This is a genomic window from Klenkia terrae, from assembly GCF_037083865.1.
Taxonomy (GTDB): Bacteria; Actinomycetota; Actinomycetes; order Mycobacteriales; family Geodermatophilaceae; genus Klenkia; species Klenkia terrae.
This window is the reverse complement of sequence record NZ_JBAPLV010000029.1, coordinates 1-54,954: the sequence shown is the minus strand read 5'-3', so window position 1 is coordinate 54,954 and position 54,954 is coordinate 1. Positions and strand designations below refer to the sequence as shown.

The window sequence follows — 54,954 nt, the reverse complement described above, 5'->3', positions numbered from 1 at the left end:
CCACGGCGACGTCCGGGTCTGTCGGTGCCGGGGTCGGGGTACCGGCGTCGGCGGTGTCCGAGTCGGCCACGACGGCCGGTTCCGCGGCGGGGGCCTCGTCGGCCGAGGCGGGTGCGGCGAGCGCCACCCAGGCGGCCGCCGACCCGAGACCGAGGGCTGCTCCGGTGAGCAGCCGCCGGACCCACGGCCGACCACCGGACGGCGGTCGGCCGCCTGCGGTGAGGTCGGCCTGGGACATGGCCGGGAAACTAGGGACCACCGCAAGCACCGCGCCACGGTTCCGGTACCGAAGCGCCCCAACGCGGCGTGTCGCGGCGCCGTGATGTACGGACCGTTCCGTCGCGATCACGCAACGTCCACCCGCTAGGGTTGTGTGTGACGCATGACACCACCGGTGGTATCACTCGCCGGCAGGTGCGTGCTCTGTCAGGAGCGAACCCATGGCGATGACGCTGCGGTTGACGCCGGGCCAGGTGGAGGCCCTGCGGAGGCAGGCGCGGGTGGAGCACGCCTCCATGCAGGAGGTCGCCAAGCGCGCGCTGGAGGAGTACCTGGCCGCCCATGCCCGGCGGACGCCGCTGGACGTGGTGCTCGACGTCGAGCTCGACCGCTACGCCGCGGCGATCGAGGAGCTGTCCCGGTGGACGGACTGACCCTCGACGCGCTGCTGCAGGTGGCCGTCCGGGTCGTGGGGCCCGACGTCGTCGTCCGCGACCCCGGCCTGCTGGTGGGTGCCCTTGCCCGGGTCGACGCGGTGGCCGACGGGGTGGAGGTGTACCCGACGCCGGCGGAGAAGGGCGCGGCGCTGCTGCACTCCCTGGCCGCGGGTGCACCGCTGGCCGGCGGCAACCGGCCCTTCGCCCTGGCGGCCTGCCTCGCGCTCATGGGCCTGCTGGACGAGCCCGCCGGCATCGGTCCCGAAGCCGCGGTCGACCTGGTGACGGCCATCGTCACCGGTCGGGTGGACGACGTGGCGGACATCGCCGCAGCGCTGCGCGGCACCCGCCAGGTGGACGACCGCCACCGACGGTGACCAGAGCCTGGGACGCGTGGGGCCGGTGGGACAGACACACCCCGCGGTGTACGGGACGGCGGGCACTCGTCTAGTTACGTTGCGTGTCGACTCGCTCGGCGACGACACCCCTCCCCGGGTGCCCGAGCGCGACCCGGAGGACATCCCATGACACCCCGATCGACCGCTCGTCGCTGGTCCCGGGTCGCCGTCCCGGCCGTGGTCACCGGCGTCCTGCTGACGCTGGCCACCGGCCCGGCCGTGGCCGCACCGGCCACCGCCGCCGAGGCCGCCGCCGCCGTGACGCAGACCGCCCAGCAGGTCGAGGTGCTCAGCGAGCAGGTCAACGACGCCGAGCTCGCCGTCGCCGACCAGCAGGCCCTCGTCGCCACCGCGGACACCGCGGTCCAGGTCGCCGACGCGGCGGTGTCCCAGCTGCAGCCGCAGGTCGACGCCATCGTCCGCAGCGGCTTCGTCGACGGGGTGCCCTCGGGCCTGGAGACCGTCCTGACCAGCGGGTCCGCCGACGAGATGCTGGACCGGGTGTTCACCATCAGCCAGCTGACCGACCACACCGACGCGGTGCTCGGCGAGGTCGCCGCCGCCCGTCAGGTGGCGGCCGACGCCCGGGCCGCGGCCGCAGCGGCCCAGTCCGCGGCCGACGCCGCGCTGGCCGACCTGCAGGCGCAGCAAGACCAGCTGAACAGCCAACTCGCCCGCTACCAGGCCGACTTCGCCCTGCTGTCCGCCGTCGAGCAGGCTGCGGTCACCCGCACGGCCGTCGGCCCGGAGGTCGACGCGGACGCCACCGCAGCTGCGGCGGCCGCGGCACCCGCCGCCGCGCCGACCGAGGCGGCTGCGATCGCCGTGCAGACGGGCCTGGCGCAGGTCGGGAAGCCCTACGTCGTGGGGGGTGCCGGCCCCGGCGGCTTCGACTGCTCGGGTCTGACCCAGTTCGCCTACGCCGCAGCAGGCCTCTCGTTGCCGCACTCGAGCCGGACCCAGTCCGGCATGGGTGCTCCGGTCGCCCGGCAGGACCTGCAGCCCGGCGATCTCGTCTACTACTACAGCCCGGTCAGCCACATCGGCCTGTACATCGGCAACGGCCAGATGGTGCACGCCAGCGTGTCCAGCCGGCCGGTCGCCGTCACCAGCGTGGACATGCCCGGCTACGCCGGCGCCCGCCGCCCCACCGCCTGACCGACGTCCGCCCCGGTGGGGGAAGGTCCGGCGCCGGCCGCGGACCATCCCCCGGCCAGGTGGACCGACCTCAGGCGGCGGTCGGCGTCGACCGGTGCCGGCGGACCCGCCACACCAGCAGGCCGACGACGACCACCGCGGCGACCACGACCGCGCCGGTGGTGCCCACCGTGTTGGCCACGCTCTCCCACGAGGCGCCGGCCAGGTAGCCGATCAGCACCGCGCCGACGCCCCACAGCAGGCCGCCGACCGCGTTCCAGGCGAGGAACGCGCGGTAGCGCATACCCGCGACGCCGGCCAGCGCCGGGGTGACCGCCCGGAGGAACGCGGTCAGCCGGGCGAGCAGGACGGCGGGGCCGCCCTTGCGCGCCAGGGTGTCCGTGGCCCGGTCGATGCCCTCCTGGTGCCGGCGCGCGATCCGGCTGGCCAGCAGCCGGGGACCGGCGTGCCGGCCGACCTCGTAGCCCACGGAGTCCCCGAGGACCGCGGCCGCCACGACCAGCGCACCGAGCAGCCAGACCGACACCCGGCCCTGCTCGGCGGCCACCCCGCCGAGCACCACCGCGGTCTCGGCCGGCACCACGAACCCGACGAACAGGGCCAGAAGGACCTGATCGCCCCCCACGACGTGCTCCGCACGCCGCGGGACCCTGCGACCAGGCCGAGGAGGGCGGTCACCCGCGCACCCTGCCCAGCGCACCTGGACGGCGGCTGGGCGCAGGCTGGGAGGAGTGTCAGCCGCCCTCGCGCATGCCCCAGGGCGAGCCGTAGGCGGTCAGCAGGTCCAGGAACGGCTGGCTGTCGAACGCCTCCGGGCCCAGGACGCCGGCGCCGCTCCAGGTGCCCGCGGCCACCAGCTCGAGGGCGACCACGGGGTTGACCGCGGTCTGCCAGACCACCGCCTGGTGGCCGTACTCGCGCATCGACCACTCGTTGTCCACCACGTGGTAGAGGTAGACCTGCCGGGGCTCGCCGTCCTTCCCGGTGCCGGTGACCCACAGCCCGGCGCAGGTCTTGCCCGACATCCGGTCACCCAGCCGGGCCGGGTCGGGCAGGCAGGCGGCGACGACGTCCCGCGGGCTGACCTGCACGCCCTTCACCGTCACCGGGTCGGTGCGGTCAAGGCCCACCTTGTGCAGCGCCTTGAGGACGTCGATGAACTCCGTGCCCAGGCCGTACTTGAAGGTGACCCGCTTCGCGTCCACCCAGCGCGGCATGAGGAGCACCTCCTCGTGCTCGACGTTCACGCACTCCACCGGGCCGATGCCCTCGGGGAACTCGAACACCTCGGGCTCGCTGAACGGTGCCGTGGTGAAGAACCCGCGCCCCTCCTCGTAGACGACCGGCGGGTTGAGGCACTCCTCGATCGTCGTCCAGATGCTGAACGACGGGGCGAACTCGTAGCCGGACACCTCGAGGTTCGCGCCGTCCCGGACGCCGAGCTCGTCGATGGCGGAGAACAGGTGGTCGGCGGCGTACCGGGCGAACACGTCGGACAGCCCGGGCTCCACCCCCATGCCGACCAGCGCCAGCTGCCCGGCCGCCTCCCACTCCCCGGCCAGCGCGAACTGCTCGTCGCCCAGCTTCACACCGGTCTCGGTGTAGGGGTTCTCCGGGTGCGGGTGGGACAGCGACATCGCCATGTCCAGGTAGGTCGCCCCGCCGGCCAGCGCCGCCCGGAACAGCGGCATGACGAACCGGGGGTCGACGGCGTTCATCAGCACGTCGCAGCGGTGCTCGGCCAGCAGCGCGGCCACGGCGTCGGCGTCCCCGGCGTCCACGGACCCGGCGCTGCTGAACCGCTCGTCGTCCACGGCCGAGGCGGTGGCGTCCGCCCGTGCGCCGTCGTAGTCGGTCACGACCAGCGCCTCGAAGAACGACCGGCGGGCCGCGATCGCGGCGAACGCGCTGCCGACGCCACCGGCGCCGACCAGGAGGATCCGCATGCTGTCCTTCTCTCGGGAGGGGAGGCCGAGCGTAGGTGACGACCGACACGGGCGCGACGGCTTCCGTCGCCGTGCGAACTCGTAACACGCGAAACCCTTGTGGAGCGGTGATCCACCTGCGATAACCGTGGCATGACGGAACCAGTGAGCCAGCCGTGAGCGAGCCGGGTGCCCAGCCACAGCTGAAGCAGGGCGCGATCGGCTTCGTCGACGCCCTGGTGATCGGCCTGGCGTCGACCTCCCCGGCGTACTCGCTGGCCGCCGTGGTCGGCGCCGTCGTCGCCCTGGTCGGCGTCTACGCGCCCGGGGTCTTCCTGGCCTCGTTCGTGCCGATGCTGCTGATCGCGTCGGCCTTCTACTACCTCAACCGCGCCGACCAGGACTGCGGGACGACGTTCTCCTGGGTGACCCGGGCGATGGGCCCCTGGATCGGCTGGCTGGGCGGCTGGGCGATCGCCATGACCGGCGTGCTGGTCATCGGCTCGCTGGCCGACACCGGCGTCCGGTTCGGCCTGCTGGCCCTGCAGCTGGACGGGCTGGCCGAGAACACCTTCCTGGTGCGCACCCTCACCGTGCTGCTGATCTTCGCCATGACCTGGATCTGCGTGATCGGCACCGAGACCAGCGCCAAGCTGCAGAACGGCCTGATCATCGCCCAGGTCGGCGCCCTGCTGGTGTTCGCCGTCGTCGCCCTCGTCGCGGGCCTGTCCGGCAACGGGGAGGCCGACGGCGGCAACCTGACCCCGTCGCTGTCCTGGCTGAACCCCTTCGGCGCCGGCGGCGCCGCGCTGACCGGCGGGCTGCTGCTCGGGGTCTTCATCTACTGGGGCTGGGAGTCCGCGGTCAACCTGACCGAGGAGACCTCGGACGCCGAGTCCACACCCGGCAAGGCGGCCATCGTGTCCACCGTCGTCCTGCTGGTGACCTACCTCGGCGTCACGGTGGCGATCCTGAGCTACTTCGGCACCGACTTCCTCGCCTCCCGCGAGGACGAGGCCGAGACCATCTTCGCCACGATGGCGACCGAGGTGCTCGGCGGCTGGGACTGGGTGCTCCTGCTGGCGGTGGCCACCTCGGCGATCGCCTCGACGCAGACGACGATCCTGCCGGCCTCGCGCACCGGGCTGTCGATGGCCCGCCGGCACGCGATGCCCGCCTCGCTGGCCCGCATCCACCCGCGGTTCCGCACCCCCGACGTCTCCACCTGGCTGGTCGCGGTCATCGCCGCCGCCTGGTACGTGGTGGTCAACCTGATCAGCGAGAACGCCCTGTTCGACTCGCTGACCGCGCTGTCGCTGCTGATCGCCTTCTACTACTCCCTGACCGGCATCGCCTGCGCGGTCTTCCACCGCCGCCAGCTGACCCGCAGCGTCAAGGACTTCGTGCTGATCGGCGTCGGCCCGCTGGTCGGAGCGGCGATGCTGATCTGGCTGCTGATCGAGTCGATCGGCGACCTGGCCGACCCGGCCAACTCCGACCTGGGCACCGCGTGGTTCGGCCTCGGCCCGCCGCTGGTGATCGGCATCGGGATCTTCCTGGTCGGCGTGGTGTTCATGCTCGTCTGGCGGTTCAAGGACGCCCGGTTCTGGGACGAGAAGACGACGACCGCCGAGCGCCTGCAGGCCGACATCGAGGCCGGCCGCACCGCGGCCGCCGTCGAGGACCCCGCCCCGTGACCGCACCCGACCGAGGAGAGACGCACCGATGAGCATCGTGCTGGGCTACGACGAGTCCCCGGGCGCCCGGCGCGCCCTCGGGCTGGCCCTCGACCTGGCCGCCCGGCTGGACGAGCCGCTGGTCCTGGTCTACGGCGCCGCGCCGCCCGGGGTGGTCGGCGAGGAGGCCGGGTCGCACACCCAGGCGCTGGCCGAGATCGGCCAGGCCGCGCTGGCCCACGCCGTGGCCGACGCCGAGGAGGCCGGGGTGCGCACCGTGCTGGAGCTGGTCGACGAGAAGCCGGTCAACGCCCTGCTGCACGCCGCCGAGAAGCACGACGCCCGGGTCATCGTGGTGGGCACCTACGGCGAGACCCCGCTGCGCGGCGCCATCCTCGGGTCGGTGCCGCACAAGCTGCTGCACCTGTCCGACCGCCCCGTCCTCTGCGTCCCCGCCGAGCGCTGAGCGGCGTGGATCAGCTCAGCTGATCCACGGCCGTCCTGGCTCACCGGCGCCGGTGAGCCAGGACGCACGGTGATCAGCCCAGCTGATCACCGCCCTACAGGCGGGACCAGGCCTCGGTGAGCACCGAGCGCAGGGTCTGCTCGATCAGGTCGAACTCGGGCTGGCCGACGGTCAGCGGCGGGGCCAGCTGGATGACCGGGTCGCCGCGGTCGTCGGCCCGGCAGTACAGCCCGGCGTCGAACAGGGCCCCGGAGAGGAACCCGCGCAGCAGCCGCTCGCTCTCGGCGTCGTCGAAGGTCTCCTTGGTCGCCTTGTCCTTGACCAGCTCGATCCCGTAGAAGAAGCCGTCGCCGCGGACGTCGCCGACGATCGGCAGATCGGACAGCTTCTCCAGGGTGCGGCGGAACGCGCCCTCGGTCTCCAGCACGTGCTGGTTGAGGCCCTCCCTCTCGAAGATGTCCAGGTTGGCCAGCGCGACGGCCGAGCTCACCGGGTGGCCGCCGAAGGTGTAGCCGTGCGGGAAGGAGACGCCGGGCCGCAGGAAGGGCTCCATCACCCGGTCGCTGGCGATCATGGCGCCGATGGGGGAGTAGCCCGAGGTCATCCCCTTGGCGCAGGTGATCATGTCCGGCACGTAGCCGAACTTCTCGCAGGCGAACGTGGTGCCCAGCCGGCCGAAGGCGCAGATGACCTCGTCGGAGACCAGCAGCACGTCGTGCCGGTCGCAGATCTCGCGCACCCGCTCGAAGTACCCGGGCGGGGGCGGGAAGCAGCCGCCGGCGTTCTGCACCGGCTCCAGGAAGACCGCCGCGACGGTGTCGGGGCCCTCGAACACGATCGCCTGCTCGATCTGGTCGGCGGCCCACTGCCCGAAGGCCTTGGGGTCGTCGCCGAAGTAGGGCGCCCGGTAGATGTTGGTGTTGGCGGCCCGGAACGCACCGGGGACCAGCGGCTCGAAGTCCTGCTTGAGCGCCGGCAGCCCGGTGATGGACAGCGCGCCCTGGGTGGTGCCGTGGTAGGCGATGGCCCGGCTGATCACCTTGTGCTTGGCCGGCTTCCCGACCAGCTTGAAGTACTGCTTGGCCGCCTTCCACGCCGTCTCCACGGCCTCGCCGCCGCCGGTGGTGAAGAAGACCCGGTTGAGGTCACCGGGCGCCGCGGCCGCCAGCCGCTTGGACAGCTCGATGGCCGAGGGGTGCGCGTAGGACCAGATCGGGAAGAAGGCCAGCTCCTCGGCCTGCTTCGCGGCGGCCTGCGCCAGCTCGCGCCGACCGTGCCCGGCCTGGACGACGAACAGCCCGGCCAGCCCGTCGAGGTACTTCCGCCCGCGGTCGTCCCAGATGTAGGCGCCCTCGCCCTTCACGATCACCGGCGGGGCCTGCTGCGTGTAGGAGCCCATCCGGGAGAAGTGCAGCCACAGGTTGTCCATGTCGCCCGGGCCGTACCGCCCGGGCTCGGTGACCGACTGCTCGGTGGTGGTCATGGCTGCACTCCCGGTGGCTGCGGATTCCGTCGTCGGGGGACGGGTCGACGCCTGGGAGCGTAGCGATCGGACCCCCTCCCTGACGAGACCGTCGTCAGATGCGTTTCCCGGTCGCCACCCGGTCGACCAGGTCGGCGATCGCCGCGGCCCGGCCGGCCGCCGTCCGCTTGGTGTGCACCCGGTGCAGGACGGCGTACCGCTGCGCCTTCGTCATGGCCTCGAACCGGTCCGTGGCGCCGGGGGTCGCGGCCAGCGCGGCGGTCAGGTCGTCGGGGACCGTCATCCCGGCCGACCCGGCGTAGGCCTGCTCCCAGCGCCCGTCGGCCTGCGCGGCCGCCACCTGGGCCAGCCCGGCCGGCCGCATCCGGCCGGCGGCCACCAGCTCGGCCACGGTGGCCACGTTCTTCGCCGACCAGATGCTGCGCGGGCGCCGCGGGGTGGTCCGGATGGTCCAGCTGGTGTCGTCGTACCGGTTGCCCCGGCCGTCGATCCAGCCGTGGCACAGCAGGCCCTCCACCAGCTGCTCCCAGGTGACCGACGGGAAGTCGGCGCCCTTCTTGGCCAGCCGGGCGTACAGCCCGGGCGCGGTCGCGCCGTGCTCGTCGAGCCAGGCGTCCAGCTCGGCGCCGTCGGCGAACACCCGCACCTCGAACTCGTGCTCCACGGCTGACCCCTCCCAGGTTTCGGAACTCGTGCGGGCGGTCAGGCAGGTCCGGTGACCCGCAGACCGCCCGGCCCGGAGCAACTGTGGCTGGTCCGGCACGGGGAGAGCCAGGGCAACCTCGCCGACGCCCGCGCGCACGAGCTCGGCGTGGACCGGCTCGACCTCGACGTCCGCGACCCCGACGTCCCGCTGTCCCCGACCGGGGAGCAGCAAGCCGACGCGCTGGGCCGCTGGCTCGCCGCGCAGCACGAGCCGCCGACCGCGGTGCTGAGCTCGCCGTTCGTCCGGGCCGCCGACACCGCCCGACGGGCCGCGGCCGGGCTCGGGCTGCCGGTCCGGTTCGACGAGCGGCTGCGCGAGCGGGACTTCGGCGCCTTCGACGGCATGACCTCCCACGGCATCCGCGAGCGCTACCCGGAGGAGGCCGAGCGCCGGCAGCTGCTGGGCAAGTTCTGGTACCGGCCACCGGGCGGGGAGAGCTGGGCCGACGTCGCCCTGCGGGTCCGCAGCGTGCTGGCCACCGAGGCGCTGCGGCACGACGGCGAGCGGCTGCTGCTGGTCAGCCACCAGGCGGTGGTCATGGTCTTCCGCTACGTGCTCGAGGAGCTCGACGAGCAGCACCTGCTGGAGATCGACCGGCAGGAGCAGGTCGCCAACACCTCGGTCACCCGCTACCGCGCGGCCGGCGAGAGCTGGTCGCTGCAGGCGTTCAACTCCGTCGAGCACCTGGCGGACACCCCGGTCACCGAGGAGCCCGATGTCCCGCACCCCTGAGTCCACCCTGGTCACCCCGCAGGTGCTGCGCGGCTGGCGGTTGCCCGAGCCGACCGGCGGCAAGGAGGCCCGCGGCTCGATCCTGGTCGTCGGCGGGAGCACCGAGACCCTGGGTGCGGTGCTGCTGGCCGCGGAGGCCGCGCTGCGCTCGGGGGCCGGGAAGCTGCAGGTCGCCGTCCCGCGGAGCCTGGCGCCGGTGACCTCGTCGGCGCTGCCGGAGGCCCTGGTGCGCGGGCTCGCCGAGACCGAGGAGGGCGCGATCCGCGCCGACGCCGCCGACCGGGTGCTGGACCTGGCCCAGAGCGCGGCCGCCGTGCTGGTCGGCCCGGGGATGGTCGACGAGGAGCAGACCCGGGAGCTGGTGCAGCGGTTGCTGCCGGAGGTGCCCGGGCCGCTGGCCCTGGACGCGCTCGGCCTGGCCGCGGTCACCGCCGACCCGGCCTGCCTGCACCACCTGGACGGTCGGGTGGTGCTGACCCTGAACCCGACCGAGCTGGCGTTCGGGTTGCACGTGGAACACGTCGAGGACCCGCCGGTCGCGGCGCGGGAGATGGCCGACCGGGCGCAGGCGGTGGTCGCGCTCGGCGGGGAGACCAGCTGGGTGGCCGCCCCGGACGGCCGGCTGTGGCGGGACGAGAGCGGCGGGGCCGGGCTCGGCGTCTCGGGCTCCGGCGACGTCCGGGCGGGGACGGTCGCCGGGCTGCTCGCCCGCGGCGCCGAGCCCGCGCAGGCCGCCGTCTGGGCCGGGCACCTGCACGGCCGGGCCGGGGAGCGGCTGGCCGCCGAGGTCGGCCGGATGGGCTTCCTCGCCCGCGAGCTGCCGCCCCAGATCCCGCGGGTGCTCGCCGAGGTCGACCTGTAGGGGCTTGCCGTCGCGGGGGGACCTTCGATAAGTTGCAACTTATGTTGACCGACCCCGCAGCCACCGCCGGACTCGTCGTGCGGGAGGTGCGCTCCGCCGATCGGGACGGCGTCCCCACCCGGGTCGCCGTCGCCCGCCGGACCTACCGCACCGACCGGGCCGACCTCTGGGACGCCGTGACCAGCGCCGAGCGCATCCCCCGCTGGTTCCTCCCGGTGACCGGGGAGCTGCGCGAGGGTGGTCGCTACCAGCTGGAGGGCAACGCCGGCGGCACCGTGCAGGAGTGCCGGGCGCCGGAGTCCTTCGCGGCGACCTGGGAGTTCGGCGAGATGGTGTCCTGGCTGACCGTCACGCTCACCGAGGCCGACGGCGGCACCGTGCTGGAGCTGGCGCACGAGGCGCCGGTGGACCCGCAGATGTGGACGCAGTTCGGCCCCGGCGCCGTCGGCGTGGGCTGGGACCTGGGGCTGATGGCGCTGGGCCTGCACCTGGAGTCCGGCGCCCCGGTCGACCCGGCCACCGGGCTGGCCTTCCCGACCACCCCGGAGGGTGCGGTGTTCGTCGGTGCCGCGGCCGCCGGCTGGGGCGACGCGGCGGTCGCCGACGGGGACGACGAGGCGCAGGCCCGGGCCGCCGCCCGGGCGACCGCTGCGTTCTACACGGGGACGCCTGAGGCCGGGTGACCGCTGCCGCGCAGGCCCTGGACGCCCTCGGCGACCCCACCCGGCGCCGCATCCTGGAGCTGCTGGCCGGCACCGAGCGGACGGTGGGCGAGCTGGTCGCCGGGTTGCAGGAGCGCGGCCGGATCTCCCAGCCGGCGGTCTCCCAGCACCTGGCCGCGCTCCGCGACGCCGGCCTGGTCCGGGTGCGGCCCGAGGGCACCCGCCGGTTCCACGCCGTGGACAACGGCGGGGTGGTGGCGGTGCGGGCGTGGCTGGACCGGCTGGGCGACCCGTTCGACCAGCCGCTGGACGCGCTGGCCACCGAGGTGGCCCGCGGACGGCGCGCGCGCCGGGGGGAGGTCCCCGCGGATCAGCCGGCGGCGCGGCGGGCGCGGTAGGCCGCGGCGTGCGTGCGGTTGGCGCAGCTGGCGTCGCAGAACCGGCGGGACCGGTTCTTCGTCAGGTCGACCAGGGCCGCCCCGCAGCCCTCGGCCTCGCAGCGCCCCAGCCGGTCCAGCTCCTCGGCGCGCACCAGGTCGGCGACGGCCATCGCGGCCTCCACGGCCATCCGGTGCGGGACCGGTGCGTGCGGCTCGGTGGCGTGGACGTGCCAGCCCCAGTCGTCGTGCCGGACCAGCTGCGGCTGTGCCTGCCCGTCGCGCAGCAGCCGGTTGACCACGGCGACGACTCCCTCGGTGTCGGCGTCCCACATCTCGGCGAGCTCGGCCCGCAGCGCGTGCACCCCGGCGAGCTCGGCGGCGTCGCCGGCCCGGTCGCCGGTGAACCCCCAGGCGTCCAGGAACGCGGCGAGCGCCGGGGGGTCGGGCAGCAGCTCGGTGCCCGTGCCGGACCCCGTCGCGGTGTTCACCAGCTCGGCCGCGGCGTTGAGCCCGACCTCCGTGTCATGGGCAAAGCGCATGTTGCTCCTGACTCTGCTAGCGTCCCGTTCGTCAGGAGTGTAGGTCGTATCGGTCCTGACACGGCTCCCGAGGAGATGTCGTGCCCGATCGTCGTGCAGGCCTGACCGGACTGCTGCTCGCCCTGGCCTCCGCGGCCGCCTTCGGCACCTCGGGGGTCTTCGCGTCGGCCCTGCTGTCGTCGGGGTGGAGCGCGGCCGCCGCGGTCACCCTCCGGGTGGGCCTGGGTGCGCTGGTGCTCACCGTGCCGGCCCTGCTGCAGCTGCGCGGGCGGTGGTCGCTGCTGCGGGCCAACCTGGGGTCGGTGGTCGCGTTCGGGCTGCTGGCCGTGGCCGGCTGCCAGCTGGCCTACTTCCTGGCCATCGGCCGGCTCTCGGTCGGGGTCGCCCTGCTGCTGGAGTACTCCGGCGTCGTCCTGGTGGTGCTGTGGACCTGGCTGCGGCACGGCCAGCGGCCCAGCCCGGTCACCGCCGCCGGGGTGGTCGTGGCGATCGCCGGTCTGGTCCTGGTGCTGGACGTGGTCCGCGGCGCCGAGATCGACCTCCTCGGTGTCTTCTGGGGCCTGCTCGCCGCGGTCGGCCTGGCCGTCTACTTCGTGGTCTCCGGGCGGACCGACGGCGCGCTGCCCCCGCTGGTCAGCGCCTGGGGCGGGCTGGCGATCGGCGCGGTCGTGCTCGGCGCGGCCGCCGCGGTCGGGCTGGTGCCCTGGCGGACCACCGCGGCCGACGTCGACCTGGCCGGCACGCAGGTCAGCTGGCTGGTGCCGCTGCTGGGCCTCGCCCTGGTCGCCGCCGCGTTCGCCTACGCCACCGGCGTCGCCGCGATCCGCCGGCTCGGCTCGCGCACCAGCTCCTTCGTCGGGCTGACCGAGGTGCTCTTCGCCGTCCTGTTCGCCTGGTTGGCGCTGGGGCAGCAGCCCGGGCCGGTGCAGCTGGTCGGCGGGGTCGTCGTCCTGGCCGGCATCGTGCTCGTCCGGGCGGGGGAGGGGAACCCGGCGCCGGTGGAGCCGGTGCCCGGTCGGGACCCGGTCGCCCAGGCCTGAGGGCGGGGTCGCCGCGGGGGGCATCCGGCCAGGTCACGGCGGGTTCGTGACCCCTTCGGTCCGCACTGCGCCTATCGTGGCGGGATGACCGGCAACCCTGACACGACGATCGATGCTGCGGTGCGCGCGATCCGGGTCGCCGACGCCGAGCGGCAGACGGCCCAGGCCGCGGCCCGCGAGGCACAGCGACGCTGGGAGGCGGCCCTGGTGGCCGCCGTCGAGGCCGGCCACGCGCCGTCCGCGGTGGCCCGCGAGGCCGGGGTCACCCGCAACCGGGTGTCCCAGCTGGTGTCCGCCCGCCGGGCCGCCGGTCAGGACGACCTGGCCCCCCGGACTCCCCGGATCGTGCCCAGTCCGCTGAGCTGAACCGTGGGGTGCGTAAACAGCGTTTAAGCTTGACCGGGAACGGTTAGGTGGACGCAGACAGCAGCACCCGACGAGGAGGCCACCGTGCCCGACAACCTGCGCGGTTCCCGGATGGGCACCACGAGCCTGGAGAGCGTCCGGGGCGCGGTGCTGGCCGAGGCCGCCACCCACACGTACATCTGCGAGACCGACCACCAGGTCAAGGTCACGTTCGCGGCCGACGCCATCCCCCCGGCGATCTGGACCTGCCCGCGGCACGGGCGGCCCTCGGCCCTCGTGGTCACCGCCGACACCCCGGTGGCCGCACCGACCGACGAGCACGAGGCGCCGCGCGGCCGGGCCCGCAAGACCGGACCGCCCCGGGTGAGCAAGACCCCGTGGGAGATGCTGCTCGAGCGCCGGGAGATCACCGACCTCGACGAGCTGCTCGCCGAGCGGCTCGAGGTGCTGAAGGCCCGCCGCACCCGCGCCTGACCCCGTGCGGTAGGCAGGGCAGATGGCCGAACCGCTGATCGCCGCCCTGGGGGACCGCGTCCCCGCCGTGGACCCCGCCGCCTTCGTGGCGCCGACCGCCGTGGTCGTCGGGGACGTGACCCTGGGCCCGCGGGCGTCGGTCTGGTACGGCGCGGTGCTCCGGGCCGACGCCGAGTCGATCGTCGTCGGCGCCGACTCCAACATCCAGGACGGGTCCACCCTGCACAGCGACCCGGGCTTTCCCCTGGTGCTGGGCGAGCGGGTGACCGTCGGCCACCGGGTGGTGCTGCACGGCGCCCGGGTGGACGACGACGTCCTGGTCGGGATGGGCGCGGTGGTGATGAACGGCGCGCACATCGGGTCCGGGTCGATCGTCGCGGCCGGCGCCGTGGTCACCGAGGGCGCCGAGGTGCCGCCCGGGTCGCTGGTCGCCGGCGTCCCCGCGAAGGTCGTCAGGGACCTGGGGGACGCCGCGGTCGAGCGGATCCGGGCCAACGCCGTCAGCTACACCGACCGGCTGGACCAGCACCGCGCCCTGCGACCCCTCTGATCACGAGAGCTCGGCGGCCACCAGCGGGGTCAGGGTGAGGTGCGGCTTGTTCTGCTGCAGGGCGCGCAGCGACCACTTGTCGGTGAACAGGGCCAGCAGCTCGCCGTCGGGGCGGGACATGACCTCGGCGCCACGGGCCTTGGCGATCTCGGGGGCGGACTCGGCGTCGGTGGCCCGGGCCAGGGAGTAGGGCAGGTTCTCCAGGCTCACCTTGGCGCCGAACTCGTGCTCCATCCGGTGCTGGGCCACCTCGAACTGCATCGGCCCGACCACGGCGAGCACCGGGGCGCCGTCGCCGCGGCGCTCGGAGACCAGCACCTGGACGACGCCCTCGCCGGCCAGGGTGTCCATCCCCTTGCGGAAGGCCTTGTACTTGCTGGTGTCGGCGACCCGGGCGACCGCGAAGTGCTCCGGGGCGAACGTGGTGATCGGCGGGTAGACCACCGGCACGTCGGTGTAGAGGGTGTCGCCCACGCCGAGGGCCTGGGCGTTGACCAGCCCCACGACGTCACCGGGGTAGGCGGTCTCGATGGTCTCCCGGTCGCGGCCGAACACCTGCTGGGCGTACTTGGTGGCGAAGGGCCGGTTGTTCGCGGCGTTGGTGACGACCATGCCGCGCTCGAAGACCCCGGTGCACACCCGCATGTAGGCCAGCCGGTCGCGGTGCCCGGTGTCCATGCCGGCCTGCACCTTGAAGACGAAGGCGCTGAACGGGTCGTCCAGGGCGCGCGGCTTGCCGTCGGCGTCGGGCCGGTCGGCCGGCGGGGGAGCGAGGTCCACCAGGGTGTCCAGCAGCAGGCCGACGCCGAAGTTGCTCACCGCGGAGGCGAAGAGCACCGGGGTGGTCGCGCCGGCGAGGAAGAGCTCCTGGTCGTGGTCGGCGCCGGTCTCGCCGAGCAGCTCGGCCTCCTCGACCGCCGTCGTCCAGGCGTCGCCCTCCTGGGCCAGTGCGGCGTCGGCGGTCATCACCCGCTCGGGCGCGATCGTGGCGCCGCCGGCGGTGCGGGTGAAGTGCCGGTAGGAGCCGTCCCGCCGGTCCAGCACGCCGCGGAAGTCCCCGGCGATGCCGACCGGCCAGGTCAGCGGTGTGGGGGTGAGCCCGGTGCGCTCGCTGATCTCGTCCATCAGGCCCAGGGCGTCCAGGCCGGGGCGGTCCCACTTGTTGACCACGGTGATGATCGGGATCCCGCGGTGCTTGCAGACCGCGAAGAGCTTCATCGTCTGGGTCTCCAGGCCCTTGGCCGCGTCGACCAGCATCACCGCGGCGTCCACGGCGGTGAGCACCCGGTAGGTGTCCTCGGAGAAGTCGGCGTGACCGGGGGTGTCGACCAGGTTGACCACGGCCTCGCGGTAGGCGAACTGCAGCGCCGCGGAGGTGATCGAGATGCCGCGGGCCTTCTCCATGTCCATCCAGTCGGACACGGTGGCCCCGCGGCCGGCCTTGCCGTGCACGGCACCGGCCCGGCCGATCACGTGGGCGTGCAGGGCCAGGGCCTCGGTGAGGGTGGACTTCCCGGCGTCCGGGTGGCTGATGACGGCGAAGGTCCGACGGCGCGCGGCCTCGCCGGCGGCAGTGCTCATTCCGGCGAGTCTACGGCGCTGCGGGGCCGGGCCGGGCCGCTCGGCCGCGACCCCGCCCGCCCGGCCGTCCGGGAATGGCGCCGGAATGGTTGTCGACACGGCTGGCGGTCACCGTCCCGCGGGCTGTCGACACGTCGACCCGGAATGGCGGTGACCGATCAGCGCGGGCATTGATCTGTGACCGGGTACGCCGTTGAGCTGCTCGTTCATCCATAGGGGTGGGGTCGGCGCGCCGGGTCGCCGCCCGGTGCAGGAATGGTCATCGGCATTCCTCCGCGCGTATCGGGAAAAGCGGTTCCGAACTTGAGCTCTCGGGTTGAGAACTGCTCGGTCCGTGCCGTTGTGGACCCTGACAAGGAGGGGCTGACGGCCCCCGGCGCAGCAGGGAAGAGGACCACCGTGGACGGCTTGGACGACATCGTCGAGGACTTCCTCGTGGAGAGCCACGAGAACCTGGACCAGCTCGACCGGGACCTCGTCGCCCTCGAGCAGGAGCCCAACTCCCGGGAGCGGCTGTCGAGCATCTTCCGCACGATCCACACGATCAAGGGCACCAGCGGCTTCCTGGCCTTCGGGAAGCTGGAGCAGGTCGCGCACGTCGGGGAGAACATGCTGTCCCGGCTGCGGGACGGCGCCCTGCAGCTCACCCCGCACCGCACCGACGCGCTGCTGACCATGGTGGACACCGTCCGCGAGCTGCTCGGCTCCATCGAGACCACCGGTGGTGAGGGCTCGGTCGACGTCAGCCGCGCCGTCGAGCTGATCAGCGCCTCCATGGAGGACGGGCCCGCCGCCGAGGCGCCCGCCGCCGACCCGGTCGCCGCCGAGGCCGTGGTCGAGGCCGCCGCCGAGGTCGTCGAGGAGGAACTGGCCGCGCTCGAGGTCGCCGCCGACCAGCTCGCCGCGGTCGCCGCCCCGGCCGCCGCCGCACCCCCGGCCGTCGTCCCGGTCCCGGCCGCGGCCCCGGTCCCCGCGCCGGCGCCGGTCGCCGCCGTGAAGCCGCTCGGCGGGGAGGACGAGCCCGCCCCGCGCCGCGCGGTCGCCGACTCCACCATCCGGGTCGACGTCGACCTGCTCGACGCCCTGATGCAGCTGGTCGGGGAGCTGGTGCTGACCCGCAACCAGATCGTGCAGTACGTCTCGCGCCAGGCCGACACCGACCTGGTGCGGGCCGGCCAGCGGCTGAACCTGATCGCCAGCGAGCTGCAGGAGGGCGTCATGAAGACGCGCATGCAGCCCATCGACCACATCTGGTCCAAGCTGCCCCGCGTCGTCCGCGACCTCGGCCAGCAGTGCGGCAAGTCCGTGCGGCTGGCGATGGAGGGCAACGAGACCGAGCTGGACAAGACCCTGCTCGAGGCGGTCAAGGACCCGCTGACCCACCTGGTCCGCAACTCCGTCGACCACGGCATCGAGAAGCCCGACGCCCGCCGGGCCGCCGGCAAGGCCGCCGAGGGCGTGCTGACCCTGCGGGCCCGGCACGAGTCCGGCCAGGTCGTGGTGGAGGTCGTCGACGACGGCGCCGGCATCGACCCGGCGAAGATCGGCGAGAGCGCCGTCCGCAAGGGCCTGGTGACCGCCGACGCGCTGTCCCGGATGGCCACCTCGGACATCCTGCAGCTGATCTTCGCTCCCGGGTTCTCCACCGCCGCCGCGGTCACCAACGTCTCCGGCCGCGGTGTCGGCATGGACGTCGTCAAGACCAACATCGAGGCCATCGGCGGCACGATCGAGATCGAGTCCGAGCCCGGCCGGGGCACCTGCACCCGGCTGCGCATCCCGCTGACGCTGGCCATCGTGCCGGCGCTGACCATCGAGTGCGCCGGCGACCGCTACGCCATCCCGCAGGTCAGCCTGCAGGAGCTGGTCAGCCTGGACGCCGAGAAGGCCGCCACCGCGGTCGAGGAGATCGGTGGCGCCCGGGTCTACCGCCTGCGCGGCGAGCTGCTCCCGCTGGTGCAGCTGACCGACGTGTTCGGCACCAGCTCCGAGCGCCACGACGGGCACGTCGTCATCGCCGTCCTGCGGTCCGAGGGCCGCCGCTTCGGCCTGGTCGTCGACCGGGTCATCAACACCGAGGAGATCGTCGTGAAGGCAGTCGGTGCCCAGCTCAAGGCCATCGGCCTCTACTCCGGGGCCACCGTCCTCGGCGACGGCACCGTCGCCCTGATCCTCGACGTCCAGGCCCTCGCCCGCCGGGCGCTGCGGGCCGAGACCGTCGAGCGGGCCGAGCAGCGGACCGCGGCCAGCGCCGCGGCGGCCACCGCGACGGTCGGCACCGAGCGGACCCGGATGCTGCTGGCCGCGATCGGCGGCGGACGCCGGGTCGCGATCCCGCTGGACACCGTCACCCGCCTGGAGCAGATCAAGACGGCGACGGTCGAGCGGGTGGGCTCCCGGGAGGTCGTGCAGTACCGCGGCGCCATCCTGCCGATCGTCCGGCTGGACCAGCACCTGGGTGCGGCGTCGTCCTACGGCTACGGCGACGAGCCCACGAAGGACACCCTCGAGGTCATCGTCTACGCCGACCGCGACCGCAGCGTCGCCATCGTGGTCGAGGAGATCCTCGACATCGTCGACGACACCGAGGTCCAGCACTCCGACATCGACGACATGGGCCTGCTCGGCTCCGCCGTCTTCGGCGACAAGGTCACCGAGCTGCTCGACGTCCGCGCCGCGATCCTCGCGGCCGACCCCGGCTTCTACGCCTTCGACACCGCCGCCCCCGCGGCCTCCGACGACCTGATGGCGGTCTGACATGAGCACGGCAACCACGCAGGGCACTGCCCAGCTGGCCACCTTCTGGCTGGACGGCGACCTCTACGGCGTCGAGGTCGAGCACGTGCAGGAGGTGCTCCGGGCGCAGAAGCTCACCCGGGTCCCCCTGGCCCCGCCGGCCGTCGCCGGCCTGATCAACCTGCGCGGCCAGGTGGTCACCGCGATCGAGCTGCGCGAGCGGCTGGGCCGCCCGGCCCGCGCCGAGGGCGCCGAGGCCGTGGTGATCGTGGTCCGGATGCACGGGGAGGCGGTCAGCTTCCTGGTCGACGGGATCGCCGACGTCGTCCACGTCGACGCGGTCGACTTCGAGCAGCCGCCGGACACCCTCGACGGGCGGGCCCGGGAGCTGATCCGCGGGGCCTACAAGCTCGACGGCCGGCTGCTGCTGGCCCTGGACGTCGCCCGCGTCGTCAGCCCCTGACGCCGGCCCACCCCTTCCCCCCTCCCGGGTCGAGAGACCCTTCCTGAACCAGGAGTCCTCCGTGTCCACCCCCGTCACCACCACGGGCCCCGGTTCGGTCAGCCGGATCTGGTCCGACCGCAGCGTGAAGGTCAAGGTCCTCACCGCGGTGGGCGCCGCCTCCGCGGTCGCCGTCACCATCGGGGTCGTCGGGATCGTCGCCCTGGGCGACGCCGCCGACACCACCCAGCGCCTCTACAGCCAGAACCTCGAGGGCGTCGCCGCCATCGGCGCGATGACCAACGACGTGCAGGACCTCCGGATCCAGAACCGCAACGCCATCCTGGCCACGGACACCGCGGCGACCCGGACCGCGCTGCAGGCGGTCACCACGGCCGCCGACGAGTTCCGGACCCACCTCGAGGACTACACCGCCACGACCATGGACGCCGACAAGCAGGCGCTGGTCGACGACGCGACGGAGCAGCTGCAGACGGCCACCGGGCTGGTGGACGACGTGCTGGCCCCGCTGGCCCTCGCCAGCGACTACGAGGGCTGGGCCCGGGCGAACGACCAGCAGGTGAAGTCGGTGCTGGACGCCGTCACCGACGACCTGGCACAGCTGCAGGCCCTGGAGCAGGAGCAGGCCGCCGCGGCAGCCGCGAGCGCGGCCTCGTCGGCGTCCTCGGCCCGCACCCTCAGCCTGGTGGTGCTCGGGATCGGGGTGCTGCTCGCCCTGTCGGTCGGGTGGTTCGTGGCCACCGGGATCGCCCGGTCGGTGCGCCGGGTGCGCGCGGTGACCGACGCCCTCGCCGGCGGCGACCTCACCGTGAGCGCCGGGTTGACCTCGCGCGACGAGCTCGGCCTGATGGGCGCCTCGCTGGACAGCGCCATGGTGGAGCTGCGCGCCCTGATGGCCTCCGTCGCGGCGTCGGCCGATGCGGTGGCTGCCTCCAGCGAGGAGCTGTCGGCCTCGTCGGCCCAGATCTCCGCGTCGTCGGAGGAGACCAGCGTGCAGTCCGGCGCGGTGTCCGGTGCCGCCGACGAGGTGTCCCGGTCGGTGGCCACGGTGGCCGCCGGTGCCGAGCAGATGAGCGCCTCGATCCGGGAGATCGCGCAGAACGCCAACGAGGCCGCCCGGGTGGCCGCCGAGGCGGTCACCGAGGCGGAGGCCACCAACGTGACCATCACCAAGCTCGGGGTGTCCTCCAAGGAGATCGGTGACGTGATCAAGGTGATCACGAGCATCGCTGAGCAGACCAACCTGCTGGCGCTCAACGCCACGATCGAGGCCGCCCGCGCCGGTGAGGCCGGCAAGGGCTTCGCCGTGGTGGCCAACGAGGTCAAGGAGCTGGCGCAGGAGACCGCCCGGGCCACCGAGGACATCGCCCGCCGGGTCGAGGCCATCCAGGCCGACACCGGCGGGGCGGTCGCGGCGATCGGCCGGATCGGCACGGTCATCGGCCAGATCAACGACTACCAGCTCACGATCGCCAGTGCGGTCGAGGAGCAGACCGCGACCACCAACGAGATGTCGCGCAGCGTGGCCGAGGCCGCCGGCGGCACCACCGAGATCGCCGCCAACATCAGCGGCGTCTCGACCGCCGCGGAGTCCACGACCCAGGCGCTGTCCCAGACCCGGGTGGCCGTCGACGAGCTGTCCCGGATGGCCGCGGACCTGCGGACCACCGTCGGCCGCTTCACCCACTGATCCACCGGTCCGGACCGCGGCCACCTGCCCGGTCCGGACCGCCCCGCGGGACAGCGTCGCCCGCACCACCCACCGATCGACCCCGCGCAGCAGCAGTGCGACGCAGACCCCCAGGAGACCTCATGCATGCCGACCGGCAGCCCGCCCGGCGACGGACCGCCGACCGACCGCTCGGCGTGAAGATCGGTGCCGCCGTCCTCACGCTCGCCCTGGTCGCGGTGGGCCTGGCGGTGCTGGCCGCGAGCAGCATCGGGTCGCTGCGCGACTCCGGCCAGCAGCTGTACCGCGGCACCGTCGTCCCGCTGACGCAGCTGGCCGAGATCCAGCGCAGCTTCCAGGGCGACCGGGCACGGGTCATCCAGTACGGCATCGCCGACGCCGACGTGCGGGCCGAGCTGGTCACCGACCTGGCCGAGCGCCGCACCGAGATCGACGACCAGATCAGCGCCTACGCCCCGTCCGCCGCGGACCCGGCAGCCTTCGGCGAGTTCCAGGACCAGCTGTCCGCCTACTACGCGCTGGCCGAGGACACCCTGTTCCCGCTGGCCGACGACGGCGACGCCGCCGGCTTCGCCGAGGTGTTCCAGGACCAGGTGCGGCCGCAGACCACCGCGGTGGTCGAGCCCCTGCAGGCGGAGGCCGACGCGCAGGCCACCGTGGCGCAGGCCCGGGCCCAGGCCGGCGAGGACGAGGCCTCGTCCGCCGTCTGGACGATCTGGATCGCGCTCGCGGCCGGGCTGACCGTGGCCACCGGGCTGACCGTGCTGATCGTGCGCCGGATGCTGGCGTCGCTGCGCTCGCTGCGGGCCTCCATCGACGCCCTCGCCGCCGGCGACCTGACCGTCGACCCGGTGGTGACCTCGCAGGACGAGCTCGGCCAGACCGCCGCGGCGCTGCGGACCGCCCTCGCCGAGCTCCGGTCGGTCATGTCCACGGTGGTCGCCTCGGCGGACGCGGTGGCCGCCTCCAGCGACGCGCTGTCGTCGTCGGCGGCGCAGATCTCGGCCGGCGCCGAGGAGACCAGCGTGCAGTCCGGCGCGGTGTCGTCGGCGGCCGACGAGGTGTCCCGCTCGGTGGCCACGGTGGCCGCCGGCGCGGAGCAGATGAGCGCCTCGATCCGGGAGATCGCGCAGAACGCCAACGAGGCGGCCCGGGTGGCCGCGGACGCGGTGGCCGAGGCCGAGGCGACGAACGCGACGATCACCAAGCTGGGTGTGTCGTCGAAGGAGATCGGCGACGTGATCAAGGTGATCACGAGCATCGCGGAGCAGACCAACCTGCTGGCGCTGAACGCGACCATCGAGGCCGCCCGTGCCGGTGAGGCGGGCAAGGGCTTCGCGGTGGTGGCCAACGAGGTCAAGGAGCTGGCGCAGGAGACGGCGCGGGCGACCGAGGACATCGCCCGTCGGGTGGAGGCGATCCAGGCCGACACCGGTGGTGCGGTCGCGGCGATCGGCCGGATCGGCACGGTCATCGGGCAGATCAACGACTACCAGCTGACGATCGCCTCGGCGGTCGAGGAGCAGACGGCGACGACGAACGAGATGTCGCGCAGCGTGGCCGAGGCCGCCGGCGGCACCACCGAGATCGCCGCCAACATCACCGGGGTCTCGGGTGCGGCCAGCTCCACCACGCAGGCACTGGGGCAGACCCGGGTCGCCGTCGACGAGCTGTCCCGGATGGCCGCCGACCTGCGGACCACCGTCGGCCGGTTCACCCACTGATGGCCCGCACCGACGGCGCTCCTGCGACCACTCCGCCCCCGGAGGACCTCGTCACCAGCTCGCTGCGACGCCGCGCGGCCGACCTCGGGCTGCGCGCCCGGCTCGGCCTCGCCTTCGGCGGCGTGGCGCTCGTCGTCCTCGCCTGCGCCGCCGGCGGGGTGACCGCGGTGAGCCAGCAGCGGGACCTGGCCCAGCAGGTGGGCGCCGCCGACGGCGTCCTGCGGGACGCCGAGACCATGCGCTTCCAGATCGCCGACGCCACCGGGTGGCAGGGCTTCGTCCTCGCCGACGTCGCCGCCTTCGGCCCCGAGGCCGCGCTGCAGGACGACTCGTACAACCGGGCGGGCTTCCTCGCCAGCAAGGCCTCGGTCTACGCCTGGCTGGCCGACGTCCAGACCTCCGGGATGAACGCGGCCGAGCGGGCCGCGTTCGACGAGCTCGAGCCCGCCTGGGACAGCTACTTCTCCTGGGACGACCAGGTCGTCGAGTGGATCCGGCCGGGCACGCAGGCCGGTCTGGCCACCGCGCAGACCTCGATCAACGGCGGCGAGGCCGGTGAGGCCTACACGATCGTGCTGGGCATCGCCGACACCATCGCCACCTCGGCGCAGGCCCGGCTGGACGCGCTGGGCGCCGAGCAGTCCGCCGCCCAGACCCGAGCGACCTGGCTGCTGTGGTCGGCCGGCGTGCTGGGGGTGCTGCTCGCGGCCCTGCTGGCCTGGCGGGTCACCCGCTCGCTGGCCCGCCCGCTGGACCGGATCCGGCACGTCGCCGAGGGCCTGGGCTCCGGGGACCTGACCCGGCGCACCGGGCTGACCGGGGCGGGGGAGATGGGCCGGACCGGGGCCGCGCTCGACGTCGCCGCCGAGCAGCTGCGCGGGGTGATGGCCTCGGTGGTGGACTCCGCCGACGCGGTCGCCGCCTCCAGCCAGCAGCTGTCCGCCTCGGCTGCGCAGATCTCGGCGTCGTCGGAGGAGACCAGCGTGCAGTCCGGCGCGGTGTCCGGTGCCGCCGACGAGGTGTCCCGGTCGGTGGCCACGGTGGCCGCCGGCGCGGAGCAGATGAGCGCCTCGATCCGGGAGATCGCGCAGAACGCCAACGAGGCCGCCCGGGTGGCTGCCGAGGCCGTGAGCGAGGCGGAGGCGACGAACGCGACGATCACCAAGCTGGGTGTGTCGTCGAAGGAGATCGGCGACGTGGTCAAGGTGATCACGTCGATCGCGGAGCAGACGAACCTGCTGGCGCTGAACGCGACCATCGAGGCCGCCCGGGCCGGCGAGGCCGGCAAGGGCTTCGCCGTCGTCGCGAACGAGGTGAAGGAGCTGGCGCAGGAGACCGCCCGGGCGACCGAGGACATCGCCCGCCGGGTCGAGGCGATCCAGGCCGACACCGGTGGCGCGGTCGCCGCGATCGGCCGGATCGGCACCGTCATCGGCCAGATCAACGACTACCAGCTCACGATCGCCAGTGCGGTCGAGCAGCAGACCGCGACGACCAACGAGATGTCGCGCAGCGTGGCCGAGGCCGCGGGCGGGACGACGGAGATCGCTGCGAACATCGGCGGGGTCTCCACCGCCGCGGAGTCCACGACGCAGGCGCTGTCCCAGACCCGGGTGGCCGTCGACGAGCTGTCCCGGATGGCCGCGGACCTGCGGACCACCGTCGGCCGCTTCACCCACTGACCAGGACGAGGTCCCCGTCATGCCCTACTCCCTGGTCAGCGCTGCGACCCTCGGCTTCGACCTGGTCCGCCTGCCCGGCGGTCCCGACGCCGCGGCGGTCCTGCTCGCCGGCATGGGCGCGTCCCCCGACCACCTGCGCGGCTGGGCCGCGCAGCACCCGGTCGCGACGGGCACCGCCGCCCAGCGCACCCGGTGGGCCGACCGGTCGGCCCGCATCCGCGAGCTGGCCGCCGCCGGCGTGCCCGGGCTGCGCTCCGCGGAGGCCCACCCGCAGGCCCGCTCGGAGGCGCTGGTCGCGCTGCTGGAGCAGGGCACGATCGGGGACGCCGCATCCATCGAGCGCGTGCTCCGGGAGGACGTGCTGGGGCCGGAGTCCGCGGCCGCCGTCCTGGTGGGCGTCGACGTGCGCGAGCTGGCCGCCGACGTGCTGGCCGACGCGGCGGTCGCCGCCTGGGGCTCGGCCGCGGTCGCCGACCGCGACCGTCGTACCGCGGCGCAGGCCGTCGCCCGGGTGGGCCCGGTGCCCGACCCCGACCTCGGCCCCCGCGCGGAGGCCGTCACCCACCTGCTGGCCCGGGTCGCTGCCTTCGACGAGCTCTCCCTCGGCCGCTGGCGGGTGGCCACCGACGAGGTCCGGGACGGCCGCCGACCCTGGGCGGCCGCCATGCACGGCGCCGCCTGGGCGGCGCACGTGTCCGGCCGGACCCGGGCGCTCGGCGCGGCCCAGCTGATGGCCGTCGGCGCCTTCCGGACGGCCGGGTTCACCCCCGCCGACGGTGCCCGTGGGCTGTGGAACGCGGTGAGCGGCTGCGTGCAGGCCGTGGCCATGAGCGACCTCCTCGACGGCCCGTCGCTGGACCAGCTGCTGCTGCCGTGGCTGCTCGCCGAGGGGGACCACCCGCCCGGGTTGCACCGCGCGCCCTCCTGAGCCGACCGGCTCAAGTAGTCCGGTCCCGTGCCGAAACTCCAACCAGTGGCTGCCCGCGGGCCGGCCCCAGCAGAGAGCAGGATGCCGTGCCCCCGATCCGCGTGATGGTGGTCGACGACTCGATCGTGGTCCGCAAGATCGTCACCGACGTGCTGGCCGCCGACCCGGCCATCGAGGTCGTCGGGACCGCGGTCAACGGACGCGTCGCGCTGGCCAAGCTCGACCAGCTGCGCCCCGACCTGATCACGATGGACATCGAGATGCCGGAGATGGACGGCATCCAGACCGTCGCCGCCATCCGCAAGCTCGGCCGCCGGACCCCGATCATCATGTTCTCCACGCTCACCGAGCGCGGGGCCACGGCCACCCTGGACGCGCTGGCGGCCGGGGCCGACGACTACGTGACCAAGCCGGCCAACGTCGGCAGCATCACCCAGTCCAAGGACAGCGTGCGGGACCAGCTGATCCCCCGGATCAAGGTCCTCACCGGCCGGCCCGCCGGGCCCGCGCTCGGCCACGCGCCGGTCGCCGCCGCCCGCGCCGTCGTCCCCCCGCCCGCCCCGCGCCGCGGCGCCCGCAAGGCGCCCGCCGTCCTGGTCATCGGGTCCTCCACCGGAGGACCGGACGCGCTGACCAAGGTCATCCCGCGGCTGCCCCGCGACTTCCCGCTGCCGGTGCTGGTCGTGCAGCACATGCCCCCGGTGTTCACCAAGCAGTTCGCCGGCCGGCTGGACCGGCTCAGCGCGCTGAGCGTCGTCGAGGCCGTCGCCGGCACGCCGATCGCACCGGGCACCGTGCACATCGCCCCCGGCGACTTCCACCTCACCGTGTCCCCCGGGGCCGGCGTCCGGCGCACCGTGCTGGACCAGGCCGCCCCGGAGAACTTCTGCCGCCCGGCCGTCGACGTGCTCTTCCGGTCCGCCGCGGCCGCCTACGACGGCGCCGTGCTGGCCGTCGTCCTGACCGGCATGGGCTCCGACGGCAAGCTCGGCGCCGGCCGGATCCGCGAGGTCGGCGGCACCGTCGTCGCCCAGGACCAGGCCACCTCCGTCGTCTGGGGCATGCCCGGCGCCGTCACCCAGGCCGGCCACGCCGACGAGGTCGTCCCGCTGGACCGGGTCTGCGACGCGATCCTCCGCCTGTCCTCGTCCCGACCCTCGACCCTGGTGGGAGCCCGATCATGACCACCGCACTCGCCACGCCCGGCTTCGACTGGGTCTGCCAGCTCGTCCGCCGCGAGTCGGCCATCGTGCTCGCCCCCGGCAAGGAGTACCTGGTCGAGGCCCGGCTCATGCCGCTGGCCCGCCAGCTCGGCCTGTCCGGTGTGTCCGAGCTGGTCGAGCGCTGCCGCGCGCGGCCCGACCCGGCCACCAACCGCCGGATCGTCGAGGCCCTCACCACCAACGAGACCTCGTGGTTCCGCGACGGCGACCCGTTCACCGCGCTGACCAGCACCGTCATGCCTGCGCTGCAGGCCGCGCGCCGGCCCACCGACCCGATCACCATCTGGTCGGCGGCCTGCTCGAGCGGCCAGGAGGCCTACACGATCGGCATGCTGCTGGCAGACTCGATGCCCGGCGCCGCCAGCCGCGTCCGGATCACCGCCACCGACCTGTCCCGCGACATGGTCGCCCGCACCCGGGCCGGCCGCTTCAGCCAGCTCGAGGTCAACCGGGGGCTGCCCGCCCCCATGCTGGTCCGGCACTTCAGCCGGGTCGGCACCGAGTGGGAGATCGCGCCCGCACTCCGCCAGATGGTGACCGCCAGCGAGCTCAACCTCGCCGGCCCCCTGCCCCGGCTCGGTCCCTTCGACGTGGTCTACCTGCGGAACGTGCTCATCTACTTCGACCCGCCGACCAAGCGCGAGGTGCTGCGCAAGGTCCGGCAGGTCATGCGCCCGGACGGCTGGCTCTTCCTGGGCGCGGCCGAGACGACGCTGGGCGTCGACGACTCCTGGGAGCGGGTCCCCTGCGGCCGCGGCTCCGCCTACCGACCGACGAAGGGGAAATGAGATGCGAGCGCTGGTGATCGACGACTCCCGCGCCATGCGCCGGATCGTCGCCTCCATCCTGGAGGGCTTCGGCTACGAGACCCGGCCGGCCGGCCACGGTCGCGAGGCCCTCGACGTCCTCGAGGAGGGCTGGGTCCCCGACCTGGCCTGCATCGACTGGAACATGCCGGTGATGGACGGGCTGCAGTTCGTCTCCGCCGTCCGGGCGGTCCCGGCCTGGCGCTCGGTGACGCTGATGATGGTCACCACCGAGAGCGAGCACGGCCAGATCGTCAAGGCGCTGGCCGCCGGCGCCCACGAGTACGTCATCAAGCCGTTCACCGCCGACGCCATCGGCGACAAGCTGGCCCTGCTGGGCCTGCTGCCCACCGAGGTGCCGGCGTGAGCGCCCCGATCACCCACCTGCTGGACGGCGAGACGGTCACCGCGGTCGCCGGCGAGGTGTGGAGCGCGCTGGTCGGCGAGGAGGAGTACCTGGTCCCCGGGTTCGGCCTCGACGGCCCACCCGTGGCCGGTCCCAGTGCCTGGGTCACCGTCACCGGCCCCTGGAACGGACTGGTCGTGCTCACCTGCGACCAGGCCGGCACCGCCGACCTCACCCGGTCGGTCCTGCAGATGCGGGCCGACGAGGAGGCCACCGAGGAGGACGTCGACGACGTGCTCCGCGAGCTGGCCAACATCCTCGGCGGCAACGTGAAGTCCCTGCTCCCGGGCCCCTCGGTCCTGGGGCTGCCCGAGACCGGTGCCGCCCCGCTGCGCGCATCGGACGAGGACACCTGCCGCGTCGCCGCCAGCTGGCGCGGTCACCACCTGGCCATCACCATCCAGGGCGCCACGGAGGCGCCCGTGTTCACCACGGAGGTCCCGCTGTGAAGATCCTCGTCACCGACGACAGCCGCGTGATGCGGCAGATCGTCATCCGCACGCTCCGGCAGGCCGGGTACGACGACGTCGACATCGTCGAGGCCGAGGACGGCGTCGAGTGCCTGGCCAAGGTCGGCAGCGACGCCCCCGACCTCGTCCTGTCCGACTGGAACATGCCGAACATGTCCGGCCTGGAGTGCCTGAAGGCGCTGCGGGCGCAGGGCTCCACGGTCCCCTTCGGCTTCGTCACCTCGGAGGGCTCCCCGGAGATGCGCGAGCAGGCCGCCCAGGCCGGCGCGCTGTTCCTCATCGCCAAGCCGTTCACCGCGGACACCTTCCGCGACGAGCTGGACTCGGTGCTGGCGTGAGCGCCCCGGTCAAGACCGGGCTGCCGACCAACAAGGCCGTCCTGGACCTCCTCCAGGGTCTGCTGGGTCGGGGCATCACCGTCGCCCCGGGCGCGCCGGTCACCCCCACGCCGTCCCGCCCGACGGCGTTCGCGACCTACGTCGACCCGGGCTACGGCCTCAACGCCGTCGTCCTCATCGACCTGCCGCTCGCGGCCTGGTGCGCCGGGGCCCTCGCGCTGCTGCCCAAGGGCGGCTGCGAGGACTCCGTCTCCGACGGCGAGCTCTCCGAGATGCAGGTCGAGGTGCTGCACGAGGTGGTCAACGTGGCCGCCTCGCTGTTCAACGCCGGCGGTGTTCTGCACTCCAAGCTGGACCGGCTCTACGCCCCGGGCGAGGCGGTGCCGGCCGACATCGCCGCCCTCACCGGCTCGACCAACCGCCTGGACCTCGACGTGTCCGTGACCGGCTACGGCAGCGGGTCGCTGTCGATCATCCTGGCGTGAGGTGACCGCCCTGGTCCGGGGCTGCCAGCAGTTCCCGGACCAGGGCGCCCACCGCGGCCACCTCGACGAGGAAGCCGTCGTGGCCGTACGGGCTGCGCACCACCCGCAGCGGGACGCCGAGGGCGTCGGCCACCCGCTGCTGCTCCTCGATCCGGTACAGCCGGTCGGTGTCGATCCCGGCCACCAGGCAGTGCGCGGTGACCCGGGCCAGCGCCGCCTCCACCCCGCCGCGTCCGCGGCCGACGTCCCAGGTGTTCATCGCCTGGGTGAGCAGCACGTAGCTGCCGGCGTCGAACCGGCGGGCCAGCTTGGTGGCGTGGTGCTCCAGGTAGCTGGCCACCGCGAAGCGGCCGTCGTCCTGGACGTCGTGGCCGAACCGGGTCTCCAGCTCGAAGGCGCTGCGGTAGGTCAGGTGGGCGATCCGCCGGGCGGTGCCCAGGCCGGCGACCGGCCCCTCGCCGGCGGCGTAATCCCCGCCGGCCCACCGCGGGTCCGACGTCACGGCCACCTGCTGCGTGGTCTGGGTGCCGATCTGGTCGGCCGTGGCCACCGCGCCCGAGGCCAGGAAGAACAGCCGGGCCACCTGGTCCGGGCGGGACACCGCCCACTCCAGAGCCCGCATCCCGCCCATCGACCCGCCGATGACCGCGGCCCACCGGTCCACGCCCAGCGCGGCGGCCAGCCGGGCCTCGACCTCGACCTGGTCGGCGATGGTGATCTCGGGGAAGCGGGAGCCCCAGGGCCGGCCGTCCGGCGCGGCCGACGACGGCCCCGTCGTCCCCTGGCAGCCGCCCAGCACGTTGGCGCAGACCACGAACGTGCCGGCCAGCGGGGCGCCGTCCCCGATCAGGCCGTCCCACCAGCCGGGGGTGGGCTGGCCCGGTCCGGTCGGCCCGACCACGTGGCTGTCCCCGGTCAGGGCGTGCTCGACCAGGACGGCGGGGTCACCCGGCGTCCCCCAGGTCTCGTACGCCACCCGGACGGCGGGCAGCGAGCCGCCGCGCTCCAGCTGCAGCGGGCCGACGTCGGCGAACCGCCGGTCCCCGACCGGGTCGCCCTCGACCCAGCCGCCCGAGCGCGCGGGCAGCCGGGTCGAGGGCGCGCCCGTCACCTCAGGCGCTCTTCGCGGCCCGGAAGCCGGCGTCGAGGTCGGCGAGGATGTCCTCGATGCCCTCCAGGCCGACGGCGAGGCGGACCAGACCCGGGGTGACACCGGTGGTCAGCTGCTCCTCGGGGGTCAGCTGGGAGTGCGTGGTCGAGGCCGGGTGGATCACCAGGCTGCGCACGTCGCCGATGTTGGCCACGTGGCTGTGCAGCTCGAGGGCCTCCACGAACGCCTTGCCGGCCTCGACGCCGCCCTCGATCTCGAACGCGAGCACCGCGCCGGGGCCCTTGGGGGCGTACTTCTGCGCGGCGGCGTGCCACGGGGAGGAGGCCAGGCCGGCGTAGTGCACCGACTGCACCTCGTCCCGGGCCTCCAGCCACTCGGCCACCCGCTGGGCGTTGGCCACGTGCCGGTCCAGCCGCAGCGACAGCGTCTCGATGCCCTGCACCACCAGGAAGGCGTTGAACGGGCTGATCGCCGGGCCGAGGTCGCGCAGCAGCTGCACCCGGGCCTTGAGCGCGAAGGCCGGCGCACCGAGGTCGGCGTAGACCACGCCGTGGTACGTCGGGTCGGCGGTGGTGAACATGGGGTGCTTGCCCGCGGTCCAGTCGAAGTTGCCGCTGTCCACGATCACGCCGGCCACGGCGGTGCCGTGCCCGCCCAGGTACTTCGTCGCCGAGTGCACCACGATGTCGGCGCCGAACTCGATCGGGCGGATCAGGTACGGGGTGGCGATCGTGTTGTCCACGATCAGCGGGACGCCGTTGCGGTGCGCGACCTCGCTGACCGCCGAGATGTCCAGGACGTCGCCCTTGGGGTTGCCGATGGTCTCGGCGTAGAAGGCGCGGGTGTTGTCCTGCACCAGGGACTGCCAGGCCTGCGGGTCGTCGGGGTCCTCGACGAAGGACACCGTGATGCCGAGCTTGGGCATCGAGTGGTGCAGCAGGTTGTAGGTGCCGCCGTACAGCGACGCCGAGGCCACGATGTGGTCCCCGGCCTCGGCCAGGTTGAGGATCGCCAGGGTCTCGGCGGCCTGCCCGGAGGAGACGGCGAGCGCGGCGACGCCGCCCTCGAGCGACGCGACGCGCTGCTCCAGCGCGTCCTGCGTCGGGTTCATGATCCGGGTGTAGATGTTGCCCATCTCGGCGAGGGCGAACAGGTCCGCGGCGTGCTGGCTGTCGCGGAACTGGTAGCTCGTCGTCGCGTAGATCGGCAGCGCCCGGGCGCCGGTGGTGGGGTCGGGGCTGGCTCCGGCGTGGATCTGCCGGGTCTCGAAGCTCCAGTTGTCGCTCATGCGCCGTCCTCCTGGGTGTCGGGAGGGCCCGCGGCGCGCGGGCACTCCGTCGGTTGCCGGGCGGCGGGTGCCGTCCGACCGGCTCTTCCCCTGGGAGCACCGCAGACGGAGTAGCGGTTGCCGGGCAGCAAGCCAGGTGCTTGTCGCTGCCTCTCGTGAGCCACAGAGGATGGTAGAGGGGTCCGGGCCCCCGCGTCACCCGAGGGTGGTGTCGTGCCCCAGCTCCTGCGCCAGGCGCTCGATCTCGGCCTTGTCGGCGGCCGGGACGACGACCAGCGGGTAGGCGTCGGACTCCTCGGCCAGGTGCACCAGGCAGAGCCCGGCCGGTGCGAGCACCGCGTCCGCGGCCCGGACGGCGGTGGGCACGTCGCCGTCGGTGTCGGTGACCGGGCCGAGGTCCAGGCGGGCCCGCACCACCCGGGGCACCCGGGTCAGCGCGTCGGCCAGCTCCTCGCCCTGGTCGCCGGCGTCGAGGTAGGCCAGCGCGCCGACGTCGTCCAGGCCGTCGAGCAGGGCGGTCCAGGGGTCGGCGGGTGGGTCGTCCAGGGTGGCCTGCACGGTCGGCCAGAGCTCGGGGTCGTCGTCGAGCAGGGCGCACAGGCGCTCCCAGCGGGCGCGGGTCGCGGCGTCGGGATCAGGCACCCGTCGACGGTAGAGGTTCCTACGCCGGGACGGCGACAGCCCCGGCCAGCGCGGCGTACCGGCCGCCGGCGGCGACCAGCTCGTCGTGCGTGCCCTGCTCCACCACCCGGCCGTGGTCCAGCACCGCGATGGTGTCGGCGTCGCGGACGGTGGACAGCCGGTGGGCGATGGTGATCGTCGTCCGGCCGCGGGCGACCTCGTCGAGGGCGGCCTGCACGGCGCGCTCGGTCTCGTTGTCCAGCGCGCTGGTGGCCTCGTCGAGCACCAGCACCCGCGGGTCGCGCAGCAGCGTGCGGGCGATGGCCAGCCGCTGCTTCTCCCCGCCGGAGAACCGGTGGCCGCGGGCGCCGACCATCGTGTCGTAGCCGTCGGGCAGCGCGGCGATGACCTGGTGCACCTGGGCCCGCCGGGCGGCCTGCTCGATCTCCTCGTCCGTGGCGTCGGGCTTGGCGTACCGCAGGTTCTCCCGGATCGTGGTGTGCAGCAGGTAGGTCTCCTGGCTGACCACGCCGACCACCCGGGCCAGCTCGGCCAGCGACAGGTCGCGGACGTCGACGCCGTCGATGGTCACCCGGCCGGTGGTCACGTCGTTGAGCCGGGACACCAGCGAGGCCAGCGTGGACTTGCCCGACCCTGTCTCGCCGACCAGGGCCAGCGTGCTGCCGGCCGGGACGACCAGGTCGACGTCGGTGAGGGCGGGGCGGTCGCCGTCGTAGGAGAACCCGACGTGCTCGAGCCGGACCTCGCCGCGGACGTGCGGCAGGGCGACGGGCTGGGCCGGGTCGTCGATGTCCACCGACAGGTCCAGGTACTCGAACACCCGGCTGAACAGCGCCATCGAGGTGATCAGCTGGCCGCCGACGTCCAGCAGGCCCATCAGCGGGCGGAAGAGTGTGCCCTGCAGCGCGGTGAAGGCGACCAGGGTGCCGATCGTCATGCCGCCCGACGTCGCGGGCAGGCCGGCGAACAGGTAGATCAGCGCCGGGATCCCGGCGAACACGATGCTCATGGTGGCCATCCGCCAGCGGCCGGCCAGCTGGGAGCGGACCTCGAGGGCGGCCAGCTCCTCCGACGTGCGGGCGAACCGCTGCGACTGCGCGGGGCCGGTGCCCAGGGTCTTGCCGAGCTGGACGCCGGAGATCGACAGCCCCTCCTCGACCTGGGTCTGCATGTCGGCCATGCGGCGCTGGCGCTCGCCGGTGACCTCGCGGCGCATGAGCGCGACCTTGCGGGTCAGCCAGATCGCCGGGGGCAGCACGACGAGGGACAGCAACGACAGCCGCCAGCTCAGCGCGGCCATGGCGACCACGGTGCCGACGACGGTGGTGGCGTTGGAGGCCAGGCTCGTCGCGGTCGAGGTGACCACGGACTGCATGGAGCCGATGTCGTTGGTCAGCCGGGACTGCACCTCACCGCCGCGGGTGCGGGTGAAGAAGCCCAGCGACTGGCGCTGCAGGTGGGTGAAGACCGACGTGCGCAGGCCGTGCATGACCTTCTGGCCGACGGTGGTCGACAGCCAGGTCTGGACGACGCCGAGCAGTGCGGTGGACGCGGCGACGGCGACCATGCCGGCCACGGCCCAGGCGAGCAGCCGGACGTCGGAGTGCGGGAGCGCGTCGTCGATGACGGTGCGGACCAGGAACGGGGTGGCCAGGGCGATCAGCGAGCTGAGCACGATCAGCGCCATGACGGTGCCCACCTGGAGCCGGTGGGGGCGGAAGAGCGCCAGCACGCGTCGGAAGGACACGGGGGAGCGCTCGAGCTGTGACTTGTCGGCCGCGGCGGGCCGGGTCTCGGGGCGTGGCATCCACGTCCCCCTCTCTGTCGGCGATATTGGTGAGGTTACCTCACGGTGAGGTAATGCTCGTTGTTCCGCTAGCATTCCCGCGTGCCCAACCCCGTCCCCGACGACGACCTGGGCGAGCTCATCGTCCGCGCGGCCCGTTCGTTGCGCGGTCGCTGGCGCGAGGTGCTCGAGCCGTGGGACCTCTCGCCGCACCAGGTCCGGGCGCTGATGGTCGTCGGGCGCACCGACGGGCTGCGGCTGTCCGGGCTGGCCGAGGCGCTGCGCATCGCGCCGCGCTCGGCGACCGAGGTGGCCGACGCCCTCGCCGGGCGCGAGCTGGTCGAGCGGGTGCCCGACCCCACCGACCGGCGTGCGGTGCTCGTCCGGCTCACCGACGGCGGTCGTCGGGTGCTCGACGAGGTGCGGACAGCCCGCGCCGCGGACTCCCGGGCCGCGCTGTCCGGCCTCCCCGCGGCCGACCGCGCCGAGCTGGCCCGGCTGCTCCGTCGCTTCGTCGACGGCTGACGTCCAGCTGCTGCACAGGTCGGCGGTGCACCGTGGGGGCATGAACCTGGGTGCACCCGAGATCGGCCTCATCGTGCTGGCCGTCTTCCTGCTCTTCGGCTACAAGAAGCTGCCCGACGCCTCCCGCTCGCTGGGGCGCTCGCTGCGGATCTTCAAGGGCGAGATGGGCGGCATGAAGGACGACGACGCTCGCGCCGCAGCTGCTCCTGCCGTCCCGGACCTGGAGCGCGAGGCCGCCGAGGCCGAGGCCGCCGCACTGGAGGCCCGCGCCCGGGCCGCCCGCGCCCGCGCCGACGCGCAGCACCCCCAGCTCCCCGCCTGACATCCTCGGGGCCGTGCGCGCCCTGGTGTTCGAGGAGTTCGGTGGCCCGCTGACCGTCCGCGAGGTGCCCGACCCGGCGCCGTCCGCGGGCGGGGTGGTGGTCGAGGTCGGTGCCAGCGGCGTCTGCCGCAGCGACTGGCACGGCTGGTCGGGGCACGACCCGGACGTCGTCCTGCCGCACGTGCCCGGGCACGAGCTGGCCGGGACGGTGGCCGCGGTGGGGGCCGACGTCCGCGGCTGGTCGGTCGGCGACCGGGTCACGGTGCCGTTCGTCTGCGCCTGCGGCAGCTGCCCGCCGTGCCGGGAGGGCGCCGGTCAGGTGTGCCTGCGGCAGACCCAGCCCGGGTTCACCCACTGGGGCTCCTTCGCGCAGCTGGTCGCCCTCGACGCCGCCGACGTCAACCTGGTCGCCCTGCCCGAGGACCTCGCGATGCCCACCGCGGCCGCCCTCGGCTGCCGTTTCGCCACCGCCTTCCGCGCGGTCACCGGGGTCGGCCGGGTGGCGCCGGGGGAGTGGGTCGCCGTCCTGGGCTGCGGCGGGGTGGGGCTGTCCGCCGTGCAGGTCGCGGTCGCCGTCGGGGCGCGGGTGGTCGCCGTCGACCCCGCGCCCGGTGCGCGGGAGCTGGCCGCGGCGATGGGCGCCGAGCACGTGCTGCCCTCGGCGGAGGGCGTCGTCGAGCTGACCGGCGGGGGCGCGCACGTCGCGCTGGACTGCCTGGGTTCCCCCGCCACCTGCGAGGCGTCGATCCGCTCGCTGCGCCCGCGCGGACGGCACGTGCAGGTCGGGTTGCTGCCGCCCGCGCAGGGCCGGGCCGTCGTCCCGATGGAGCTGGTCGTCGCCCGCGAGCTGGCCGTGCTGGGCAGCCACGGCATGGCCGCCGCCGACTACCCCGCGATGCTGTCGATGATCGCCGCCGGCCGGCTGCGCCCGCAGGACCTGGTCACCCGCGAGATCGACCTGGCCGATGCCGGTGCCGCCCTGGTCGAGGTCGGCCGGACGCCGGGCGTCACGGTCGTCACCTCCTTCTGAGCCGGCCGCCGCTGCGTGGCGAGCTGTCGATCGACGCTGGCTGATCACCCCGATCGATCACCAGCCATCGATGGGCGGATGTGGCGGTTGACCTCGGTTTTCTTGTTGTCCGATGACCACATCGGCGGTAGACTTCGAACACCTGATCGAACGGACGCGGGGTGTGGGATGGGTCTGGACGGCACTGCCCCTGCCCCCGCGCCCCGCTGGATGCTCGAGCCCCTCGCCCCCGGAGCGCTGGGCGCCGAACGACCGGCAGCTACCTCGCCGATGATCGCGGCGCAGCGACTGCCCGAACCACCACCTGAGGACGTCGCGACAGCCATCGCCGCGGCCCTGTCCGCCGCCGGTGCTGGACTGGGCCCCGGGACCTCGTCGGCCGAGCTGCTGGGCCGGGCCCGTGGACTGGCCCGCCTGGTGGGCATCGCCCAGACCGAGCTCGCCCGCGTCGTGGCCCACGCCGAGACCCTCGACGCCGCCGCTGCCGACGGGCTGACCGGGATGAAGCCCTGGCTGCGCGGGCACGTCGCCGCCAGCGGCCCCGAAGCCGCCGCCGTGCTGGCAGCCGGACGCCTGATCGACCGGATGACGGTGCTCGGTGCCGCCTCGGCCACCGGCGCGGTCACCGCCGGTCAGCTCGCCGTCGTCGGGAAGATCCTGACCGCCGACGTGTGGGCCACCGCTGACGCGGCCGGGGTCGACCTGACCGCGGTGGACCGGGTCGTCACCGACACCGCGGTGCAGGCGCCGCGGACGCTGGCTCAGGTGTGCCAGCGGATCGCCGACATCATCGACCCCGACGGTCCCGAGCCGGTCGACCCGACCGAGGGTCGGTCGCTGCGGATCACCCGCCGCCCCGACGGCTCCCGCATCCTGCGCGGATCGTTGGATGCCGCCGGCGGGGAGAAGGTCGAAGTAGCCCTGGAGGCCATCGCCGCCGCCGGGCGCTGCGAGGGTGACCTGCGCACCCCCGACCAGCGTTCAGCCGACGCGCTGGTCCAGCTCGCCGACCTGCAGCTGGCCGCCGGGAACCTGCCCGTGCTGCGCAAGAGCCGCCCCCAGCTGACGACGTTGATCCAGCTCGAGGACCTCGCCGACCCCACCACCCAGCACGCCGCCACCCGCCTGGGCTCCGGTGCCACCGCCAGCAACACCGTCGCCCGCCACGCCGCCTGCGATGCCGACATCGCCCGCATCCTGCTCGGCCCCGACGGCCTCCCCCTCGACGTCGGCCGGTCCGTGCGCCTGGTCCCCGCCCACATCCGCCGCGCCGCTGAGGTCCGCGACGGCGGCTGCGTGTTCACCGGCTGTCATGCCCCCTCCTGGTGGTGCGACGCCCACCACCTCGTCCACTGGATCGACGGCGGGGCCACCAGCCTGGACAACACCGCCCTGCTCTGCGAACGCCACCACACCCAGGTCCACCACGGCTACACGCTCCTGTGGGACCCGGGCCAGCGGTGTTGGCGCACCTACCGACCCGACGGCCGGGAGATCATCACCGGCGCCCTCACCGACACCCGTGGTGACCTGCTCCCCGACCTGCACACCACCGACCCACCTCTGTTCCCGCTGCGGACCTGACGCGTCCGCTCACCCGCCGAGCAGGTGCCGCAGGTGGTGACCCGCCGACGAGTCATCAGCGGCTGCGCCCCGGTGAACTCGGCCTCGGCGGCGTCCTGATCGGCCCGGTCTTGACTCCTGGGCCGGTGATGCTCTGATCACCGCATGGGCTGGTGGCGGCGGGTGCCGGGTCGGGCACCCGACGAGGTCGGGCAGCTGTCGGTGCTCCGGCTGCTGGATGCACACCCCGGCAACGGGGTGCCGGCGATCGGCAGCCCATGGGAACGGGAGGTCGAGGAGTCGCTCGCCGACCGGGACTGGCGAGCCGCTGTCCAGGCAGAGGGCCTGAGCCGGGACCGGTCGTGGGTGCTCCTGGGGTGGGTGGAGGACGCGGCGACGCGGGTCGCCCGCGATTGCCACCGGTCGACCCTCACCACCGCGGCCTACGCGCTGGCCATGCTCGAGGTCGGCCGGGTGGACCGGCGGGACGTGCTGGTGGTCGCCGCGCTGCTGCACCGCGCGGCGGACCTCGCCGGCCTGCGGTGGGACCGGGGTGTCGAGGACGCGGTCGCGCGCGCCGGCGGCCTGGGCGCCACCTGGCTGCCGACCGTGCCCGCGGCGACGCCGGCCACCCACGGTGAGTCCGGCGCCGGGCGCTCTTTCGCGTTCGTCCGCCGGCCGGCGACGTTCGACCCGGTCGCGCTGGAGCGGCGGCTGGACCCCGAGGTGGCGCAGCGACGGGTGCTGCTGGGCCAGGTGGCCGGCCTGCTCCGTGCCGTCCAGCGCGGGCCCTTCTGACCGAGCGTCAGCTGGTGGGGGCGGCCGACGTGGGTGGGTCGTCGGTGGTGCGCGGTGTCGTCGTCTGCGGGGCGGTCGTCGTGGGCGCCGGCGCGGTGGTGGTGGGTGCCGGGGTGCTGGTCGGTGACTCGTCGTCCTCGGTGGTGGTGCTCGGCGCGGTCGTGGTGGAGCTGGTGCTCGGCGGCGCGGACGTCGTCCCCCCGCTCGTCGTGGGCGTCGGCTCGGTCGTCGTGGTGGTGGGCGCCGGGGCGTCGGTGGTCGGGGCCGGCTGCTCGGTGCTGGCCGGCGCCGGGTCGCTCAGCGAGGTGGACATGGCCGAGGGGTCCCAGGCGAAGAACAGCGCCACGAAGAGCACCGCGAGCACCACGGTGGAGGTGCGGGCCCGGCCGATCCGGGCGGGCACCCGGCGGGGCCAGACCCGGGCGCGACGGGTGGCCGGCTCGGCGGTGACGGTGGCAGCGGAGGTCACGGTGGGGACCGGGGTGGTGGGCTGGCGCTCGCTCACGACGGCACCTCCCGCGGGTCGTGGCCGGTGACGGGTTCCTCGGGGCTCTGCGGTTGCACCACGATCCCCTCGCGCCGGAAGGCCAGCGCGATCCGGGAGCGCAGGTCGCGGCCGACGTCGAACTGCTTGCCCGGCAGGGTGCGGGCGACGATCCGCACGTTGACCTCGTCCAGGCCCAGGCTGGTGACGCCCATGACGCTCGGGGTGTCCAGCAGCAGCTTGGCCAGCTGCTCGTCGGCGAAGGCCTGCTCGCCGACCTCGCGGAGCACGTCCTGCACGTGGGTGACGTCGGTGGACGCCGGCACCGGGACGTCGATGACCGCCCGGGCCCAGTCGCGGGAGAGGTTCACGACCTTGACGATCTGCCCGTTCGGGATGATCACGACCTCGCCGTTCACCGACCGCATGCGGGTGATCCGCAGCGTGACGTCCTCGACGGTGCCCTCGGCCGGGTCGCCGCCGCCGACCACCGCGATCGAGACGACGTCGCCGAAGCCGTACTGCCGCTCGGTGATCAGGAAGAACCCGGCCAGGACGTCCTGCACGACGCGCTGCGCACCGAACCCGAGGCCCACGCCCAGCACGGTGGCGGGCGCGACCAGGCTGGTCACCGGCAGGCCCAGCGTCGACAGCACGGTGACGGTGGCGACGGTGTAGATCACGACGACGGCGACCCACTGCAGCACCTGGGTCAGCGAGTGCCGGTGCTTGGCGGCCTCCGAGCGCACCAGGGCGTCGCCGCCGCCGGCGCTGGCGTCGATCCGGGCGGTCACCTTGCCGCCCACCCAGGTCACCAGCCGGGCCAGCAGGACCGAGCCGATGACGATCAGCACCACCGCGAGACCCCGGCCACGGACCCAGTCGGTCAGGTTGGCCAGGGGTGCGATCGCGAGGACGTCCATCGCTCCCCAGTGTGCCGCTGCCCGGGGCGGGGCAGCATGTGCGGGTGTCCGACATCGTCGCCCGTGCCCGCGCCCTCGCCGACGACCTGCTGTTCCCCGGCGCCACCGCGGTGGACAGCGACGGCGCGGTGCCCGACGCCGTCCTGGACTCCCTGGCCGCGGCCGGGCTCTACGGCCTCACCGGGCCGGTCTCCCACGGCGGGCTGGGCGCCGACGCACGCACCGTGCACGCGGTCACCGAGGCGCTGGCCGGTGGCGACCTGTCCTCGACGTTCATCTTCCTGCAGCACCTGACCGTGCCGGCGATGGTGGCCGGGTCGCCGCTGGCGGAGGCCTACCTGGCCGACCTCTGCGCCGGTCGGGTCCGGTCGGGCATCGCGCTGCTGGCGGCCACCCGGCCCGAGCCGGTGGCGATCACCGCCCGGCGGGACGGCGACGCGTTCGTGCTGGACGGCGGCGTCCCCTGGGTCACCGGCTGGGACCACGTGGACGTCGTCCTGGTCGCCGCCCGCACGCCGGACGACGTCTGCCACTTCCTGCTCGTGGACGCCGAGACCGGCCCGACCCTGGAGGTGATCCCGCAGCAGCTGGTCGCGGTGCAGGCCAGCTCCACCGTCGAGCTGCGGCTGCACGACCACCGGGTGCCCGCCGACCGGCTGGTCCGCTCGGTCCCGCTGGCCGACTGGCAGGCCGCGGACCCGGGCAACCTGCGGACCAACGGGTCGCTGGCGCTGGGGGTGGCCGCCCGCTGCGCTCGGCTGGCCGAGCTGCCCGGGCTGGACGCCGACCTGGCCGCCGTCCGGTCCCGGCTGGACGCCGCGGGACCGGCGGAGCTGCCGGGGGCCCGGGCCGCGGCGGCGGCGCTGGCGCACCGGGCGACCGGGCTGCTCGCGGTCGCCGTCGGCAGCCGGTCGGTCTCCCGGGGGCACCCGGCCGAGCGGTTGGCGCGGGAGGCCCACTTCCTGCTGGTCTTCGGTTCCCGGCCGGCGATCCGGACCGCGCTGCTGGCCGAGCTGGGTGGTTGAGCGCATCACGATCCGGTCTCGACCGCGCCGACGGGCTGGCCACACCGCCGTCCTCAGGTGAGGCTTGCCTTACCGATCGTCGACAGCTGAGGAAGACCATGTCCCGCCGCACCGCCCTGGCCGCCGTCACCGCGGCCGCCGCCCTCGTCCTGACCGCCTGCGGCGGGTCGTCCTCCGACGACACCGCCGAGGGTGCCGGTGGGTCGGCCGCCGCAGAGGGGGCCTTCCCGGTCACCATCCCCAACGCGTTCGGCGAGACCACCATCGAGTCCGCGCCCGAGCGCGTCGTGGTCACCGGCTACACCGACGTCGACACCGTGCTCGCCCTCGGCGTCACCCCGGTCGCCTTCCAGGAGTTCGCCGCCTTCCCCGACGCCACCGTGCCGGGCCTGGGCCCGTGGGCGCAGGACGAGCCCGCCGCGACCGCCGGGGACATCGAGGTGCTCCCGGTCAGCGGGACGCCGTCGGTGGAGGACGTGCTCGCCCTGCAGCCCGACCTGGTCATCGCGATCGGCGGCGGCATCGAGCAGGAGGAGTACGACCAGCTCTCCGCGCTGGTGCCCGTGCTGGCCCGGCCCGAGGGGTCGACGGCGTTCCTGGTCGACCGCGAGGACGCCACGCTGGCCATCGGCCAGGCCCTGGGCAAGGAGGACGAGGCGCAGGCGCTGCTCGACGACGTCGACACCCAGCTGGCCGACGCCGCGCAGGCCAACCCCGACTTCGCCGGGAAGACCGTGACAGTGGTGGTCCCCGACACCACCGGCGCCGGCGGGTACGGCGTCTACGTGGCCGGCGACACCCGGGTCGAGTTCCTGCGCAGCCTGGGCTTCGAGCTCACCGACGACGTCTCCGCGCTGGAGACGGACAGCTTCTTCACGACGGTCTCGGCCGAGCAGGCCCAGCTGCTGGACGCCGACCTGCTCGTCGTCCCCGCGCTGTTCTCCCTGGAGGACACGCAGGCCCAGCTCGAGGCCGACCCGGTGTTCTCGGCGATCCCCGCCGTGCAGGCCGGCCGGGTGCTCTACCTGAGCCCGTCGACCGAGGGCGGCGCCATCTCCTACAACGACGTGCTGAGCATCCCGTACGCCCTGGACGGGCTGGTCCCGCAGCTGCAGGAGACACTCGCCGGCTGACCTCGTAGCAGGTCCGGCCGGTGCGCCCGGGATGGGGTACCGGCCGGGTCACGAATGGGTTGCTGTGGGCGGGCTCGGTTTGCGTTCCGGTGCGGGTGGGGCGGACGGTGGGTAGTCGGCCCGGCCGTCCCACCTGCGGGGACGCCGGCCGAGACCTGTTCCCGAGCCCGGATGGAGGGGCGCCGAGACCCGTGCGCCGCACCCGATCGTGACCACCACCGCACCACGTACCCACCCGACGGCCGGTGACCCCGGCGACGAGCCGAGCCGCACCGGCGGCGCCCCCGCCGACACCGGCGAGCACCCGGCGATCGCCGAACCGCCCCCGGCCCGCGCGGACGAGAAGGGCCGGCTCGACACGGTCGTCTTCGGCGTCTCCGCGGCCCTGGCCCTGGCCTTCGTGGTGTGGGGCTTCGCGAGCCCCATGGGTCTGGGGTCGGCGAGCTCGTCGGCGCTGGGCTGGATCGAGTCCAACCTCGGCTGGTTCTTCGTGCTGGCCGCGTCGGGCTTCGTCGTCTACGTGATCTGGCTGGCCGCCTCGCGCTACGGGCGCATCCCGCTGGGCCGGGACGACGAGGGTCCGGAGTTCACGACCGTCTCCTGGATCGCCATGATGTTCAGCGCCGGGATGGGCATCGGCCTGATGTTCTTCGGCGTCTCCGAGCCGCTGGCGCACTACACCTCCCCGCCCCCGGGCACCGTCGAGGGCGAGAGCGCCGCCGCGGTCTCCACGGCCATGGCCACCACGCTGTTCCACTGGACGCTGCACCCGTGGGCCATCTACGCCGTCGTCGGCCTGGCCATCGCCTACGGCACCTTCCGGCGCGGCCGCAAGCAGCTGATCAGCGCCGCGTTCGCCCCGCTGCTGGGTGAGCGCCGCACCAGCGGCCCGGCCGGCAAGGTCATCGACGTGCTGGCCATCTTCGCCACGCTGTTCGGCTCGGCCGCCTCGCTGGGCCTGGGCGCGCTGCAGATCGGCTCCGGCGTCGAGATCCTCGGCTGGGCCGGGGACGTCGGCAACGGCGTCCTGGTCGTCATCATCGCCGTGCTGACCATGGCCTTCGTCGCCTCGGCCGTCTCGGGCATCTCGCGGGGCATCCAGTGGCTGTCCAACACCAACATGGTGCTGGCCCTGGTGCTCGCGGTGTTCGTGTTCGTCGTCGGCCCGACCGTGCTGATCCTCAACCTGATCCCCACGGCGCTGGGCAGCTACTTCTCCGACCTCGGCGAGATGGCCGCCCGGACCGAGGCCTCCGGCGGCGACGCCATGGCCACCTGGCTGCAGGGCTACACCGTCTTCTACTGGGCCTGGTGGATCAGCTGGACCCCGTTCGTCGGGCTGTTCATCGCCCGGATCAGCCGCGGCCGCACCATCCGGCAGTTCGTCACCGGCGTCCTGCTGGTGCCCAGTGCGGTCAGCCTGGTCTGGTTCGCCGTCTTCGGCGGGGCCGGCATCGCCGCGCAGCAGTCCGGCACCGACATCGCCGACCAGGGCACCGACGAGGGCAAGCTCTTCGGCGTCCTGGAGCAGTACCCGCTGGCCACCGTGGCCACGGTGCTGGTCATGGTGCTGGTGGCGATCTTCTTCGTCTCCGGCGCGGACGCCGCCTCGATCGTGATGGGCTCGCTCAGCCAGCGGGGCACGCTCGAGCCCTCGAAGTGGGTCGTCGTGTTCTGGGGCGTCGTCATGGGCTCGGTGGCCGCGATCATGCTGCTCATCGGCGGGGACGCCGGGCTGACCGGGCTGCAGAACCTGACGATCATCGTGGCGCTGCCGTTCGTCTTCGTGATGATCGGGCTGGCGTTCTCGCTGGCCAAGGACCTGCGCAGCGACCCGATGATGCTGCGCAGCGTGGTGGCCACCGAGGCCGTCGAGCAGGCCGTCGTCCACGGGCTGCAGACCCACGGCGACGACTTCGTGCTCTCCGTGCAGCACGCCCCGGACGAGGACGGCGACGGCGTCGCCGACGGGCCGACGCCCAGCCGCACCGTCGCCGGTCGCCGGCCGGGGAGCGCCTCGGCGAAGGACGTGGGGTCTCCGCTGCCCAGACCCTGATCCTGGACCCGGGTGGTGAAGTCAGGTTAGCCTGACCTCACCACCCGCTCCCGGAGGTCCGTCCGTGCCGCTCAAGCTCCCCGTCGCCAGCGTCGTCGCCCTGCTGGGCCCGGCCGCGGTCCGCGCGCAGGTCTGCGGCGCGCTGGACGAGAACACCGCCCGGTGCGCCGGGGGCCACGGCGGCCTGCGGGTGACCCGCCTCGGCGCGCAGCCGGGTGACCCGCTGCTGGACCGGCTCGACGCCGTCCGCAGCACGCAGGCCCGCATCGTGCTGGTCGAGCGGCTCACCGCCGGGCTCGACTCGGGCGCGCGGCGGCTCGTGCTGTCGGCGCTCGAGGACCTCGCCGGCGCCGGCGCCACGGTCGTGGTGGACGACGACGACCCGGTGGCCGTGCTGGCCGTGGCCGACGCCGTCCTGCGGGTCACGCCCGCCGGCGAGGTGCTGCTGGAGACCCTGCCCGACGCGCAGGCGCTCGCCCCGCTGCTGCCCTGAGGCTCAGCGGGCGGAGTAGGTGAGGCAGTCGGCCTTGTCGGCGGCCGAGCCGACCTGGACCGACGCCGCGCCGCACTCCAGCTTCTCGTTGTGCACGCACTCGCTGCGGTGGCAGGCGCCGACGACGCCGGTGCGCTCGATCCCGGAGCGGAACGAGATCTCCACGAACGTGCCGCAGTGGGCGTGGTCGCCGCCGATGGTGATGGCGCCGGCGTGGCAGCCGGAGTCGGCGTTGTAGGAACAGCTGCTCACGGAGCAGTCCTGGACCTCGGGCATCTGCTGGGTGCTGGTCATGGCGCCACCCTGGCAGCGCGACAGCGGCCCCGCCACGAAACGAAGCCTTGCCTGAGCTGCCCGCAGCCCGCTGAGCTGGGCGGATGCCTCAGCGCAGGCGACGCACCGGGACGACCATCGGCGTGCCGGACACGGGGTCGGGGATGACCCGGGCCTCCAGGTCGAACACCTCGGCGAGCAGCTCCTCGGTGAGCACCTCGGCCGGGGTGCCCGAGGCGACCAGCACGCCGTCCTTCATCGCGACCAGGCGGCGGGCGTAGCGCGCGGCCAGGTTGAGGTCGTGCAGCACGACGGCGACGGTGCGCCCGCGCTCGGTGTGCAGCCGCTCGACCAGCTCCAGCACGTCGATCTGGTGCGACAGGTCGAGGTAGGTGGTCGGCTCGTCCAGGAGCAGCAGGTCGGTGCCCTGGGCCAGTGCCATGGAGATCCAGGCGCGCTGCCGCTGACCGCCGGACAGCGCGTCGACCGGGCGGTCGGCCAGCTCGGCCATGTCGGTCCAGCGCAGCGCCTCGGCCACGACGTCCTCGTCGTCCCGGGACCACTGGCGCAGCCAGGACTGGTGCGGGTGCCGGCCGCGCGCGACCAGGTCGGCGACGGTCAGGCCCTCGGGGGCGACAGGGGTCTGCGGCAGCATGCCGAGCACCTTCGCCACCTCGCGGGTGGGGGTCTTGGCGATCGGCTTGCCGTCGAGCACCACCTGGCCCGAGCTGGGGCGAAGCAGCCGGCCCAGGGCGCGCAGCAGGGTGGACTTGCCGCAGCCGTTGGGGCCGACGATCGCGGTGAACGACCCGTCGGTGAGCGCGAGGTCGAGGGAGTCGACGACGACGTTCTCGCCGTAGGCCAGCCGGACCTGCTCGGCCGCCAGCCGCACCCGGGGTGCGCCGGTCTCGTCGAGCAGCGGCTTGGTCAGCGTGGCGGTCATCGGTGTGTCCTCACGTTATGGCGCGGCGGCCGCGGACGAGCAGCCACAGCAGGTACGGGGCCCCGATGACGGCGGTGACGATCCCCACCGGCAGGGCGACGGGCAGGACGGTGCGGGCGAGCAGGTCGGCGCCCACGACGAGCAGGGCGCCCAGCAGCGCGGAGGCCAGCAGGGGCGGGCGGGACCCCCCGGCCAGCCGGACGGCGACCTGGGGGACGACGAGGGCGACGAAGCCGACCGGGCCGGCGGCGGCGACCGACACGGCGGCCAGCGAGACCGCGACCAGCACGACCACGGCCTGCGCGGCGCCGACCCGGATGCCCAGCGCCCGGGCGGTGTCCTCGCCGAACTGCAGGACGCCGAGCTGGCGGCTCATCGCCAGCGCCACGGGCACCAGCACCGCGAGGGCGATGCCCAGCGGCCAGGCCTGGTCCCAGGTGCGCGCGTTGAGCGAGCCGGTCAGCCAGACGGTGGCCGCGGCGGCGTCGGTGATGTCGGAGCGGGTGAGCAGCCAGTCGACGCCGGCGAACCCGACCGAGGACAGCCCGACCCCGACCAGGATCAGCCGGTACCCGTCGACGCCCTTGCGCCAGGCCAGGCCGAAGATCAGCAGGGCGGTGAGCAGCCCGCCGGCCAGGGCGGCCACCGGCAGGCCCAGCCCGCCGAGCAGCTGGCCGGCCGAGCTGCTGCTCCCGCCCAGGACGATCACCGCGACCGCCGCGGCCGAGGCGCCGGCGTTGATGCCCAGGGTGTCCGGGGAGGCCAGCGGGTTGCGGGCGAAGGTCTGGATGAGCGCGCCGGAGATCCCCAGCGCCAGCCCGACCAGGACGCCGACGACGATCCGCGGCGCGCGCAGCTCGGTGACGATGAACTGCTGGGTGGGGTCGCCGATCCCGACCAGGGTGCGCAGCACGTCGGTCAGGCCGATCGGGTAGTCGCCCCGGCCGAGGCTGGCCGCGCTGACCAGCACGAGGGCGACGAGGGTGATCAGCGGGACCAGCAGCTGGCGGGTGCGGACCACCCCGGACACCGGGCCGATCCGGAGCACCCGGCGGCGGTCGGTGTGCACGCCGGGTCCGCGGGTGCTGATCGTCGTGGTCACAGCGCCGACAGCTTCCGGCGGCGGACCAGGGCGATGAAGAACGGTGCGCCCACCAGTGCGAGCACGATGCCGACCTGGAGCTCGCCGGGGCGGACGACGACCCGTCCCACGACGTCGGCGACCAGCAGCAGGACGATCCCGAGCAGACCGGAGTAGGGCACCAGCCAGCGGTGGTCGGGGCCGGTGACCGCGCGGGCGATGTGCGGGACGACCAGGCCGACGAAGCCGATCGGACCGCAGGCGGCCGTCGCCGCGCCGGTGAGCAGGGTGATCGAGGTGATGCCGACGACCCGGGCCAGCAGCACGTTCTGGCCCAGCCCGCGGGCGACGTCCTCGCCGAGGCCGAGCAGGTTCAGCGCCGGTGCGTTCAGCATGGCCAGCACGAGGCCGACGGCGATGAACGGCAGCACCTGCCAGGCGATCGAGGCGTCCCGGCCGGCGAGCGAGCCGACGACCCAGAACCGGAAGCTGTCCAGGGTCTGCTGGTCGCTGACCAGGATCGCCCGGACCAGGGCGTAGAGCAGGGCGGAGATGGCCGCGCCGGCCAGCGCCAGGCTGACCGGGGTGGCCCCGCCGCGGCCGCTGGACCCGATGGCGAACACCGCCACCGAGCCCAGCAGCGCGCCCAGGAAGGCGAACCAGACGTAGCCGGACGGCGTGCTGATGCCCAGCAGGAAGATCGCGGTGACGACGGCGGCCGAGGCGCCGGCGGCCACCCCGAGCAGGCCGGGGTCACCGAGGGGGTTGCGGGTGTGGCCCTGCATGAGCGCACCGGCCACCCCCAGGGACAGCCCGACCAGCACCCCGAGCAGCGTCCGCGGGATGCGCAGCTCGCGGATGATCACGGCCTCGTCGCCGGCCATCCCGGAGTCGGTCAGCGCCTGCCAGACCGTGCCCAGCCCGATCGACCGGGTGCCGACGGCGATGCTCAGCCCGGCGGCGACCACGGCCAGCACCACCAGCAGCCACAGGCCGCCGAGCCGGGTCGCCGGGCCGTGGAGCACCCCGCGGCGGCGCTGCTCCTGCCGGGCGTCGGCGGCCAGCTCCGCGTCGGTGCGCCGCGAGGTGACCTCGGGCGCAGGCGCGACCTCGGGCACGGGCGTCTCCAGGGCTGGCGGGCTCCGACCCCGGAGGGCCATGATCGGTAAGCCTCACCTTACCCGCCGGTCTGCCGCCCGGGTCAACCCCGGGCAGCGGTGCCCTCAGGGGTGGTGCAGGCCGGCGACGACGAGGGCGGCGAGCTCGGCGTAGGCGGCGGCGTCGTCCAGGTCGGTGGCCGCGGCGATCCGACCGGCGTGGATCGCCGACATCACCTCGGTCACCGCGGCCCCGACGAACGAGGCGTGCGCGGGGCGCAGGGTCCCGGCGGCGACGCCGTCGCTGACCAGCTGCTGCACCCGCCGTCCCGCGGTCCGGGTGTTGCGGGCGTAGACCTCGGCGGCCGGCGGGAAGGCGGCCAGGTCGGCGAAGAACGTCGCCGACGCCGGGCGGAGCTGCTCGCTCACCGCGAGCAGGTAGGCCTCGATCGCCCCGGCGGCGTCGGCGGGCTCGGCGGCGCGGGTCTCGACCGCGACGGTCGCCCGGGCGAAGAACCGGCGGACGGCGGCCACCACCAGCTGCTCCTTGCTGCCGGCGACGGCGTACAGCGTGGACTTCGAGCAGTGCAGGCGGCGGGCCAGCTCGTCGAGGGTGAACGCGGCGAAGCCCTCGGCCAGGAAGAGCGCGACGAGGTCGTCGAGCACCGCCTCGCGGCGCGCGGGTCCCCGGGTCGCCGCTCTGGCCGTCGTCACGTCGTCCAGGCTATCTTCTGTACTGCACGGAGTCCTGCAGTACTGATGAGAGGTGCCCGTCATGCCGGTCCAGCGTCTGGTCCCCACCCAGGAGGCCGCCGACCTCCTCGCCCTGACCCGGGAGATCGCGCAGCAGGAGCTGGCGCCGAGGGCGGCGGCCGCCGAGGCCGACGAGCAGTTCCCGCGGGAGGTGTTCCGCACCCTGGGCCGGGCCGGCCTGCTGGGCCTGCCCTACGGCGAGGAGTTCGGCGGCGGCGGGCAGCCCTACGAGGTCTACCTGCAGGTGCTCGAGGAGATCGCCAGCGTCTGGGCCAGCGTCGGCGTCGGGGTGAGCGTGCACGGGCTGTCCTGCTTCGGGCTGGCCACCCGCGGCACCGACGAGCAGAAGCAGCGGCTGCTCCCGGACATGCTGGGCGGCGAGCTGCTGGGCGCCTACTGCCTGTCCGAGCCGCACGCCGGCTCCGACCCGGCCGCGATGCGCACCACCGCCGTCCGGGACGGGGACTCCTACGTGCTGACCGGCGAGAAGGCCTGGACGACGCACGGCGGGCAGGCCGACTTCTACAAGGTCATGGCCCGGACGTCGGACCACCGCTCCCGCGGCATCTCCTGCTTCCTGGTCCCGGCCGACAGCGCGGGCCTGTCCGCCGACCCGGCCGAGCGGAAGATGGGCCTGACCGGCTCGACCACCGCCCTGATGCGCTTCGAGGGCGTCCGGGTGGACGCCGACCGGCGCCTGGGCGAGGAGGGCGAGGGCCTGCCGATCGCGCTGGCCGGGCTGGACGCCGGCCGGCTGGGCATCGCCGCGGTCGCCGTCGGGCTGGCCCAGGGCGCGCTGGACGACGCCCTGGCCTACGCCAAGGAGCGGGAGACCTTCGGCGTCCCGATCATCGAGCACCAGGGCCTGGCGTTCGTGCTGGCCGACATGTCCGCCGCGGTGGAGACCGCCCGGGCCATGACCCTGCACGCCGCCCGGCTCAAGGACGCCGGCCTGCCCTACTCCCGGCAGGCGTCGATCGCCAAGCTGGTGGCGACGGACAACGCGATGAAGGTGACCACCGACGCCGTCCAGGTGCTCGGCGGGTTCGGCTACACCCGGGACTTCCCGGTGGAGCGCTACATGCGCGAGGCCAAGGTCATGCAGATCTTCGAGGGCACCAACCAGATCCAGCGGCTGGTGATCAGCCGGGCGCTGGCCAAGGGCGGCGCGGTGACGACCTCGGTCGCCCCGGCAGAGTTCGCCCTGGCCTGAGGGGGTGCCGGCGGCCTAGCGTGACCGGCATGTGCCGCAACATCAGGGTCCTGCACAACCTCGCGCCGGAGACGACGCCCGACGAGGTCGACGCCGCCGCGCTGCAGTTCGTGCGCAAGGTCAGCGGATCGGTGAAGCCGTCGCAGGCCAACCAGGAGGCCTTCGACCGGGCGGTCGCCGAGATCGCGCACGCGACCCGGCACCTGCTCGAGGACCTGACGACGTCGGCACCCCCGCGCGACCGCGAGGTGCTCGCCGCCCGCGCCCGCGAGAAGGCCGCCACCCGCTACGCCCGCTGATGGAGTCGCAGAGCATCGGGAACCGAGCTCTGCGACTCCATCAGGCGTTCCGTCAGTCGAAGACGATGACGCCGCGGATGTTCTTGCCCTCGTGCATGTCGCGGTAGGCCTCGGTGACCTGGTCGAGGGTGTACTCCTTGGTGATCAGCTCGTCGAGCTTGAGCTGACCGGCCTGGTACATGCGCAGCAGCTTCGGGATGTCCGAGTGCGGCGACTGCGCGCCGATGATCGCGCCCTGCAGACGCTTCTGCAGCAGGGTCAGGTCGAACGCCGAGATCGGCGTGGTCTCGGCCATGTTGCCCAGACCGGTGACGACCACGGTGCCGCCCTTGCGGATGGACGCCAGGCCCTGGGCCGGGTGCTCGGGCTTGAGGACGCCCACGGTGATCAGGGCGACGTCGGCGCCCTGGCCCTCGGTGATGGACTGGGCGAACTCGGTGGCCTGCTCCATGTTCTCGAACACGTCGGTGGCGCCGAACTCCTGCGCCATCTCGCGCTTGAACGGGATCGGGTCGACGGCGATGACGTTGGTCGCGCCGGCGTGGGCGGCACCCTGGACGGCGTTGATGCCGATCCCGCCGATGCCCATGACGATCACGACGTCGCCGGGCTTGACCCCGCCGGCCTTGACCGCGGTGCCGAAGCCGGTGGGCACGCCGCAGCCGACGAGGGCGGCGGACTTGAGCGGGATGTCCTTGTCGATCTTGATGACCGAGGCGACGTCGGCGGTCGTGTACTCGGAGAAGGTCGAGATGCCGCACATCTGGCCGACGTTCTGGCCGTCGAGCTTCATGCGGAAGTCCTCGGCGTCGTCCGAGCGCGAGCCGACCAGCAGCAGGGCGCCCTTGTCGCAGAGGTTGAAGTCGCCGCGGCGACAGGCGGAGCACTGCCCGCAGGAGGGGACGAAGGAGAAGACGACGTGGTCGCCCTCCTCGAAGCCGGGGGTGTCCGGCCCGACCTTGGTGATGACGCCGGAGCCCTCGTGGCCGCCGCAGAAGGGGTAGGTCATGACCTGGAGGTCACCGGTCTGCAGGTGGTCGTCGGAGTGGCACAGCCCGGAGGCGGCCATCTTGACCTGGACCTCGCCCTTGCGGGGGTCGTCCAGCTCGAGGGTCACGGTCTCGTACTCGCCCGGGGACTGACGGATGATCGAGGCGCGGGTGGTGGTGGGCATCGTTGCTCCTGCTTCGCTCGCCTGGTGGCACCTGGTGTCACGTGCCGATGTGACCATAAACGCATCCGTCGCCCAGCGGTGACCCGCGTCACGGAGGACGCCGCAGGTGCAACCTGCTGCAACGCTCAGAGCCCGCCGGCCACCCGCAGCACGGTGCCGCTGACGTAGCCGGCGTCGGGCCCGAGCAGCCACACCACGGCGGGCGCGATCTCGTCGGGTTCGCCGGCCCGGCCCAGCGGGACCCGGCCGGTGACCCGGTCGACCCGGCCGGGGTCGCCGGCGCCGGTGTGGATGTCGGTGCGCACCAGACCCGGTGCCACGCCGTTGACCCGGACGCCGGAGGCGGCCAGCTCCTTGGCCAGCCCGACGACGAGTGCGTCGACGCCGGCCTTGGCGGCGGCGTAGTGGACGTACTCGTGCGGGGACCCCAGCGTGGCCGCGGAGGAGGAGATGCAGACGACCGCGCCGCCGGCCCCGCCCCGGTCGGTGGCCATCACCTGGGCCGCCCGTCGGCAGCACAGCACGGCGCCGAGCAGGTTGACCTCCAGCACCGTGCGGACGACGTCGACCGGGGTGTCCGCCAGGTCGCCGAGGTGCGCGGTCAGCCCGGCGTTGGCGACCAGCCCGGTCGGCGTCCCGAGGTCGGTGGCGAACAGCCGGTCGACGTCGGCGGGGTCGGTGACGTCGGCCCGGACCGCCACCGCCCGGACGCCGACCGCCTCGGCGTCGGCGACCACCCGCGCGGCCGCGGCGCCGTCCGAGCGGTAGCCGACGACGACGTCGTGCCCGGCCCGGGCCAGTGCGGCGACGGTGGCGGCGCCGATCCCGCGGCTGCCCCCGGTGACGACGGTGAGTGGTGCGCCCATGCCGCGATCCTGCCCGCCGCGCACCGGGCCCCGACGCAGCGCGGCCCCCGATCCAGGAGAGGACCGGGGGCCGCGTCGTGCGGGGTGCTGCGGGTCAGGCGGGCTGCATGGCCCCCAGGACGGCGAGGACGTCGTCCTGCGTGCGGGCCTGCTCGAGGCGGGCCACCTGGGCGTCGTCGGTGAAGATCTCCGCGATCCGGCCCAGCAGCTTCAGGTGGTCGTCCCCGGCACCGGCGATGCCGATCACGAACTTCACCTGCTTGCCGTTCCAGTCGACGCCCTGCGGGAACCGCACGAACGAGATCGCCGACCGCTTGATCGCGGGCTTGGCCTCGTTGGTGCCGTGCGGGATGGCCAGCAGGTTGCCCATGTAGGTCGACACCGAGGTCTCCCGCTCGTGCATGGCCCGCACGTAGGAGGTGTCGACGGCACCGGCGGCGACCAGGAGGTCACCGGCCTGCTCGATCGCCGCGGCCTTGTCGCCGGAGGCGTCGAGCACGATGGACTCGCGGGCCAGCAGGCCGCTGTCCACCCCGCCGGCCGAGGACGCCGCCGCCGGGGTGCCGGCACCGGAGCCGTTCTGCCGCTGGAGCAGCTCGACGATCTCGTCGTAGCGCGGGCTGGCCATGAAGTTCTCGACCGAGACGTGGGTCGCGGACGGGGTCCTCTGCCGGGCCCGGTCGGTGAGGTCCTGGTGGGTGACCACCAGGTCGACGTCGTCGCTCAGGTTCGAGATGGCCTTGTTCACCACGGTGACGTCGGTGAAGCCGGCGCCGTGCACCTTCTTGCGGAGCACCGAGGCGCCCATGGCCGAGGAGCCCATGCCGGCGTCGCAGGCGAACACGATCGAGTGGATCGGGCCGTTCCCCGCCGCACCGGAGCCGGCGAGCATGCCCGACACCGAGGACTTCTTGCCCTTGTTGGCCTCCATCTGCGCGGTCGCTGCGCTCAGGTCGCCGTCGTCCGTGCCCTTGTCGATCTTGAGCAGGAAGGACGCGACCAGGAAGCAGACACCGGCGGCGACGATGACCGAGGCGGTGACGCCCAGCAGGCTGCTCGGCGGCGAGGACGCCCACACGGCGATGATCGAGCCGGGCGAGGCCGGCGAGCGCAGACCCGAGCCGAAGATGACGTTGGTGAACACGCCGGCCATGCCGCCGAGGATCACCGCGGCGATCAGCTTCGGCTTGGCCAGCACGTACGGGAAGTAGATCTCGTGGATCCCGCCGATGAACTGGATGAGGATCGCGCCGGGGGCCGAGGACTTGGCGGCACCGCGGCCGAAGACGGCGAAGGCGAGCAGCAGGCCCAGGCCCGGGCCGGGGTTGGCCTCGAGCAGAAACAGGATCGACTGGCCGTCGGTCTGCGCCGCCGTGGTGCCCAGCGGGGTGAGGATGCCCTGGTTGATCGCGTTGTTCAGGAACAGGATCTTGGCCGGCTCGATGAAGATCGAGGTCAGCGGCAGCAGGTTGCGCTCGACCAGGAAGTCCACGACGTTGCCGGCGAAGGTGCTGAAGCCCTGCACGAACGGCCCGGCGACGACGAAGCCGACGACGGCGAGGATGCCGCCCCAGATGCCGGCGGAGAAGTTGTTGACCAGCATCTCGAAGCCGGGGCGGATCTTGTGCGCCCACAGCGCGTCGAGCTTCTTCATCGACCAGCCGCCGAGCGGGCCCATGACCATGGCGCCCAGGAACATCGGGACGCTGGCCCCGGTGATGGCGCCCATCGTGGCGATCGCGCCGACGACGCCGCCGCGCAGCGAGTCGTTGTACATCATCCGGCCGCCGGTGTAGCCGATCAGCAGCGGGAGGAGGTACGTGATCATCGGGCCGACGATGCCGGCGCTGTCGTGCATCGGGGTGCCGTCGGCGTTGGTCCAGGCGCCCAGGACCGAGACGAAGCCGTAGCCGCCGTCGTAGCCGAAGGCGTCGCCGATGAGCTTCACCCAGCCGGTCTGGATGAACAGGGCCGTGATCAGCCCCCAGGCGATGAACGCGCCGATGTTCGGCAACACCATGTTCGACAGGAACGTGCCGAAGCGCTGCACGTGCAGTCGGGCGCCACCACGGGGGGCGGCGTCGGTTGTGCTGGCCATGGATGACCTTCTTCTGGATGGGGCCGAGACCGGATCGCGGACGGCTGAGGTGCGGATCGTAGGCACAGTCTGTGACAGCTGTCACGAATCTGTGAATTGATTTGTATACGTCGTTTCACGCCCGGTCAAGCACCGTTCACGGATCTCTCCGGGCCCGGATGCGTACGATCGGAGCCAGAGGGCGGCATCACTAGGGTGATCCACGGCACACCGGGCGTTCCCCGGTCGTCCCGACCGCCCGTCCCGGCACCTGTGGAGGACACGATGAAGGCACTGCGGTTCTACGCCCCGGAGGACGTCCGTCTCGAGGACGTGCCGGAGCCCGAGTGCGGGCCGGGCGAGATCAAGATCAAGGTCAAGAACTGCTCGACCTGCGGCACCGACGTCAAGATCTTCCACAACGGCCACCAGAACCTCACCCCGCCGCGGACGATCGGTCACGAGATCGCCGGCGAGGTCGTCGAGGTCGGCGCCGACGTCAACAGCACGTACGGCAGCAGCTGGGCCGCCGGTGACCGCGTCCAGGTCATCGCCGCGGTGCCGTGCGGTGAGTGCTACGAGTGCCGCAAGGGCTGGATGGCCGTGTGCCAGAACCAGACCTCGGTCGGCTACCAGTACGACGGCGGCTTCGCCGAGTACATGATCGTGCCGCAGCAGGTGCTCAAGGTCGACGGCCTCAACCGGATCCCGGAGAACGTCGGCTACGACGAGGCGTCGGCCGCCGAGCCCTTCGCCTGCGCGATCAACGCCCAGGAGCTGCTGGGCATCGAGGAGGGCGACACCCTCGTCGTCTTCGGCGCCGGCCCGATCGGCTGCATGCATATCCGCATCGCCCGCGGCGTGCACAAGGTGGGCAAGGTCTTCCTGGTCGACGTCAACGCCGAGCGCCTGCAGATGAGCGCCGACGCCGTGCAGCCCGACGAGACCATCAACGGCGCCGAGGTCGACGTCGTCGAGCGGGTCATGGAGCTGACCGGTGGCCGGGGTGCCGACGTCGTCATCACCGCGACCGCGGCCAACGTCACCCAGGAGCAGGCCATCGCGATGGCGGCCCGCAACGGCCGGATCTCCTTCTTCGGCGGGCTGCCCAAGACCAACCCGACGATCACCTGCGACTCCAACGTCGTGCACTACCGCCAGCTGCACATCCACGGCGCGAACGGCTCGGCCCCCGAGCACAACAAGCGGGCGCTGGAGTACATCTCGTCGGGCCAGGTCCCGGTCAAGGACCTGATCACCGCCCGCCTGCCGCTGGAGCGGGCGCTGGAGGCCTTCGACATCGTCAAGGCCGGCACCGCCATCAAGGTCACCGTCGAGCCCTAGATGAGTAAGTCCGAATGACACGGGTGTGATTTCAGGGCGGAGGGTGCTGG

Annotated in this window: 58 protein-coding genes and 1 riboswitch (1 of these 59 only partly in view); of the genes, 37 read left to right on the top strand and 21 right to left on the bottom strand. The window is 73.8% G+C overall.

Features of this window, described 5'->3' with window-relative positions:
* Positions 1-238 carry the start of a hypothetical protein gene (locus UXQ13_RS20365; RefSeq protein ID WP_336392873.1) on the bottom strand. Its footprint begins 800 nt before the window's first position, so the window shows 238 of its 1,038 coding nt (coding positions 1-238); it begins with the start codon at positions 236-238; the stop codon falls past the left edge of the window.
* Positions 239-440: 202 nt separating this feature from the next.
* Here UXQ13_RS20365 and UXQ13_RS20360 point away from each other — a divergent pair, with 202 nt between their 5' ends.
* The 3 genes from UXQ13_RS20360 (at position 441) to UXQ13_RS20350 (ending at position 2,212) form a co-directional block, all read left to right on the top strand.
* Entirely contained in the window at positions 441-653 is a 213-nt protein-coding gene (locus tag UXQ13_RS20360) for a hypothetical protein (protein ID WP_225233461.1), read from the top strand.
* Positions 641-1,033 carry a type II toxin-antitoxin system death-on-curing family toxin gene (locus UXQ13_RS20355; protein WP_225233460.1) on the top strand — a complete coding sequence of 131 codons (393 nt, stop codon included), beginning with the start codon at positions 641-643 and terminating at the stop codon, positions 1,031-1,033. The genes UXQ13_RS20360 and UXQ13_RS20355 overlap by 13 nt, the downstream gene beginning before the upstream one ends.
* 147 nt (positions 1,034-1,180) lie before the next feature.
* Positions 1,181-2,212 carry a C40 family peptidase gene (locus tag UXQ13_RS20350; protein ID WP_336392872.1) on the top strand — a complete coding sequence of 344 codons (1,032 nt, stop codon included), beginning with the start codon at positions 1,181-1,183 and terminating at the stop codon, positions 2,210-2,212.
* Positions 2,213-2,282: 70 nt separating this feature from the next.
* On the opposite strand, the gene UXQ13_RS20345 is transcribed toward UXQ13_RS20350, so the two are convergent.
* Positions 2,283-2,837 (bottom strand): DedA family protein, encoded by a 555-nt coding sequence (locus UXQ13_RS20345; RefSeq protein ID WP_336392871.1) that lies wholly within the window; start codon positions 2,835-2,837, stop codon positions 2,283-2,285.
* A gap of 109 nt (positions 2,838-2,946) precedes the next feature.
* Positions 2,947-4,158, bottom strand: a complete 1,212-nt coding sequence (locus tag UXQ13_RS20340; protein WP_336392870.1) for a saccharopine dehydrogenase family protein — start codon at positions 4,156-4,158, stop codon at positions 2,947-2,949.
* 155 nt (positions 4,159-4,313) lie between these two features.
* Here UXQ13_RS20340 and UXQ13_RS20335 point away from each other — a divergent pair, with 155 nt between their 5' ends.
* Positions 4,314-5,834 (top strand): APC family permease, encoded by a 1,521-nt coding sequence (locus UXQ13_RS20335; RefSeq protein ID WP_336392869.1) that lies wholly within the window; start codon positions 4,314-4,316, stop codon positions 5,832-5,834.
* 28 nt (positions 5,835-5,862) lie between these two features.
* The gene (locus tag UXQ13_RS20330) at positions 5,863-6,279 is read left to right on the top strand and encodes a universal stress protein (protein WP_225233455.1); all 417 of its coding nucleotides are present in this window, start codon (positions 5,863-5,865) and stop codon (positions 6,277-6,279) included.
* Between the two features lie 94 nt (positions 6,280-6,373).
* Here UXQ13_RS20330 and UXQ13_RS20325 read toward each other — a convergent pair whose 3' ends face one another.
* Together UXQ13_RS20325 and UXQ13_RS20320 are read right to left on the bottom strand one after the other, a co-directional pair.
* Entirely contained in the window at positions 6,374-7,762 is a 1,389-nt protein-coding gene (locus UXQ13_RS20325) for an aspartate aminotransferase family protein (protein WP_336392868.1), read from the bottom strand.
* 94 nt (positions 7,763-7,856) lie between these two features.
* The gene (locus UXQ13_RS20320) at positions 7,857-8,426 is read right to left on the bottom strand and encodes a YdeI/OmpD-associated family protein (protein ID WP_336392867.1); all 570 of its coding nucleotides are present in this window, start codon (positions 8,424-8,426) and stop codon (positions 7,857-7,859) included.
* Between the two features lie 51 nt (positions 8,427-8,477).
* Here UXQ13_RS20320 and UXQ13_RS20315 point away from each other — a divergent pair, with 51 nt between their 5' ends.
* Genes UXQ13_RS20315 through UXQ13_RS20300 form a run of 4 tightly spaced genes read left to right on the top strand, consistent with a single transcriptional unit; the run spans position 8,478 to position 11,122 of the window.
* Positions 8,478-9,200, top strand: coding sequence for a histidine phosphatase family protein (locus UXQ13_RS20315; protein ID WP_336392866.1), 723 nt, complete (start codon positions 8,478-8,480; stop codon positions 9,198-9,200).
* Positions 9,184-10,062, top strand: coding sequence for an NAD(P)H-hydrate dehydratase (locus UXQ13_RS20310; protein ID WP_336392865.1), 879 nt, complete (start codon positions 9,184-9,186; stop codon positions 10,060-10,062). The genes UXQ13_RS20315 and UXQ13_RS20310 overlap by 17 nt, the downstream gene beginning before the upstream one ends.
* A gap of 41 nt (positions 10,063-10,103) precedes the next feature.
* Positions 10,104-10,745, top strand: coding sequence for an SRPBCC family protein (locus UXQ13_RS20305; protein WP_336392864.1), 642 nt, complete (start codon positions 10,104-10,106; stop codon positions 10,743-10,745).
* Positions 10,742-11,122: an ArsR/SmtB family transcription factor gene (locus UXQ13_RS20300; RefSeq protein ID WP_336392863.1), complete on the top strand. Its 381-nt coding sequence runs from the start codon at positions 10,742-10,744 to the stop codon at positions 11,120-11,122. Before UXQ13_RS20305 ends, UXQ13_RS20300 begins: the two co-directional genes overlap by 4 nt.
* Here UXQ13_RS20300 and UXQ13_RS20295 read toward each other — a convergent pair.
* On the bottom strand, positions 11,095-11,643 hold the full coding sequence (locus UXQ13_RS20295) for a CGNR zinc finger domain-containing protein (RefSeq protein ID WP_225233448.1): 549 nt from the start codon (positions 11,641-11,643) through the stop codon (positions 11,095-11,097). The two genes, UXQ13_RS20300 and UXQ13_RS20295, sit on opposite strands and share 28 nt — an antisense overlap.
* A gap of 80 nt (positions 11,644-11,723) precedes the next feature.
* On the opposite strand from UXQ13_RS20295, the gene UXQ13_RS20290 reads away from it, so the two are divergent.
* From UXQ13_RS20290 to UXQ13_RS20275, 4 genes are all read left to right on the top strand, one after another.
* A complete protein-coding gene (locus tag UXQ13_RS20290; RefSeq protein WP_336392862.1) occupies positions 11,724-12,683 on the top strand; it encodes an EamA family transporter in 960 nt (319 codons plus the stop codon).
* Between the two features lie 84 nt (positions 12,684-12,767).
* Positions 12,768-13,049, top strand: coding sequence for a hypothetical protein (locus tag UXQ13_RS20285; protein WP_336392861.1), 282 nt, complete (start codon positions 12,768-12,770; stop codon positions 13,047-13,049).
* Between the two features lie 84 nt (positions 13,050-13,133).
* Positions 13,134-13,523, top strand: coding sequence for an RNA polymerase-binding protein RbpA (locus UXQ13_RS20280; RefSeq protein WP_336392860.1), 390 nt, complete (start codon positions 13,134-13,136; stop codon positions 13,521-13,523).
* Positions 13,524-13,545: 22 nt separating this feature from the next.
* On the top strand, positions 13,546-14,073 hold the full coding sequence (locus UXQ13_RS20275; protein WP_336392859.1) for a gamma carbonic anhydrase family protein: 528 nt from the start codon (positions 13,546-13,548) through the stop codon (positions 14,071-14,073).
* On the opposite strand, the gene UXQ13_RS20270 is transcribed toward UXQ13_RS20275, so the two are convergent.
* On the bottom strand, positions 14,074-15,654 hold the full coding sequence (locus tag UXQ13_RS20270; RefSeq protein ID WP_225233442.1) for a peptide chain release factor 3: 1,581 nt from the start codon (positions 15,652-15,654) through the stop codon (positions 14,074-14,076).
* 399 nt (positions 15,655-16,053) lie between these two features.
* Here UXQ13_RS20270 and UXQ13_RS20265 point away from each other — a divergent pair, with 399 nt between their 5' ends.
* From UXQ13_RS20265 to UXQ13_RS20210, 12 genes are all read left to right on the top strand, one after another.
* Positions 16,054-18,411: a chemotaxis protein CheA gene (locus UXQ13_RS20265; protein ID WP_225233441.1), complete on the top strand. Its 2,358-nt coding sequence runs from the start codon at positions 16,054-16,056 to the stop codon at positions 18,409-18,411.
* 1 nt (position 18,412) lies between these two features.
* The gene (locus UXQ13_RS20260) at positions 18,413-18,853 is read left to right on the top strand and encodes a chemotaxis protein CheW (RefSeq protein ID WP_225233440.1); all 441 of its coding nucleotides are present in this window, start codon (positions 18,413-18,415) and stop codon (positions 18,851-18,853) included.
* A 61-nt stretch (positions 18,854-18,914) separates the two neighbouring features.
* Positions 18,915-20,543: a methyl-accepting chemotaxis protein gene (locus UXQ13_RS20255; protein ID WP_336392858.1), complete on the top strand. Its 1,629-nt coding sequence runs from the start codon at positions 18,915-18,917 to the stop codon at positions 20,541-20,543.
* Positions 20,544-20,665: 122 nt separating this feature from the next.
* Entirely contained in the window at positions 20,666-22,267 is a 1,602-nt protein-coding gene (locus tag UXQ13_RS20250; protein ID WP_336392857.1) for a methyl-accepting chemotaxis protein, read from the top strand.
* Positions 22,267-23,949 (top strand): methyl-accepting chemotaxis protein, encoded by a 1,683-nt coding sequence (locus UXQ13_RS20245; RefSeq protein ID WP_336392856.1) that lies wholly within the window; start codon positions 22,267-22,269, stop codon positions 23,947-23,949. Before UXQ13_RS20250 ends, UXQ13_RS20245 begins: the two co-directional genes overlap by 1 nt.
* A gap of 19 nt (positions 23,950-23,968) precedes the next feature.
* Complete coding sequence (locus UXQ13_RS20240; protein ID WP_336392855.1) at positions 23,969-24,877, top strand: hypothetical protein; 909 nt, start codon at positions 23,969-23,971, stop codon at positions 24,875-24,877.
* Between the two features lie 86 nt (positions 24,878-24,963).
* Positions 24,964-26,061 (top strand): protein-glutamate methylesterase/protein-glutamine glutaminase, encoded by a 1,098-nt coding sequence (locus UXQ13_RS20235; RefSeq protein ID WP_336392854.1) that lies wholly within the window; start codon positions 24,964-24,966, stop codon positions 26,059-26,061.
* A complete protein-coding gene (locus tag UXQ13_RS20230; RefSeq protein WP_336392853.1) occupies positions 26,058-26,888 on the top strand; it encodes a CheR family methyltransferase in 831 nt (276 codons plus the stop codon). The genes UXQ13_RS20235 and UXQ13_RS20230 overlap by 4 nt, the downstream gene beginning before the upstream one ends.
* A 1-nt stretch (position 26,889) precedes the next feature.
* Positions 26,890-27,273, top strand: a complete 384-nt coding sequence (locus tag UXQ13_RS20225; RefSeq protein WP_225233434.1) for a response regulator — start codon at positions 26,890-26,892, stop codon at positions 27,271-27,273.
* On the top strand, positions 27,270-27,761 hold the full coding sequence (locus UXQ13_RS20220; RefSeq protein ID WP_336392852.1) for a chemotaxis protein CheX: 492 nt from the start codon (positions 27,270-27,272) through the stop codon (positions 27,759-27,761). The genes UXQ13_RS20225 and UXQ13_RS20220 overlap by 4 nt, the downstream gene beginning before the upstream one ends.
* On the top strand, positions 27,758-28,120 hold the full coding sequence (locus UXQ13_RS20215; protein WP_225233432.1) for a response regulator: 363 nt from the start codon (positions 27,758-27,760) through the stop codon (positions 28,118-28,120). The genes UXQ13_RS20220 and UXQ13_RS20215 overlap by 4 nt, the downstream gene beginning before the upstream one ends.
* Positions 28,117-28,605, top strand: coding sequence for a hypothetical protein (locus UXQ13_RS20210; RefSeq protein ID WP_225233431.1), 489 nt, complete (start codon positions 28,117-28,119; stop codon positions 28,603-28,605). Before UXQ13_RS20215 ends, UXQ13_RS20210 begins: the two co-directional genes overlap by 4 nt.
* Here the strand turns inward: UXQ13_RS20210 and metX are convergent.
* The 4 genes from metX to UXQ13_RS20190 all read right to left on the bottom strand — a co-directional run bounded on the left by metX (position 28,592) and on the right by UXQ13_RS20190 (position 33,453).
* Positions 28,592-29,716, bottom strand: a complete 1,125-nt coding sequence (metX, locus tag UXQ13_RS20205) for a homoserine O-acetyltransferase MetX (protein WP_336392851.1) — start codon at positions 29,714-29,716, stop codon at positions 28,592-28,594. The genes UXQ13_RS20210 and metX overlap by 14 nt on opposite strands.
* Before the next feature lies 1 nt (position 29,717).
* Entirely contained in the window at positions 29,718-31,004 is a 1,287-nt protein-coding gene (locus UXQ13_RS20200) for a bifunctional o-acetylhomoserine/o-acetylserine sulfhydrylase (protein ID WP_336392850.1), read from the bottom strand.
* Positions 31,005-31,048: 44 nt separating this feature from the next.
* Positions 31,049-31,165, bottom strand: a riboswitch (SAM riboswitch).
* 34 nt (positions 31,166-31,199) lie between these two features.
* Positions 31,200-31,646, bottom strand: coding sequence for a DUF6630 family protein (locus tag UXQ13_RS20195; protein WP_336392849.1), 447 nt, complete (start codon positions 31,644-31,646; stop codon positions 31,200-31,202).
* Positions 31,647-31,665: 19 nt separating this feature from the next.
* A complete protein-coding gene (locus tag UXQ13_RS20190; protein WP_336392848.1) occupies positions 31,666-33,453 on the bottom strand; it encodes an ABC transporter ATP-binding protein in 1,788 nt (595 codons plus the stop codon).
* Positions 33,454-33,534: 81 nt separating this feature from the next.
* Between UXQ13_RS20190 and UXQ13_RS20185 the strand changes: the two genes are divergently transcribed.
* The 5 genes from UXQ13_RS20185 (at position 33,535) to UXQ13_RS20165 (ending at position 37,670) form a co-directional block, all read left to right on the top strand.
* A complete protein-coding gene (locus tag UXQ13_RS20185; RefSeq protein WP_336392847.1) occupies positions 33,535-33,957 on the top strand; it encodes a MarR family winged helix-turn-helix transcriptional regulator in 423 nt (140 codons plus the stop codon).
* Between the two features lie 40 nt (positions 33,958-33,997).
* Complete coding sequence (tatA, locus tag UXQ13_RS20180; protein WP_225233425.1) at positions 33,998-34,279, top strand: Sec-independent protein translocase subunit TatA; 282 nt, start codon at positions 33,998-34,000, stop codon at positions 34,277-34,279.
* 13 nt (positions 34,280-34,292) lie between these two features.
* Positions 34,293-35,309 (top strand): zinc-binding dehydrogenase, encoded by a 1,017-nt coding sequence (locus UXQ13_RS20175; RefSeq protein WP_336392846.1) that lies wholly within the window; start codon positions 34,293-34,295, stop codon positions 35,307-35,309.
* A 270-nt stretch (positions 35,310-35,579) separates the two neighbouring features.
* Positions 35,580-36,893: an HNH endonuclease signature motif containing protein gene (locus UXQ13_RS20170; RefSeq protein ID WP_336392845.1), complete on the top strand. Its 1,314-nt coding sequence runs from the start codon at positions 35,580-35,582 to the stop codon at positions 36,891-36,893.
* Between the two features lie 144 nt (positions 36,894-37,037).
* Positions 37,038-37,670 carry a hypothetical protein gene (locus tag UXQ13_RS20165; RefSeq protein WP_336392844.1) on the top strand — a complete coding sequence of 211 codons (633 nt, stop codon included), beginning with the start codon at positions 37,038-37,040 and terminating at the stop codon, positions 37,668-37,670.
* Positions 37,671-37,677: 7 nt separating this feature from the next.
* Here the strand turns inward: UXQ13_RS20165 and UXQ13_RS20160 are convergent, their stop codons facing one another.
* Positions 37,678-38,175: an Rv3103c transmembrane domain-containing protein gene (locus UXQ13_RS20160; RefSeq protein ID WP_225233421.1), complete on the bottom strand. Its 498-nt coding sequence runs from the start codon at positions 38,173-38,175 to the stop codon at positions 37,678-37,680.
* The gene (locus UXQ13_RS20155; protein WP_225233420.1) at positions 38,172-39,077 is read right to left on the bottom strand and encodes a mechanosensitive ion channel family protein; all 906 of its coding nucleotides are present in this window, start codon (positions 39,075-39,077) and stop codon (positions 38,172-38,174) included. The genes UXQ13_RS20160 and UXQ13_RS20155 overlap by 4 nt, the downstream gene beginning before the upstream one ends.
* A gap of 44 nt (positions 39,078-39,121) precedes the next feature.
* Here UXQ13_RS20155 and UXQ13_RS20150 point away from each other — a divergent pair, with 44 nt between their 5' ends.
* The 4 genes from UXQ13_RS20150 to UXQ13_RS20135 all read left to right on the top strand — a co-directional run bounded on the left by UXQ13_RS20150 (position 39,122) and on the right by UXQ13_RS20135 (position 43,784).
* Complete coding sequence (locus UXQ13_RS20150) at positions 39,122-40,102, top strand: acyl-CoA dehydrogenase family protein (protein ID WP_225233419.1); 981 nt, start codon at positions 39,122-39,124, stop codon at positions 40,100-40,102.
* A gap of 98 nt (positions 40,103-40,200) precedes the next feature.
* The gene (locus UXQ13_RS20145) at positions 40,201-41,235 is read left to right on the top strand and encodes an iron-siderophore ABC transporter substrate-binding protein (RefSeq protein WP_225233418.1); all 1,035 of its coding nucleotides are present in this window, start codon (positions 40,201-40,203) and stop codon (positions 41,233-41,235) included.
* Positions 41,236-41,443: 208 nt separating this feature from the next.
* The gene (locus tag UXQ13_RS20140; protein ID WP_225233417.1) at positions 41,444-43,291 is read left to right on the top strand and encodes a BCCT family transporter; all 1,848 of its coding nucleotides are present in this window, start codon (positions 41,444-41,446) and stop codon (positions 43,289-43,291) included.
* 64 nt (positions 43,292-43,355) lie between these two features.
* Positions 43,356-43,784 carry a hypothetical protein gene (locus UXQ13_RS20135; protein WP_225233416.1) on the top strand — a complete coding sequence of 143 codons (429 nt, stop codon included), beginning with the start codon at positions 43,356-43,358 and terminating at the stop codon, positions 43,782-43,784.
* A 3-nt stretch (positions 43,785-43,787) separates the two neighbouring features.
* Here the strand turns inward: UXQ13_RS20135 and UXQ13_RS20130 are convergent, their stop codons facing one another.
* From UXQ13_RS20130 to UXQ13_RS20110, 5 genes are all read right to left on the bottom strand, one after another.
* Positions 43,788-44,078: a DUF1540 domain-containing protein gene (locus UXQ13_RS20130; RefSeq protein WP_225233415.1), complete on the bottom strand. Its 291-nt coding sequence runs from the start codon at positions 44,076-44,078 to the stop codon at positions 43,788-43,790.
* Positions 44,079-44,166: 88 nt separating this feature from the next.
* Positions 44,167-45,000 carry an ABC transporter ATP-binding protein gene (locus UXQ13_RS20125; RefSeq protein WP_225233414.1) on the bottom strand — a complete coding sequence of 278 codons (834 nt, stop codon included), beginning with the start codon at positions 44,998-45,000 and terminating at the stop codon, positions 44,167-44,169.
* A gap of 10 nt (positions 45,001-45,010) precedes the next feature.
* Entirely contained in the window at positions 45,011-46,102 is a 1,092-nt protein-coding gene (locus tag UXQ13_RS20120) for a FecCD family ABC transporter permease (protein WP_336392843.1), read from the bottom strand.
* Positions 46,099-47,199: a FecCD family ABC transporter permease gene (locus UXQ13_RS20115; RefSeq protein ID WP_225233412.1), complete on the bottom strand. Its 1,101-nt coding sequence runs from the start codon at positions 47,197-47,199 to the stop codon at positions 46,099-46,101. The genes UXQ13_RS20120 and UXQ13_RS20115 overlap by 4 nt, the downstream gene beginning before the upstream one ends.
* A 105-nt stretch (positions 47,200-47,304) precedes the next feature.
* On the bottom strand, positions 47,305-47,892 hold the full coding sequence (locus tag UXQ13_RS20110; protein ID WP_225233411.1) for a TetR/AcrR family transcriptional regulator: 588 nt from the start codon (positions 47,890-47,892) through the stop codon (positions 47,305-47,307).
* Positions 47,893-47,953: 61 nt separating this feature from the next.
* Here UXQ13_RS20110 and UXQ13_RS20105 point away from each other — a divergent pair, with 61 nt between their 5' ends.
* Together UXQ13_RS20105 and UXQ13_RS20100 are read left to right on the top strand one after the other, a co-directional pair.
* A complete protein-coding gene (locus UXQ13_RS20105) occupies positions 47,954-49,144 on the top strand; it encodes an acyl-CoA dehydrogenase family protein (protein ID WP_225233410.1) in 1,191 nt (396 codons plus the stop codon).
* A 29-nt stretch (positions 49,145-49,173) separates the two neighbouring features.
* Positions 49,174-49,443, top strand: a complete 270-nt coding sequence (locus UXQ13_RS20100; protein ID WP_225233409.1) for a DUF2277 domain-containing protein — start codon at positions 49,174-49,176, stop codon at positions 49,441-49,443.
* Positions 49,444-49,495: 52 nt separating this feature from the next.
* Here the strand turns inward: UXQ13_RS20100 and UXQ13_RS20095 are convergent, their stop codons facing one another.
* The 3 genes from UXQ13_RS20095 to UXQ13_RS20085 all read right to left on the bottom strand — a co-directional run bounded on the left by UXQ13_RS20095 (position 49,496) and on the right by UXQ13_RS20085 (position 53,581).
* The gene (locus tag UXQ13_RS20095; RefSeq protein ID WP_225233408.1) at positions 49,496-50,617 is read right to left on the bottom strand and encodes an NDMA-dependent alcohol dehydrogenase; all 1,122 of its coding nucleotides are present in this window, start codon (positions 50,615-50,617) and stop codon (positions 49,496-49,498) included.
* A gap of 125 nt (positions 50,618-50,742) precedes the next feature.
* Positions 50,743-51,483: an SDR family oxidoreductase gene (locus UXQ13_RS20090; RefSeq protein WP_225233407.1), complete on the bottom strand. Its 741-nt coding sequence runs from the start codon at positions 51,481-51,483 to the stop codon at positions 50,743-50,745.
* Between the two features lie 94 nt (positions 51,484-51,577).
* Entirely contained in the window at positions 51,578-53,581 is a 2,004-nt protein-coding gene (locus UXQ13_RS20085) for a PTS mannitol transporter subunit IICBA (RefSeq protein WP_225233406.1), read from the bottom strand.
* Positions 53,582-53,845: 264 nt separating this feature from the next.
* On the opposite strand from UXQ13_RS20085, the gene UXQ13_RS20080 reads away from it, so the two are divergent.
* Positions 53,846-54,904, top strand: a complete 1,059-nt coding sequence (locus UXQ13_RS20080) for a zinc-dependent dehydrogenase (protein WP_225233405.1) — start codon at positions 53,846-53,848, stop codon at positions 54,902-54,904.
* Positions 54,905-54,954 lie beyond the last annotated feature (50 nt).

Excerpts from the sequence above, each read along its gene's own strand:
- UXQ13_RS20360 (WP_225233461.1), top strand. The coding sequence starts at position 441 with ATGGCGATGACGCTGCGGTTGACGCCGGGCCAGGTGGAGGCCCTGCGG.
- UXQ13_RS20350 (WP_336392872.1), top strand. The coding sequence starts at position 1,181 with ATGACACCCCGATCGACCGCTCGTCGCTGGTCCCGGGTCGCCGTCCCG.
- UXQ13_RS20340 (WP_336392870.1), bottom strand. The coding sequence starts at position 4,158 with ATGCGGATCCTCCTGGTCGGCGCCGGTGGCGTCGGCAGCGCGTTCGCC.
- UXQ13_RS20330 (WP_225233455.1), top strand. The coding sequence starts at position 5,863 with ATGAGCATCGTGCTGGGCTACGACGAGTCCCCGGGCGCCCGGCGCGCC.
- UXQ13_RS20325 (WP_336392868.1), bottom strand. The coding sequence starts at position 7,762 with ATGACCACCACCGAGCAGTCGGTCACCGAGCCCGGGCGGTACGGCCCG.
- UXQ13_RS20310 (WP_336392865.1), top strand. The coding sequence starts at position 9,184 with ATGTCCCGCACCCCTGAGTCCACCCTGGTCACCCCGCAGGTGCTGCGC.
- UXQ13_RS20305 (WP_336392864.1), top strand. The coding sequence starts at position 10,104 with ATGTTGACCGACCCCGCAGCCACCGCCGGACTCGTCGTGCGGGAGGTG.
- UXQ13_RS20295 (WP_225233448.1), bottom strand. The coding sequence starts at position 11,643 with ATGCGCTTTGCCCATGACACGGAGGTCGGGCTCAACGCCGCGGCCGAG.
- UXQ13_RS20285 (WP_336392861.1), top strand. The coding sequence starts at position 12,768 with ATGACCGGCAACCCTGACACGACGATCGATGCTGCGGTGCGCGCGATC.
- UXQ13_RS20275 (WP_336392859.1), top strand. The coding sequence starts at position 13,546 with ATGGCCGAACCGCTGATCGCCGCCCTGGGGGACCGCGTCCCCGCCGTG.
- UXQ13_RS20270 (WP_225233442.1), bottom strand. The coding sequence starts at position 15,654 with ATGAGCACTGCCGCCGGCGAGGCCGCGCGCCGTCGGACCTTCGCCGTC.
- UXQ13_RS20260 (WP_225233440.1), top strand. The coding sequence starts at position 18,413 with ATGAGCACGGCAACCACGCAGGGCACTGCCCAGCTGGCCACCTTCTGG.
- UXQ13_RS20250 (WP_336392857.1), top strand. The coding sequence starts at position 20,666 with ATGCATGCCGACCGGCAGCCCGCCCGGCGACGGACCGCCGACCGACCG.
- UXQ13_RS20245 (WP_336392856.1), top strand. The coding sequence starts at position 22,267 with ATGGCCCGCACCGACGGCGCTCCTGCGACCACTCCGCCCCCGGAGGAC.
- UXQ13_RS20240 (WP_336392855.1), top strand. The coding sequence starts at position 23,969 with ATGCCCTACTCCCTGGTCAGCGCTGCGACCCTCGGCTTCGACCTGGTC.
- UXQ13_RS20230 (WP_336392853.1), top strand. The coding sequence starts at position 26,058 with ATGACCACCGCACTCGCCACGCCCGGCTTCGACTGGGTCTGCCAGCTC.
- UXQ13_RS20225 (WP_225233434.1), top strand. The coding sequence starts at position 26,890 with ATGCGAGCGCTGGTGATCGACGACTCCCGCGCCATGCGCCGGATCGTC.
- UXQ13_RS20200 (WP_336392850.1), bottom strand. The coding sequence starts at position 31,004 with ATGAGCGACAACTGGAGCTTCGAGACCCGGCAGATCCACGCCGGAGCC.
- UXQ13_RS20190 (WP_336392848.1), bottom strand. The coding sequence starts at position 33,453 with ATGCCACGCCCCGAGACCCGGCCCGCCGCGGCCGACAAGTCACAGCTC.
- tatA (WP_225233425.1), top strand. The coding sequence starts at position 33,998 with ATGAACCTGGGTGCACCCGAGATCGGCCTCATCGTGCTGGCCGTCTTC.
- UXQ13_RS20170 (WP_336392845.1), top strand. The coding sequence starts at position 35,580 with ATGATCGCGGCGCAGCGACTGCCCGAACCACCACCTGAGGACGTCGCG.
- UXQ13_RS20165 (WP_336392844.1), top strand. The coding sequence starts at position 37,038 with ATGGGCTGGTGGCGGCGGGTGCCGGGTCGGGCACCCGACGAGGTCGGG.
- UXQ13_RS20155 (WP_225233420.1), bottom strand. The coding sequence starts at position 39,077 with ATGGACGTCCTCGCGATCGCACCCCTGGCCAACCTGACCGACTGGGTC.
- UXQ13_RS20145 (WP_225233418.1), top strand. The coding sequence starts at position 40,201 with ATGTCCCGCCGCACCGCCCTGGCCGCCGTCACCGCGGCCGCCGCCCTC.
- UXQ13_RS20130 (WP_225233415.1), bottom strand. The coding sequence starts at position 44,078 with ATGACCAGCACCCAGCAGATGCCCGAGGTCCAGGACTGCTCCGTGAGC.
- UXQ13_RS20125 (WP_225233414.1), bottom strand. The coding sequence starts at position 45,000 with ATGACCGCCACGCTGACCAAGCCGCTGCTCGACGAGACCGGCGCACCC.
- UXQ13_RS20105 (WP_225233410.1), top strand. The coding sequence starts at position 47,954 with ATGCCGGTCCAGCGTCTGGTCCCCACCCAGGAGGCCGCCGACCTCCTC.
- UXQ13_RS20100 (WP_225233409.1), top strand. The coding sequence starts at position 49,174 with ATGTGCCGCAACATCAGGGTCCTGCACAACCTCGCGCCGGAGACGACG.
- UXQ13_RS20095 (WP_225233408.1), bottom strand. The coding sequence starts at position 50,617 with ATGCCCACCACCACCCGCGCCTCGATCATCCGTCAGTCCCCGGGCGAG.
- UXQ13_RS20090 (WP_225233407.1), bottom strand. The coding sequence starts at position 51,483 with ATGGGCGCACCACTCACCGTCGTCACCGGGGGCAGCCGCGGGATCGGC.
- UXQ13_RS20085 (WP_225233406.1), bottom strand. The coding sequence starts at position 53,581 with ATGGCCAGCACAACCGACGCCGCCCCCCGTGGTGGCGCCCGACTGCAC.
- UXQ13_RS20080 (WP_225233405.1), top strand. The coding sequence starts at position 53,846 with ATGAAGGCACTGCGGTTCTACGCCCCGGAGGACGTCCGTCTCGAGGAC.